The 54,497-nt window shown below is 64.6% G+C and carries 59 protein-coding genes (2 of these 59 only partly in view); 24 read left to right on the forward strand and 35 right to left on the reverse strand.

Features of this window, described 5'->3' with window-relative positions; all coding sequences use genetic code 11:
• The 6 genes from NTH_RS09050 to NTH_RS09075 all read right to left on the reverse strand — a co-directional run.
• Positions 1-925 carry the 5' portion of a DEAD/DEAH box helicase gene (locus NTH_RS09050; RefSeq protein ID WP_338529708.1) on the reverse strand. It extends 914 nt beyond the left edge of the window, so 925 of the gene's 1,839 nt are visible here — the first part of the coding sequence; its start codon is at positions 923-925; its stop codon lies beyond the left edge, outside the window.
• Between the two features lie 139 nt (positions 926-1,064).
• Positions 1,065-1,469 carry an arsenate reductase (glutaredoxin) gene (gene arsC / locus NTH_RS09055; protein ID WP_338529709.1) on the reverse strand — a complete coding sequence of 135 codons (405 nt, stop codon included), beginning with the start codon at positions 1,467-1,469 and terminating at the stop codon, positions 1,065-1,067.
• Between the two features lie 42 nt (positions 1,470-1,511).
• A complete protein-coding gene (gene arsB / locus NTH_RS09060) occupies positions 1,512-2,594 on the reverse strand; it encodes an ACR3 family arsenite efflux transporter (protein WP_338529710.1) in 1,083 nt (360 codons plus the stop codon).
• 15 nt (positions 2,595-2,609) lie between these two features.
• On the reverse strand, positions 2,610-3,119 hold the full coding sequence (locus NTH_RS09065) for an arsenate reductase ArsC (protein ID WP_338529711.1): 510 nt from the start codon (positions 3,117-3,119) through the stop codon (positions 2,610-2,612).
• 68 nt (positions 3,120-3,187) lie between these two features.
• Positions 3,188-3,520 carry an ArsR/SmtB family transcription factor gene (locus NTH_RS09070; RefSeq protein WP_338529712.1) on the reverse strand — a complete coding sequence of 111 codons (333 nt, stop codon included), beginning with the start codon at positions 3,518-3,520 and terminating at the stop codon, positions 3,188-3,190.
• 253 nt (positions 3,521-3,773) lie between these two features.
• Positions 3,774-4,601, reverse strand: a complete 828-nt coding sequence (locus NTH_RS09075) for a ferredoxin--NADP reductase (RefSeq protein WP_338529713.1) — start codon at positions 4,599-4,601, stop codon at positions 3,774-3,776.
• Positions 4,602-4,777: 176 nt separating this feature from the next.
• Here NTH_RS09075 and NTH_RS09080 point away from each other — a divergent pair, with 176 nt between their 5' ends.
• Complete coding sequence (locus tag NTH_RS09080) at positions 4,778-6,856, forward strand: hydantoinase/oxoprolinase family protein (RefSeq protein WP_338529714.1); 2,079 nt, start codon at positions 4,778-4,780, stop codon at positions 6,854-6,856.
• Entirely contained in the window at positions 6,853-8,613 is a 1,761-nt protein-coding gene (locus NTH_RS09085; protein WP_338529715.1) for a hydantoinase B/oxoprolinase family protein, read from the forward strand. The genes NTH_RS09080 and NTH_RS09085 overlap by 4 nt, the downstream gene beginning before the upstream one ends.
• Here NTH_RS09085 and NTH_RS09090 read toward each other — a convergent pair.
• Positions 8,592-9,191: a class I SAM-dependent methyltransferase gene (locus NTH_RS09090; RefSeq protein ID WP_338529716.1), complete on the reverse strand. Its 600-nt coding sequence runs from the start codon at positions 9,189-9,191 to the stop codon at positions 8,592-8,594. The genes NTH_RS09085 and NTH_RS09090 overlap by 22 nt on opposite strands.
• A gap of 10 nt (positions 9,192-9,201) precedes the next feature.
• Positions 9,202-9,945: an SDR family oxidoreductase gene (locus NTH_RS09095; protein ID WP_338529717.1), complete on the reverse strand. Its 744-nt coding sequence runs from the start codon at positions 9,943-9,945 to the stop codon at positions 9,202-9,204.
• Positions 9,946-10,023: 78 nt separating this feature from the next.
• On the opposite strand from NTH_RS09095, the gene NTH_RS09100 reads away from it, so the two are divergent.
• Positions 10,024-10,656 (forward strand): TetR/AcrR family transcriptional regulator, encoded by a 633-nt coding sequence (locus NTH_RS09100; protein ID WP_338529718.1) that lies wholly within the window; start codon positions 10,024-10,026, stop codon positions 10,654-10,656.
• Positions 10,657-10,783: 127 nt separating this feature from the next.
• On the opposite strand, the gene NTH_RS09105 is transcribed toward NTH_RS09100, so the two are convergent.
• From NTH_RS09105 to NTH_RS09130, 6 genes are all read right to left on the reverse strand, one after another.
• Entirely contained in the window at positions 10,784-11,218 is a 435-nt protein-coding gene (locus NTH_RS09105) for an OsmC family protein (RefSeq protein ID WP_338529719.1), read from the reverse strand.
• Between the two features lie 134 nt (positions 11,219-11,352).
• The gene (rpsP, locus tag NTH_RS09110; RefSeq protein WP_338529720.1) at positions 11,353-11,769 is read right to left on the reverse strand and encodes a 30S ribosomal protein S16; all 417 of its coding nucleotides are present in this window, start codon (positions 11,767-11,769) and stop codon (positions 11,353-11,355) included.
• Between the two features lie 21 nt (positions 11,770-11,790).
• Positions 11,791-12,294, reverse strand: a complete 504-nt coding sequence (locus NTH_RS09115) for a GNAT family N-acetyltransferase (protein WP_338529721.1) — start codon at positions 12,292-12,294, stop codon at positions 11,791-11,793.
• Positions 12,291-12,617 carry a chorismate mutase gene (locus NTH_RS09120; protein WP_338529722.1) on the reverse strand — a complete coding sequence of 109 codons (327 nt, stop codon included), beginning with the start codon at positions 12,615-12,617 and terminating at the stop codon, positions 12,291-12,293. The genes NTH_RS09115 and NTH_RS09120 overlap by 4 nt, the downstream gene beginning before the upstream one ends.
• Positions 12,618-12,625: 8 nt before the next feature.
• Positions 12,626-14,182, reverse strand: a complete 1,557-nt coding sequence (gene ffh / locus NTH_RS09125) for a signal recognition particle protein (RefSeq protein WP_338529723.1) — start codon at positions 14,180-14,182, stop codon at positions 12,626-12,628.
• A 301-nt stretch (positions 14,183-14,483) separates the two neighbouring features.
• A complete protein-coding gene (locus NTH_RS09130) occupies positions 14,484-15,161 on the reverse strand; it encodes a DUF1236 domain-containing protein (protein WP_338529724.1) in 678 nt (225 codons plus the stop codon).
• Positions 15,162-15,315: 154 nt separating this feature from the next.
• On the opposite strand from NTH_RS09130, the gene NTH_RS09135 reads away from it, so the two are divergent.
• Complete coding sequence (locus NTH_RS09135; RefSeq protein ID WP_338529725.1) at positions 15,316-16,131, forward strand: lytic murein transglycosylase; 816 nt, start codon at positions 15,316-15,318, stop codon at positions 16,129-16,131.
• A 127-nt stretch (positions 16,132-16,258) separates the two neighbouring features.
• On the opposite strand, the gene NTH_RS09140 is transcribed toward NTH_RS09135, so the two are convergent.
• The 3 genes from NTH_RS09140 to NTH_RS09150 form a co-directional block, all read right to left on the reverse strand.
• Entirely contained in the window at positions 16,259-17,479 is a 1,221-nt protein-coding gene (locus NTH_RS09140) for an argininosuccinate synthase (protein WP_338529726.1), read from the reverse strand.
• 132 nt (positions 17,480-17,611) lie between these two features.
• On the reverse strand, positions 17,612-18,112 hold the full coding sequence (locus NTH_RS09145) for an invasion associated locus B family protein (RefSeq protein ID WP_338529727.1): 501 nt from the start codon (positions 18,110-18,112) through the stop codon (positions 17,612-17,614).
• Between the two features lie 315 nt (positions 18,113-18,427).
• Entirely contained in the window at positions 18,428-18,808 is a 381-nt protein-coding gene (locus tag NTH_RS09150) for a YkvA family protein (RefSeq protein WP_338529728.1), read from the reverse strand.
• 531 nt (positions 18,809-19,339) lie between these two features.
• Here NTH_RS09150 and NTH_RS09155 point away from each other — a divergent pair.
• Genes NTH_RS09155 through NTH_RS09175 form a run of 5 tightly spaced genes read left to right on the forward strand, consistent with a single transcriptional unit; the run spans position 19,340 to position 24,283 of the window.
• Positions 19,340-20,476, forward strand: a complete 1,137-nt coding sequence (locus NTH_RS09155) for an ABC transporter substrate-binding protein (RefSeq protein ID WP_338529729.1) — start codon at positions 19,340-19,342, stop codon at positions 20,474-20,476.
• Positions 20,477-20,495: 19 nt separating this feature from the next.
• Positions 20,496-21,626, forward strand: a complete 1,131-nt coding sequence (locus NTH_RS09160; protein ID WP_338529730.1) for an ABC transporter substrate-binding protein — start codon at positions 20,496-20,498, stop codon at positions 21,624-21,626.
• On the forward strand, positions 21,616-22,698 hold the full coding sequence (locus NTH_RS09165; protein WP_338529731.1) for a FecCD family ABC transporter permease: 1,083 nt from the start codon (positions 21,616-21,618) through the stop codon (positions 22,696-22,698). The genes NTH_RS09160 and NTH_RS09165 overlap by 11 nt, the downstream gene beginning before the upstream one ends.
• On the forward strand, positions 22,692-23,489 hold the full coding sequence (locus NTH_RS09170; RefSeq protein WP_338529732.1) for an ABC transporter ATP-binding protein: 798 nt from the start codon (positions 22,692-22,694) through the stop codon (positions 23,487-23,489). The genes NTH_RS09165 and NTH_RS09170 overlap by 7 nt, the downstream gene beginning before the upstream one ends.
• The gene (locus tag NTH_RS09175) at positions 23,486-24,283 is read left to right on the forward strand and encodes a class I SAM-dependent methyltransferase (RefSeq protein ID WP_338529733.1); all 798 of its coding nucleotides are present in this window, start codon (positions 23,486-23,488) and stop codon (positions 24,281-24,283) included. The genes NTH_RS09170 and NTH_RS09175 overlap by 4 nt, the downstream gene beginning before the upstream one ends.
• Before the next feature lie 26 nt (positions 24,284-24,309).
• Here NTH_RS09175 and NTH_RS09180 read toward each other — a convergent pair whose 3' ends face one another.
• On the reverse strand, positions 24,310-24,603 hold the full coding sequence (locus NTH_RS09180; protein ID WP_338529734.1) for a 4a-hydroxytetrahydrobiopterin dehydratase: 294 nt from the start codon (positions 24,601-24,603) through the stop codon (positions 24,310-24,312).
• 52 nt (positions 24,604-24,655) lie between these two features.
• Between NTH_RS09180 and NTH_RS09185 the strand changes: the two genes are divergently transcribed.
• Complete coding sequence (locus NTH_RS09185) at positions 24,656-25,177, forward strand: low molecular weight protein-tyrosine-phosphatase (RefSeq protein WP_338529735.1); 522 nt, start codon at positions 24,656-24,658, stop codon at positions 25,175-25,177.
• Here NTH_RS09185 and thpR read toward each other — a convergent pair.
• The gene (gene thpR / locus NTH_RS09190; protein WP_338529736.1) at positions 25,078-25,677 is read right to left on the reverse strand and encodes an RNA 2',3'-cyclic phosphodiesterase; all 600 of its coding nucleotides are present in this window, start codon (positions 25,675-25,677) and stop codon (positions 25,078-25,080) included. The two genes, NTH_RS09185 and thpR, sit on opposite strands and share 100 nt — an antisense overlap.
• A gap of 82 nt (positions 25,678-25,759) precedes the next feature.
• On the reverse strand, positions 25,760-26,428 hold the full coding sequence (locus NTH_RS09195; protein WP_338529737.1) for an arylesterase: 669 nt from the start codon (positions 26,426-26,428) through the stop codon (positions 25,760-25,762).
• A 63-nt stretch (positions 26,429-26,491) separates the two neighbouring features.
• Between NTH_RS09195 and NTH_RS09200 the strand changes: the two genes are divergently transcribed.
• From NTH_RS09200 to NTH_RS09215, 4 genes are all read left to right on the forward strand, one after another.
• Complete coding sequence (locus tag NTH_RS09200) at positions 26,492-27,196, forward strand: ABC transporter ATP-binding protein (RefSeq protein WP_338529738.1); 705 nt, start codon at positions 26,492-26,494, stop codon at positions 27,194-27,196.
• A 14-nt stretch (positions 27,197-27,210) separates the two neighbouring features.
• Positions 27,211-29,829 carry an ABC transporter permease gene (locus tag NTH_RS09205; protein ID WP_422392369.1) on the forward strand — a complete coding sequence of 873 codons (2,619 nt, stop codon included), beginning with the start codon at positions 27,211-27,213 and terminating at the stop codon, positions 29,827-29,829.
• A gap of 199 nt (positions 29,830-30,028) precedes the next feature.
• Complete coding sequence (locus NTH_RS09210) at positions 30,029-30,760, forward strand: Bax inhibitor-1/YccA family protein (RefSeq protein ID WP_338529739.1); 732 nt, start codon at positions 30,029-30,031, stop codon at positions 30,758-30,760.
• 121 nt (positions 30,761-30,881) lie between these two features.
• The gene (locus tag NTH_RS09215; RefSeq protein WP_338531851.1) at positions 30,882-31,466 is read left to right on the forward strand and encodes an N-acetyltransferase family protein; all 585 of its coding nucleotides are present in this window, start codon (positions 30,882-30,884) and stop codon (positions 31,464-31,466) included.
• A 39-nt stretch (positions 31,467-31,505) separates the two neighbouring features.
• Here NTH_RS09215 and NTH_RS09220 read toward each other — a convergent pair whose 3' ends face one another.
• The 3 genes from NTH_RS09220 to acnA form a co-directional block, all read right to left on the reverse strand.
• Complete coding sequence (locus tag NTH_RS09220; protein ID WP_338529740.1) at positions 31,506-31,901, reverse strand: DUF2794 domain-containing protein; 396 nt, start codon at positions 31,899-31,901, stop codon at positions 31,506-31,508.
• A gap of 571 nt (positions 31,902-32,472) precedes the next feature.
• On the reverse strand, positions 32,473-33,210 hold the full coding sequence (locus NTH_RS09225) for a DUF1223 domain-containing protein (protein ID WP_338529741.1): 738 nt from the start codon (positions 33,208-33,210) through the stop codon (positions 32,473-32,475).
• A 220-nt stretch (positions 33,211-33,430) separates the two neighbouring features.
• The gene (acnA, locus tag NTH_RS09230; protein ID WP_338529742.1) at positions 33,431-36,127 is read right to left on the reverse strand and encodes an aconitate hydratase AcnA; all 2,697 of its coding nucleotides are present in this window, start codon (positions 36,125-36,127) and stop codon (positions 33,431-33,433) included.
• Between the two features lie 259 nt (positions 36,128-36,386).
• Here acnA and ccmA point away from each other — a divergent pair, with 259 nt between their 5' ends.
• The 6 genes from ccmA (at position 36,387) to NTH_RS09260 (ending at position 40,809) form a co-directional block, all read left to right on the forward strand.
• The gene (gene ccmA, locus NTH_RS09235; protein ID WP_338529743.1) at positions 36,387-37,019 is read left to right on the forward strand and encodes a heme ABC exporter ATP-binding protein CcmA; all 633 of its coding nucleotides are present in this window, start codon (positions 36,387-36,389) and stop codon (positions 37,017-37,019) included.
• Positions 37,020-37,257: 238 nt separating this feature from the next.
• The gene (gene ccmB / locus NTH_RS09240; RefSeq protein ID WP_338529744.1) at positions 37,258-37,923 is read left to right on the forward strand and encodes a heme exporter protein CcmB; all 666 of its coding nucleotides are present in this window, start codon (positions 37,258-37,260) and stop codon (positions 37,921-37,923) included.
• A 70-nt stretch (positions 37,924-37,993) separates the two neighbouring features.
• Positions 37,994-38,770: a heme ABC transporter permease gene (locus NTH_RS09245; RefSeq protein WP_338529745.1), complete on the forward strand. Its 777-nt coding sequence runs from the start codon at positions 37,994-37,996 to the stop codon at positions 38,768-38,770.
• On the forward strand, positions 38,767-38,934 hold the full coding sequence (ccmD, locus tag NTH_RS09250; protein WP_338529746.1) for a heme exporter protein CcmD: 168 nt from the start codon (positions 38,767-38,769) through the stop codon (positions 38,932-38,934). Before NTH_RS09245 ends, ccmD begins: the two co-directional genes overlap by 4 nt.
• Before the next feature lie 29 nt (positions 38,935-38,963).
• The gene (locus NTH_RS09255; protein ID WP_338531852.1) at positions 38,964-39,551 is read left to right on the forward strand and encodes a DsbE family thiol:disulfide interchange protein; all 588 of its coding nucleotides are present in this window, start codon (positions 38,964-38,966) and stop codon (positions 39,549-39,551) included.
• 223 nt (positions 39,552-39,774) lie between these two features.
• Positions 39,775-40,809 (forward strand): DUF2332 domain-containing protein, encoded by a 1,035-nt coding sequence (locus NTH_RS09260; RefSeq protein ID WP_338529747.1) that lies wholly within the window; start codon positions 39,775-39,777, stop codon positions 40,807-40,809.
• A 35-nt stretch (positions 40,810-40,844) separates the two neighbouring features.
• On the opposite strand, the gene NTH_RS09265 is transcribed toward NTH_RS09260, so the two are convergent.
• The 9 genes from NTH_RS09265 to NTH_RS09305 form a co-directional block, all read right to left on the reverse strand.
• On the reverse strand, positions 40,845-41,456 hold the full coding sequence (locus NTH_RS09265) for a LysE family translocator (RefSeq protein WP_338529748.1): 612 nt from the start codon (positions 41,454-41,456) through the stop codon (positions 40,845-40,847).
• A 178-nt stretch (positions 41,457-41,634) separates the two neighbouring features.
• A complete protein-coding gene (gene typA / locus NTH_RS09270; RefSeq protein ID WP_338529749.1) occupies positions 41,635-43,458 on the reverse strand; it encodes a translational GTPase TypA in 1,824 nt (607 codons plus the stop codon).
• 163 nt (positions 43,459-43,621) lie between these two features.
• Positions 43,622-45,187: an alkaline phosphatase D family protein gene (locus tag NTH_RS09275; RefSeq protein ID WP_338529750.1), complete on the reverse strand. Its 1,566-nt coding sequence runs from the start codon at positions 45,185-45,187 to the stop codon at positions 43,622-43,624.
• A gap of 139 nt (positions 45,188-45,326) precedes the next feature.
• Positions 45,327-45,794: a DUF1801 domain-containing protein gene (locus NTH_RS09280; RefSeq protein WP_338529751.1), complete on the reverse strand. Its 468-nt coding sequence runs from the start codon at positions 45,792-45,794 to the stop codon at positions 45,327-45,329.
• Positions 45,791-46,027 carry a hypothetical protein gene (locus NTH_RS09285; RefSeq protein WP_338529752.1) on the reverse strand — a complete coding sequence of 79 codons (237 nt, stop codon included), beginning with the start codon at positions 46,025-46,027 and terminating at the stop codon, positions 45,791-45,793. The genes NTH_RS09280 and NTH_RS09285 overlap by 4 nt, the downstream gene beginning before the upstream one ends.
• 71 nt (positions 46,028-46,098) lie before the next feature.
• Positions 46,099-46,485: a DUF1801 domain-containing protein gene (locus tag NTH_RS09290; protein ID WP_338529753.1), complete on the reverse strand. Its 387-nt coding sequence runs from the start codon at positions 46,483-46,485 to the stop codon at positions 46,099-46,101.
• A 119-nt stretch (positions 46,486-46,604) separates the two neighbouring features.
• A complete protein-coding gene (locus NTH_RS09295; protein ID WP_338529754.1) occupies positions 46,605-47,015 on the reverse strand; it encodes an SRPBCC family protein in 411 nt (136 codons plus the stop codon).
• On the reverse strand, positions 47,012-47,335 hold the full coding sequence (locus NTH_RS09300; RefSeq protein ID WP_338529755.1) for an ArsR/SmtB family transcription factor: 324 nt from the start codon (positions 47,333-47,335) through the stop codon (positions 47,012-47,014). Before NTH_RS09300 ends, NTH_RS09295 begins: the two co-directional genes overlap by 4 nt.
• A 131-nt stretch (positions 47,336-47,466) precedes the next feature.
• Positions 47,467-49,518 carry a M3 family metallopeptidase gene (locus NTH_RS09305; protein WP_338529756.1) on the reverse strand — a complete coding sequence of 684 codons (2,052 nt, stop codon included), beginning with the start codon at positions 49,516-49,518 and terminating at the stop codon, positions 47,467-47,469.
• Positions 49,519-49,675: 157 nt separating this feature from the next.
• Here NTH_RS09305 and NTH_RS09310 point away from each other — a divergent pair, with 157 nt between their 5' ends.
• Both NTH_RS09310 and NTH_RS09315 read left to right on the forward strand, forming a co-directional pair.
• Entirely contained in the window at positions 49,676-50,179 is a 504-nt protein-coding gene (locus NTH_RS09310; RefSeq protein WP_338529757.1) for a MarR family winged helix-turn-helix transcriptional regulator, read from the forward strand.
• Positions 50,180-50,286: 107 nt separating this feature from the next.
• Positions 50,287-51,501 (forward strand): multidrug effflux MFS transporter, encoded by a 1,215-nt coding sequence (locus tag NTH_RS09315; protein ID WP_338529758.1) that lies wholly within the window; start codon positions 50,287-50,289, stop codon positions 51,499-51,501.
• Position 51,502: 1 nt separating this feature from the next.
• Here the strand turns inward: NTH_RS09315 and NTH_RS09320 are convergent, their stop codons facing one another.
• From NTH_RS09320 to NTH_RS09330, 3 genes are read right to left on the reverse strand one after another with little or no spacing between them, the layout of a single operon-like run.
• The gene (locus NTH_RS09320) at positions 51,503-52,144 is read right to left on the reverse strand and encodes a carbonic anhydrase (protein ID WP_338529759.1); all 642 of its coding nucleotides are present in this window, start codon (positions 52,142-52,144) and stop codon (positions 51,503-51,505) included.
• A 48-nt stretch (positions 52,145-52,192) separates the two neighbouring features.
• On the reverse strand, positions 52,193-53,059 hold the full coding sequence (gene pdxY / locus NTH_RS09325; protein WP_338529760.1) for a pyridoxal kinase PdxY: 867 nt from the start codon (positions 53,057-53,059) through the stop codon (positions 52,193-52,195).
• Positions 53,056-53,337 (reverse strand): hypothetical protein, encoded by a 282-nt coding sequence (locus NTH_RS09330; protein ID WP_338529761.1) that lies wholly within the window; start codon positions 53,335-53,337, stop codon positions 53,056-53,058. Before NTH_RS09330 ends, pdxY begins: the two co-directional genes overlap by 4 nt.
• Before the next feature lie 72 nt (positions 53,338-53,409).
• Between NTH_RS09330 and NTH_RS09335 the strand changes: the two genes are divergently transcribed.
• Positions 53,410-54,033 carry a LemA family protein gene (locus NTH_RS09335; RefSeq protein WP_338529762.1) on the forward strand — a complete coding sequence of 208 codons (624 nt, stop codon included), beginning with the start codon at positions 53,410-53,412 and terminating at the stop codon, positions 54,031-54,033.
• 47 nt (positions 54,034-54,080) lie between these two features.
• Positions 54,081-54,497, forward strand: partial view of a YgcG family protein gene (locus NTH_RS09340; protein WP_338529763.1) — the 5' portion only. Its footprint extends 390 nt past the window's final position; the window shows 417 of its 807 coding nt (coding positions 1-417); its start codon is at positions 54,081-54,083; its stop codon lies beyond the right edge, outside the window.

The raw sequence follows: 54,497 nt of genomic DNA on the forward strand, positions 1-54,497 counted from the left end.
CGATGCCGCGCGCCGCCACGTCGGTGGCAATACACACCCGCGCCCGCCCGTCGCGCATGGCCTGGAGCGCATGCGTGCGCTCGTTCTGACTCAACTCGCCAGACAATGCGACGACGGAAAAACCGCGATTGTTGAACCGCGCGGTCAGATGGTTCACCGCCGCCCGCGTCGAGCAGAAGACGATGGCGTTCTTCGCCTCGTAGTAGCGAAGGACGTTGATGATGGCGTTCTCGCGGTCGCTGGCGGCAACCGTCAGCGCCCGATACTCGATGTCCACATGCTGCTTTTGCTCGGCGGCGGTGCTGATGCGAACCGCCTCGCGTTGGTAGTTCTTAGCCAGATTGGCGATGGCGCGCGGAACGGTGGCCGAGAACATCAGCGTACGCCGGTCCTGCGGCGCGGCGTCGAGGATGAATTCCAGGTCCTCGCGGAAGCCGAGATCGAGCATCTCGTCGGCCTCGTCCAGCACCACGGCGCGCAGCGAAGACATGTCGAGCCCGCCGCGCCTTATGTGGTCGCAGAGCCGTCCCGGCGTGCCCACCACGATATGCGCACCGCGGTCGAGCTGACGGCGCTCGGAGCGCATGTCCATGCCGCCGACGCATGAGGTGACCTTCGCTCCGGTCTCGGCATACAGCCACTCGAGCTCGCGCATCACCTGCAGCGCAAGCTCGCGCGTGGGCGCGATCGCCAGCGCGACCGGCGCACCGGCCTCGCCGAAGCGCTCGGCTCCGTCAAGCAGCGTCGGCGCGATCGCCAGGCCGAAGGCCACGGTCTTGCCGGATCCGGTCTGCGCGGAAACCAGGGCATCCGCCCCGTCCATTTCCGGGGCGAGCACGGCCTGCTGCACGGGCGTCAGCGTCTCATAGCCCCGATTGGCCAGCGCCCGGCCAAGGGCAGGCGCAATGCCTTCAAATTCAATCATACATCTACTTTCGGAAATCCTGTCCTACGCGCGTGCTCCTGCGCCACGCATGGACGGCGCGGCATCATGCCCGCGCATCGAAGGCGTATCTATCGGCTGAAAGGGCGAATGTACAGGGGCATATGGCGGCGCCCGGTCCCTACCGCCCGGCAACGACCTCGCCGTCCTCCTTGGTGAAGGATCCGACCGCCGCTTCCGGCAGCAGCTCCAGCACCGTCTCGGACGGCCGGCAGAGCCTGGTTCCCTTTTCCGTCACCACGATGGGCCGGTTGATCAGGATCGGATGCTCCACCATGAAGTCGATCAGCTGGTCGTCGCTCCACTTGGGATCGTCCAGCCCAAGCTCGTCATAGGGCGTCCCGTTCCGCCGCAGAAGCTCGCGTGCGGATAGGCCCATGGCCTCGATCAGCGAGACCAGCTTTTCGCGCGACGGCGGGGTCTTCAGATATTCGATGACCTCCGGCTCCTCGCCCGCTTGCCGCAGCATGGCCAGCACGTTACGCGAGGTGCCGCAGGCGGGGTTGTGATAGATGGTGGCGGACATGGTTTATTCTCTCCCGTACCAAGGCCTGAATATCAACAGGCCTTATGCCTGGTCGAACCAGTGGCGCGTGCGGTTGGCGAAGGCGACCAGCGACAGCATCACCGGCACTTCCACCAGCACGCCGACAACGGTGGCAAGTGCCGCGCCCGAATGCAAGCCGAACAGGCTGATGGCGACGGCGACGGCCAGCTCGAAGAAATTCGAGGTGCCGATGAGTGCGCAGGGAGCCGCCACATTGAACGGCACTTTCCACGCCTTGGCCGCACCGTAGGCAAGGAAGAAGATGCCGTAGGACTGCACCAGCAGCGGCATCGCGATGAGCACGATGATGAACGGCCTCGAAACGATGACATCGCCCTGGAATCCGAACAGGAGAACCACCGTTGCGAGCAGCCCCAGCACGGACACCGGTTTCAGCCGCTCGGTGAAACGGGCGACAGCCGCCTGCCCGCCCGCCTCGCCCTTTGACCGCGCCACCAGCCGGTGGCGGACCCATGCGCCGGCGATGAGCGGCACCACCACATAGAGCAGCGTCGAAATTATCAGCGTCGACCATGGCACCGCAATGCTGGTGACGCCCAGAAGCAGCGCGACGATGGGGGCGAAGGCGAAGACCATGATCACGTCGTTCACCGAGACCTGCACCAGCGTATAGGTGGCATCGCCCCGTGTCATCTGGCTCCACACGAACACCATCGCCGTGCACGGCGCCGCTCCGAGCAGGATGAGGCCGGCGATATAGTGCTCCGCATCGGCAGGCGGAATGAACCCGGCAAAGACATGCTTGAAGAATAGCACGCCGAGCGCGGCCATGGTGAAGGGCTTGATCAGCCAGTTGACTGCGAGCGTCAGCACCAGCCCCTTTGGCCGGTCGCCGACATGGCTGAGGCTGGCGAAATCGACATTGACCATCATCGGGAAGACCATCGCCCAGATGAGGACCGCGACGACCATGTTGACCGAGGCATATTCGAGGCTTGCCAGAAAACCGAACAGGCCGGGCAGAAGATTGCCCGCCGCGATGCCGGCGACAATGCATAGCGCCACCCAGACGGAAAGCCATTTCTCGAAAAAGCCGATCCCGCCTGCCGGGTTTTCGGCGCCATGCAATATATGGTCTGACATGATCTTCCTTCGTGATCAGGCGGGGTTCCTGGCCCCTTCGCCGATTTCCTCGAGCCGCCTTTGCAAGGTTAGCCTGTCGAGCGAGGCCAGCGGTAGGTTGACGAAAATCGAAATGCGGTTGTCGAGCATGCGGTAGCTGTCGGCGAAGGCGAGCCTCTTTTCGGCCTCCGTGCCTTCGGCCGCCGCTGGGTCGGGAATACCCCAGTGCGCCGTCATCGGCTGGCCCGGCCAGACCGGGCAGGCCTCGTTGGCGGCATTGTCGCAAACCGTGAAGACGAAATCCATCTCCGGCGCGCCGGGTGCCGCGAACTCCGCCCAATCCTTGGAACGGGCAAAACCGGTGTCGTGGTTCAGCCGCGCAAGCAGGTCGAGCGCATAGGAATGTACCGCGCCCTTTGGCTGTGAGCCGGCGGAAAAGGCACGGAAGCGACCAGCGCCGAGCCGGTTAAGGATGGCTTCGGCGAAAATCGACCGCGCCGAATTGCCGGTGCACAGAAACAGGACATTGAAAATCTTGTCACTCATGGGCAGGGCTCTCCTGGATGGCCATGACCTTTTCCCAAAGCCGATTTCCGCTTTTCGGAAATCATGCTCTAGCAATCATATGTTATGGCCTCGATGACGGGGCGGCACAGATCGGGGTTTCCGTCGCAGCAATCCTCCATCAAATAGGCCAGGAGGTCGCGGAAGCCGGTCATATCGGCCACATAGCGGATCGTCCGCCCCTGCCGCCCGGCGCGGATAAGACCAGCCTGCGACAGCACCTTGAGATGCGCCGAGGCGGTGTTCTGCACCACGCCGAGCCGCGCCGCAATCTCCCCGGCCGGAAGCCCCTCCGCGCCCGCCTGCACGAGAAGGCGAAACACGTCGAGCCGCGTTTCCTGCCCGAGGGCCGAGAGCGCGGAAATCGCCATGGTTTTGTTCATTGTTCTAGAAATCCGGATTTATAGATGCTTCGCGAAACTTTTCGCACCATGACGCAACGGAGTCAACGGTCGAATAGTGAGGGGAAGTCCTACGGCTGTCAGCGCGCAAGGGCTAGCCGGCCCGGTCCGGTTCCGGCGCATGTCAGCACCGGCGGCTCCTTCTGCGGAGGCCGGCCGCATCGAGCCGATGGGTCCCGCCTCTCCCTGCGGTCAGACGGGATGACGAGAGAGGCGTTGGCTTTAAGACGAACGCTCAGCCGACGAAGGCGCGCTCGACAACGAAATCGGCGGGCTCGGCGTTGGAGCCTTCCTTCAGGCCCGCCTTTTCCGCCAGTGCCTTGACGTCCTTGAGCATATCCATCGAGCCGCAGATCATCACGCGGTCGTTCTCCCGGTCGAAAGGCTCGGTGCCCAGCGCCTGGAACAGCCCGCCATTCTCGATCAGCGTCGTAATGCGGCCCATGACGGGCGAGGTCTGGCGCGTGGTCGAAGTAAAGTGGTGCAGCCGGCCTTCGGTCAACTCGCCGATCAGCGGATCCTCTCGCGTCGCGGCAATCAGCTCCTCGCCATATTTCAGCTCCGCGAGGTCGCGGCAGGTATGGGTGAGGATGATCTGGTCGAACTTGTCATAGGTGTCGGGATCGCGGATGAGGCTCGCGAAGGGCGCGATGCCGGTGCCTGTCGAGATCATGTAGAGCCGCTTGGCCGGCGTCAGCGCGTCGTTGACCAGCGTGCCCGTCGATTTTTGCCGCATCAGCACCGTGTCGCCCGGCTGGATCTTCTGCAGATGCTGCGTCAGTGGGCCGTCGGGCACCTTGATGGAGAAGAATTCCACTTCCTCGTCCCAATTGGGGCTGGCGATGGAATAGGCGCGAAATACCGGCTTTTGCGCATTGGGAAGACCGATCATCACGAACTCGCCCGAACGGAAGCGGAAGCTCTGCGGCCGGGTGATGCGGAACGAGAAAAGGCGGTCGGTATAGTGCTTCACCGAAACGACGCTTTCCGCATAGACGCCGGCCGGAATCGGAAATTCCAGCGTCTGGACGGCCTCGGCGGCATTGGACACGGCTGCGTTCATGATGCGATCCTCGTTGCTTTCCGCTCGCCCCATATAAGGCGCATGCACGACATCTGCGAGGTTGTCTTGTCTCGCGAGATTATTAGTATACAAATGATTTTCGCGTCAAGGCGACGGTAAAAAGACCTATTTCAATTTGATGCGGGGGAAAAGGTTTTGCATTCCGGATTTTCGGCATGAGTGAGAAAAGCGGCGCAATATCCGGCCATTGTGTAGCAGGCATCGATGTCGGCGGCACCTTTACCGACCTGCTTCTCATCGACGCGCGCAGCTCGCCGCCGCGCGTTCACGTCGCCAAGACGCCAACCACCGTCGAAAACCAGGCGCACGGCGTCGTCAACGCGCTTGCGGCGACCGGCGTGCCCGCTTCTGAAATCGGCCTCGTCGTGCACGGCACGACCACCACGACTAATGCCGTGCTGGAGCGCCGCCTCGCGGTGACCGGAATGATCACCACCAGCGGTTTCCGCGACATCATCGAGCTCGGCCGCCGCACCCGCCCCCAGGCCTACGGCATGACGGGCACGTTCACGCCGGTCATCCCGCGAAACCTGCGGCTCGAAGTGGCGGAGCGCATGGATGCGCGCGGCAACGTGCTGACGCCGCTCGACGAGGAGGGTCTGCGCGATGCGTTGCGCCGGCTTCTGGATGCCGGCTGCCAGTCCCTCGTCATCCACTTCCTGCACGCCTACGCGAACCCGGCGCATGAACTGCGCGCGGTAGAGATAGCGCGCGAGATCTGGCCCAACGACCATATCACCGCAGGTCATGCGCTCCTGTCGGAAGCGCGCGAGTTCGAGCGCGGCGTGACCGCTTCCGTCAACGCCGCCGTCCAGCCCATCCTCGAACGCTATATCGCCCGGCTCTCGAGCGAATTGAAGAAGCTCGGCTACGCCCGCGACTTCCTGGTGATGAACGGTAATGGCGGCATGATCTCCGCCGCCAATGTAGCCCGCGAAGCCGCCAAGACTGTTATGTCGGGGCCGGCCTCGGGCGTCATGGCCGCGGCCTTCACCGGAAGGCGGGCGGGCGCCCGCGACCTCATCACCTACGACATGGGCGGCACGTCGACCGACGTCGCCCTCGTGCGCGGCGCGCGCCCTGCCGTTTCCAACGAGATAGAGATCGAATATGCCATGCCCATCCACGTCCCCATGGTGGATGTGCATACGGTGGGCGCCGGCGGCGGTTCCATAGCCAAGGTCAACGAGGCGGGGCTGCTGGAAGTGGGGCCCCAAAGCGCCGGCGCGTCGCCCGGCCCGATCTGCTATGGCCGCGGCGGCGCCGAGCCGACCATTTCCGACGCCAACCTCCTGCTTGGCCGGCTGAACCCGGGCAAGCTGCTGTCGGTCGACAATCCGGTCTCCGTCGACCAGGTGGAGGCGATCTTCGCCGAAAGGCTCGGCCGGCCCCTAGGCATGGACGCGCATGAAGCGGCGGGCGCCGTGCTGCATATGGCAAACATCAAGATGGCCGGCGCCATCCGCATGGTGTCGCTCGCCAAGGGGCACGACCCGCGCGACTTCGCCCTCTTCGCCTTCGGCGGCGCCGGTCCTCTTCATGCCTCGGCGCTCGCGCGAGAACTCGCCATTCCCCGTGTCCTGGTGCCGGCGCGCCCCGGCATCACCAACGCGCTGGGCTGCGTCGTCGCCGATCTGCGCCACGACTTCGTGCGCACGGTCAACCGGCCCGTCGCCAGCTTGGACCTCGACCTCGTGCGCGACGTGCTGGAGGCCCAGCGCCGTGAGGGGGCAGCGGCGATCGCGCGGGAAAGCGTGGCGCCCGAGCGTATCGATTACGTACACACCGCCGATATGCAGTTCGTCGGCCAGACCCACCTCCTCAACGTGCCCCTGCCCGGACCGGAGATCGACCGCGAAACGCTGCAGCAGCTTTTCGAGGCGGCCTATTTCGCCCGCTTCAAGGTGCGGCTGCCCGAGATCCGCGCCAATCTCGTCAACCTCAACACATCCGTCATAGGCGTGCGCGCCGGCATCGACCTCGCCAGCCTCATCGACCCCGCCGGCCGCGCCGGCACATTGGAAGAGGCGCTCAACGAACGCCGCCCGGTCTGGTTCGCCGGTGAATGGCACGATACCCCCGTCTACGCCCGCGAGAAACTGCCCCTCGATGCCGTCATCGAAGGCCCAGCCATTCTCGAACAGCTCGACACGACGACGGTGATCGAGCCGGGGGATCGAGCAGCGTCCGACAGGGATGGGAACATCATGATCGCAGTCGGAGGCGCCCGATGACCACTCCTCCTCTTGACCCGATTACTCTCTCCGTCATCCAGGCCGCGCTCAGCCAGGTTTGCGACGAGATGGACCTGACCTTCTCGCGCGCCGCCTTCTCCCCCGTCATCGCCGAGGCAAACGACCGTTCCGATGGCATCTACGCCGCCGAGGATGGCGCGCTGATCGCGCAAGGGTCGGGCGGATTGCCGGTCTTCGTGGGCGTGATGCAATATTCGACCGGGAACCTGATCGAACGCATCCGCGGCGGCATCACCGCCGCGCCCGAGCCGGGCGACATCTACATCGTCAACGATCCTTATCTGGGCGGCACGCATCTCATGGATGTGCGCTTCGCGATGCCGCTCTGGCGCGACGGCGAGATCTTCTGCTGGCTGTCCAATACCGGCCACTGGCCGGATATCGGCGGCGCCGTGCCTGGCGGCTTCTCGGCCTCGGCCACGGCGGTCGAGCAGGAGGGCCTGCGCCTGCCGCCGGTCAAGCTGTTCAAGAAAGGTCAACTCGACGCCGAGATCTACGGCATCATCTGCTCCAACATCCGCGTGGCCGACCAGCGCATCGGCGACATCCGCGCCCAGGCGGCAGCCCTCGAAGTCGGCGCGGATCGGCTGGCCGCGGTGCTCGACCGCTACGGCGACGAAACCGTGCGCGCCGCGATCGCCGAACTTCGCACGCGCGCCGAAACGCAGATGCGCAGCCTTATCGCCACCATCCCCGATGGCGTCTATCACGGGCAGGCCTTCGTCGATTCCGACGGTGTGGTTGACGAGCCGCTCACAATCACGCTCGCCGTCGAAAAGAAGGGCGACGGCCTCACCTTCGACTTCGAAGGCACCAGCCCGCCCTGCGCCGGCCCCATGAACAGTGTGCTGGCGACGACGCTGTCCTCGGTCTACCTGGCCATGCGCCACATCTTTCCCGAAGTGCCGCTGTCGGCCGGCGCCTTCGCCCCGCTCGACGTCAGGCGGCCGGTCGGCACCTTCCTCGATGCGCAGTATCCGCGCCCCGTCTCCGGCTGCGCGGCAGAAGTCTCCCAGCGTATCGCCGAGGCGGTGTTCTCCGCTATGGTCAAGGCGCTCCCGGAAAAGGTCACTGCCGCGCCCGCCGGCTCCAGCGGCAATTTCGCCCTGGGCGGCCACGACCCGGCGCGAGGGCGCGACTTCGTGATGTACCAGATCTCCGGCGGCGGCTATGGCGGCAATGCCGGCCATGACGGCCTCACCAACGGATGCTCGACCATCGGCATTTCCAAGTCGCCGCCCATTGAGGTGATGGAACAGGCATTCCCCATCCTCTACCGGCACTACGCGCTGCGCGAAGGTTCCGGCGGCGCCGGGCGGCAACGCGGCGGCTTCGGCCTTTCCTACGAGGTCGAGCTCGTGCGCGGCGAGGCCCGCGCCTCCTTCGTCATGGATCACGGCCGCACCGGGCCGCAAGGCGTGCTGGGCGGAGCCGACGGCGCGGTCAACACCGTCACTGTTTGGCGCGACGGCGAGCCCCACGTGCCGCCGCATCTTTCCAAGGAGCAGGATATCGCCATGAAGGCCGGCGACCGGGTTGCCGTCGGCACGCCGGGCGGCGGCGGCTATGGCAACCCGTTTGAGCGTCCGCCGGAGCGTGTGCTGCACGATGTGGCGATGGGGTATTATACCCGCCGGCAGGCCGAACGACTGTTCGGCGTGGTCATTGCGGGCATGGAGGTGGACACCGACGCGACGGAGGCCCTGCGCAAGGCTCAGAGCGTCTCCGCCCGATAGGTCCACACCGTGGCCGGCGGAAGGTTGCGCCAGATGCGGCGCGAGTTCACCGCCCGGATGCCCGGCGACAGCTTGACCGGCGAGACCGGGCTGTAGGTGAATTGAACCATGCGCCCGTGCGGCCCGACAAGCGCCAGCGCATTGCGGCAAAGCGCCGTGCGCATGGGGCGGGGATAGACGAACAGGGGAAGGCTCGATATCACAGCGTCGGCCTGCCCACCAGCATCCACAAGGCGTTCGACGATCGAGAAGGCATCACCGCAGAGGGTCTTGGCCCTCGGGTAACGTTGCGCGAGCAGCCCGGCGAAAGCCTCGTCAGCCTCCACCAGAACGAGATCCTCCTGCCGCACGCCTGCCGCCAATATGGCCTCGGTGACGACGCCCGTCCCCGGTCCGAGCTCGATGACCCGCATGCCGGGCCTCAGCGCCGCGCAGAACGCCATCCGCTCGGCCAAGGCGGACGAGCTCGGCGCGATGGCCCCCGTGCGCAAGGGCGCACGGCGCCAGGCGGCGAGAAAGCGGGACCAGTCGTTGCGGCAGCGCCGCGGGGATGTCTGTTCGATGCTGATCAGGGACAATGGATGGCTCCTATCTTAAGATGCGTTCGACGGTCTTCGGCGAAAGCCGGCCGAGAAGGGGAAGCAGGCGGCTCTTGCCGACCCAATATTCGTCGCGGCCGCTCTCGATGGCCGACAGAATGGCCGCGGCGGCCGTGGCTGCGGATATCTTGCCGCTGCCGCGCCCGCGCGTCATATCCGTGTCGACCAGGGGCATGATGACCTCGCAGACCCGGACATGCGGCGCCGCGTCCGCGCACTGGTAGCGCAGCGCACGGCCAAAGCTGCGCAACCCGGCCTTGCCGGCGCAATAGACCGGCGCGGCCTGCTTCGGCGCCAGGGCAAGCGCCGAGCTGACATTGACGATGACGGCTTCGCCCTGCCGTGCAAGAAGGGGCAGCAGGCCAGCGATGAGCGTGATCGGTGCTGTCAGGTTCAGCGCGATCTCCGCGCGCGAATACGCCGTCAGCTCGCCGCGATCGCCGTCGATGAAGTCCATCTGCCTCTGCGCGGCCGCGTTGTTGACGAGAACCGAAAGCCCGCCATGCTCTTCACGCACCCGGCGAACCAGCTTATCGACCTCGTCGGGCCTGCTCAGATCGCAGACATGCGTCTTCGCCTCGCCGGCCAGCCCGTCGCGCACGACCTCTAGGGCGGCCGCGTCCCGCCCGACAAGCAGCAGTCTTGCGCCGCGGGCGGCCAGCTTTTCCGCCAGAGCCCGGCCGATGCCGCGCGTGGCGCCGGTTATCAGAACTGCCTGCCCGTCGACCTGCATTCGTGCTTTCATCCTTGTGCCGCGAAGAAATCCGGCGCATTATTCGAGCAATAACTCACATTTGAAAACTCGCATTTCATGAACAAGCCCGTCCCGACCATCGAGCCCCGCAAACGCCCGCGCCAGGCGCGTTCGACCGTCACCGTCGACGCGATCATGGAAGCCTCGGCTCGCATTTTGAGGACGAATGGTCTGGCCGGCTTCAACACCAATGCCGTTGCCGACAAGGCGGGCATCAGCGTCGGCTCGCTTTACCAGTACTTTCCGACGAAGGAGGCGATCCTGGCAGAGATGCTCCGCCGCAAGCGCAAGCATCTTCTGGCCGACATGGTTGCGGCGCTGGAAGGAATGGAGACCCGCGGAGACGAACAGACGACAAGACGGCTGGTGGTTGCCGCGATGCGAAACCAGGCCCGCCATCCGAAGCTCGCGCAGGCGCTCGACTACGCCAACGCGGTCCTGCCGCTGCATGAGGAGATCGCGCGCACCAACCGGGCAATCGTGGAAGCCGTGGAATCCTTCCTCGTGTTCAGGAACACGCCGCGCAGCAGCGAGGCAGCCGCCGATATCGTGGCGTTGGCCCGGGGCATGATGCTGCAGGCTTTCCGCGGCGACAAGGTGGACGAGGCCGCCCTGACCGATCGCATATGCTTGGCCATCGCAGGCTACCTCGCCGAACTGCGCCGCGTACACGGGCGCCACGACCGGTAAGAGCGGCAGAAGCTGCGCGTGGCGACCTTGAGAGCAACCCCAGCGAAAGTGGGAGCCGGTTTTCCTGGGGTTGCCCAGCAGCCGACAGTTGGATCAGGTAGGCGCTTCTGCAAAACGGTGAACTGATCTAGACAGCCGCCGTGACGGACGTGTCGACGACCTCGAAATCATGGGTGATCGTGGCCGTCTTGGCGAGCATTGCCGACGCCGAGCAGTATTTCTCAACCGACAGCGCGATCGCGCGCTCGACCTTGTTCGTCGCCAGACCGCGCCCTTTCACCACGAAATGCATGTGGATGCGGGTGAACACTTTCGGGTCCTGTTCCGCGCGCTCGGCATCCATCTCCACGACGCAGTCCTCCACCGCCTCGCGCCCCTTTTCGAGAATGTGAACGACGTCGAAGGCCGAGCAGCCTCCCGTGCCGATCAGCACCATCTCCATGGGGCTGGGCCCCGGCGTGCGCCCCTCCGGCCCTGAAGCGGTCCCGAGCACGACCTTGTGGCCGCTCCCGGACTCGCCGATGAACGTACGGTCTTCGACCCACTTGATCCGAGCTTTCATCCGATTCATCCCTTGTTGCGCGCTATGCCAGGAAAGTCGAGCCGCTCCCCATCTGCAATTGCGCAATGTCCAGCCGTTCTGAACGCAAATGGCGGGCCGCAGCCCGCCATCCGAAACACGCCGCGAAGCTGCGATCAGCTCGCGGCTTCCTCGCCGGCCGGCTCTTCCGCCGGAGCCTCGGCGGCAGCAGCGGCTTCGGCGGCGGCTGCCTTGGCGTCTTCCTCGGCCTGCTTGGCTTCGGCGGCGCGCTCCTGGGCCTTCTTGCCCGGCTCGGCCTTCTTGGGGTTGTTGCGGGCCGGGCGCTCGGCAAGGCCTGCATCGGCCATAAAGCGCAGCACGCGATCGGTCGGCAGCGCGCCCTGGTCGAGCCAGTACTTGATGCGCTCCTCGTTGAGCTTCACGCGCTCCGCGTCCTTGGGCAGCATTGGGTTCCAGGAGCCGAGTTGCTCGATGAAGCGGCCGTCGCGCGGGCTGCGCACATCGGCCACCACAACGTGGTAATAGGGACGCTTCTTGGAGCCCGCGCGGGCCAGACGTATTTTAAGTGCCATGTTTCTTCCTTTCGATGATGGCTAGACCGGCAGGATGTGCCGGAAACGCAAGCGCGGCTCGCCGCGCAATTCGGTTGGCGGCAGGGGTGAGGCCCCGAGCCGCCTGATGACAGCCTGCGAGGGCAGGTTGTCGGGATGGACGAAGCTCATCAGCGGCGGCAGGTTCAGCTCCCGCGCCGCCCACAGCTGAACGCGCCGGGCCGCTTCGGTCGCATAGCCCCTGCCCTCGAAGCCTTCGAAAAGGCCCCAGGCCAGTTCCGGTTCGTCGAGCATGGGCGGATGCCAAAGTCCGGCATAACCCGCCGCCTCGCTCCCATCCTTCGGCTGAACCGCAAACATGCCGTAGCCGTTGAGCGCCCATTCTCCGAGGCCGGCGGCAAAGGAGGTCCAGGCCTGGAAGTCCGTCTTGACCCCGCCGCTGTAGCGTGTGCGGTTCGGATCGGCGCTAAAGGCCGCATAGGCGGGGAAGTCCTCCCGCCGCCAGGCGCGCAACATCAGCCGCTCGCTTTCCAGAACCGGAATCATGTCGCCGCCTTCGCCCCATCGCCATTGCCATGCTGTTCGGCGATTGCCTCGTGATGGCGGATCACTTCGCGGATGATGAAATTGAGGAACTTTTCCGCGAAATCAGGGTCCAGATTGGCCTCGTCGGCAAGCCGGCGCAGCCGCTCGATCTGCTGCTTCTCGCGCGCCGGATCCGCCGGCGGCAGATCGTTCCGCGCCTTGAGCACGCCCACCGCTTTCGTGCAGCGAAAACGCTCGGCAAGCATGTGGATCAGCGCCGCGTCGATATTGTCGATCGACGCCCGCAGTTCCATAAGCTGTGCCCGTGCCGTATCTGGCTCCATTTCCGCCTCTATTTCTTCCGCGGCAGGCCGCTGCCGGGCAACCCGGGCAGACCGCCGCCGGGCAGGCCTGGGAGCCCCTTGGGCAAGCCCGACGAAAGACCCGCGGCATCGACCTGCTTTTGCAGTGCCTCGATCTCCTTCGGGCTCATCTTGGAAAGGTCGGGCATGCCGCCGCCCATTCCGGGCATGCCGCCCGGCATGCCCCCGAACCCCATCTTCTGCGCCATGCCGCCCATCATGCCCCGCATCATGCCGCCTTTTTTGCCCTTGCCGCCCATCGACTTCATCATGTCGGCCATCTGGCGGTGCATCTTCAGAAGCTTGTTGATCTGCGCCGCATCCGTGCCGGAGCCGGCGGCGATGCGCTTCTTGCGGCTGTGCTTCAGCAGATCGGGATTGGAACGCTCCTTCGGCGTCATCGACTGAATGATGGCGATCTGGCGGCCGAACATCTTGTCGTCGAGACCGGCGGCGGCCATCTGGTCCTTCATCTTGCCCATGCCGGGCATCAGGCCCATGATGCCGCCCATGCCGCCCATCTTCTGCATCTGCGCAAGCTGATCGGCCAGATCGTTCAGGTCGAACTTGCCGGCCTGCATCTTCTTGGCCATCGCCGCGGCTTTTTCCTGGTCGATGGTCTCCGCCGCCTTCTCGACTAGGCTGACGATGTCGCCCATGCCAAGGATGCGGTCGGCGATGCGCTTGGGATGGAACTCCTCCAGCGCGTCCATCTTTTCGCCGACGCCGATGAGCTTGATTGGCTTGCCGGTGACGGCGCGCATGGAAAGGGCGGCGCCGCCACGCCCGTCGCCGTCCATGCGGGTAAGCACCAGGCCGGTGATGCCGACACGCTCATCGAAGCTCTTGGCAAGGTTCACCGCGTCCTGGCCGGTAAGCGAATCGGCCACCAGCAGGATCTCATGCGGGTTGGAGACGCGCTTGATCTCCGCCATCTCGGCCATCAGCGGCTCGTCGATATGGGTGCGGCCGGCGGTATCGAGAATGATCACGTCATGGCCGCCAAGCCTTGCCGCCTGCACGGCGCGCTTGGCGATATCCACCGGCGTTTGCCCGCTCACGATGGGCAGCGTGGCGACCGAAACCTGCTCGCCGATCTGCCTGAGCTGCTCCTGCGCGGCCGGCCGCCGCGTATCGAGCGAGGCCATCAGCACCTTCTTGCCCTGGCGCTCGGAAAGCCGCTTGGCGATCTTGCCCGTCGTCGTCGTCTTGCCCGAACCCTGCAGGCCGACCATCATGACAACGACCGGCGCTGGCGCGTTAAGGTCGATCGTCTCGCCCTCCGCGCCCAGCATCTCGACCAGCTCGTCATGGACGATCTTGACCACCATCTGGCCGGGCTTGACCGATTTCAGCACCTCTGCGCCGACGGCCTTCTCGCGCACGCGGTCGGTGAAGGAACGCACCACGTCCAGCGCGACGTCCGCCTCGATCAGCGCCCGGCGCACTTCGCGCAGCGCCGCCGAGACATCCGCCTCGGACAAGGCGCCGCGGCCGGTCAAGCCATTCAGGATGGAGCCAAGGCGCTCCTGAAGCGATTCAAACATCCACGTTCCTCTGGTCTCGTGTCTTACCGAACACGAGAGGTAATGCATCCGCGCCGCAGGTTAAACCTTGAGCAAAGCCGAAAAGCACCCGGGGGCGCATTGCGCTGCCGGATGTTGACCTCCAGGATCGTCGTCAAGAAGAAGCGCCCTGGTCGGCTGCTCGGAGTTTGCACTCGTCGCGGAAAGTGGTGGCTGTAGACCCCAAAACGACGCCGGAGTCAAGCTTCCGGCATCGGGCCGAGGGCGTGCCTTTCCGAAGGCGGGACCGGCGCCGCAGTTTCGGCGGCGCCGGCCTGTCCTGCTACCGTATCACATGGACGATACGGCGGGAGTCGGGCTCGACCAGAACCGGTTGCCCGTTCACGTAGACGTAACGATACTCATAGTCCGGTATCTCGCGCATTTCGACCGTCTCAGGCAGGCCAGCGCCCACCACGACCTCGCCTTCGAGATAGACCGGGTCCACGCGGTTCTCCCGAACATAGGTGACGACCTCCTGCGGGGGAGTGACCGTGTCGATTGCACCGCCGGCCACGGCACCTGCGGCGCCGCCGATAGCCGCGCCTACGGGCCCGCCGATGATGGCTCCCGCAACCGCACCGGTTGCACCGCCCGCCACGGCCCCGGTGCCTTCCGTGCTTGCGGTGGTCTCGTAGGTGACCGTCGGCACCGCCTCGGGCCGGGTCTCGGACAGCACAATCGTGTCCTGCCCCTCGATGCTGGCGGTCAGATAGTCGGAATAGGCCCATCCTTCCACGCCGCCATGAGTCACCTGGCACCATTTGCTGTCTTCGATGCAGCCATTGATGGTCGCTTCTTCAGATGCGCCGATCACGCCGATGACCGAGTGCTGCGGCCCCGGTCCGGACCGGATGTTGAGATCGGTCGTTGCGGTCGCCGCCACCTGAGCCATGGCGGCCCCCGAAAGGGAGAGCAGCGCAACGGCCGCCGTCGCAGTTTTCAAACCTGGGAACTTCATGTCACATCTCCTTGATAGTCCCTTCCGGCACCCTGAACAAAACCACCAGCGTTTGGTTCCGCGAGCGCAGCTGCCGTCGCAAGCGGCACAGGTGACAAAGGCACCTTTCGCTGCCACAATGCCGTTGAACAGGTTTTCCTTTTGGGGGCACATGATGACGCTTGGCGGCAAGGCTGGCTGGCTGGCTGCAACTCTGGTTGCGTTTGTTTTAACCGGCGAACCGGCGCTCGCCGCCGGCTGCGGCAACAACGCCGCCGGTTTCGAGGACTGGAAGCGCCAGTTTACGCAGGAAGCGGCTGCTCGCGGCGTCGGCCGCAGGGCGCTCGACGCCTTGCAGGGCACCCGTTACGCCAGCAAGACCATTGCCGCCGACAGAGGCCAAAAGAGCTTCAAGCTCTCGCTGAACAGCTTCATGCAGAAGCGCGGCGCCAGTGCCATCATTTCGCGTGGCAAGAGCATGAAGAAGAAACATGCCAGCCTGTTCGCCAATATCGAGCAGCGCTACGGCGTGCCGGCCGGCCCCTTGATTGCGATCTGGGGCATGGAAACGGGATTTGGCGGCTTCCTCGGCAATCAGAACATCCTCTCGGCCGTCGCCACGCTTGCCTATGATTGCCGCCGCTCCGAGTTCTTCACTGGCCATCTCTATGGTGCACTGGCCCTCATCGACCGTGGCATGATGAGCCCCAATGCCATTGGCGCGGCCCATGGCGAGCTTGGCCAGACCCAGTTCCTGCCGGGCAACGCGCTGAAATTTGCCGTCGACGGTGACGGCAACGGACGCATCGACATGATCGGCTCCTCCGCCGACGCCCTCGCCTCCACCGCCAATTTCCTGCGTGCCCACGGCTGGCGGGCGGGCGCCGGCTATCAGCCTGGCCAGCCCAATTTCAGAGCCATCCAGGGCTGGAACGCCGCCAGCGTCTACCAGCAGGCCATCGCCATCATCGCCAAGGAAATCGATGGCTGAGGGCGGGCCTTCCGTTCCGCATGTATGCGGACGCCAGGTGGTTCCACCTGGTCGCTATCGCTGGACCGTATGCTGCTGCGGTCGCTGCCCGTGCGCTAAGGCCACGGGAGCAGCCAGCCCGGCGCGGCTATTTCCTCCGCCGCGCCGCCAGGGTCCGCAGTCGAAGCGCGTTGAGCTTGATGAAACCGGCCGCGTCCTTCTGGTCATAGGCGCCCTGATCGTCCTCGAACGTCACAAGCGCATCCGAATAGAGCGACTTGTCCGACTTGCGGCCGGTCACGATGACATTGCCCTTGTAGAGTTTCAGGCGAACCTCGCCCTCCACATCCTCCTGGCTCTTGTCGATCGCCGCCTGCAGCATTTCGCGCTCCGGCGAGAACCAGAAGCCGTTATAGATCAGCTCTGCATAGCGCGGCATCAGCTCGTCCTTCAGATGCGCGGCGCCCCGGTCGAGCGTAAGCGATTCCATCGCGCGGTGCGCCTGCAGGAGAATAGTCCCTCCGGGCGTCTCGTAGACGCCGCGCGATTTCATGCCGACGAAGCGGTTTTCCACGAGGTCGAGGCGGCCGATGCCGTTGTCGCGGCCCAGATCGTTGAGCGCCGCAAGCAGCGTCGCCGGCGACATCGCCTTCCCGTTGAGCGCAACGGCGTCGCCGCGTTCGAAGCCGATGGTAATCTCCGTCGGCTCGTCCGGCGCGTCCATCGGCGAAACCGAGCGCTGATGCACATATTCCGGCGGCTCGTTCCACGGATCTTCGAGAACTTTGCCCTCCGAGGAGGAATGCAGGAGGTTGGCATCGACCGAGAACGGCGCCTCGCCCCGCTTGTCCTTCGGCACCGGAATCTGGTGCGCCTCGGCGAAGTTCAGAAGGTCGGTGCGCGACTTGAATTCCCAGTCGCGCCATGGCGCGATCACCTTGATGTCCGGGTTCAGCGCATAGGCCGAGAGCTCGAAGCGCACCTGGTCGTTGCCCTTGCCCGTCGCGCCATGTGCAATGGCGTCGGCGCCGGTCTCGGCGGCAATCTCCACTAGGCGCTTGGAAATCAGCGGCCGCGCGATCGACGTGCCGAGCAGGTATACGCCCTCGTAGAGCGCGTTGGCGCGGAACATGGGGAACACGAAGTCGCGGACGAACTCTTCGCGCACGTCCTCGATATAGATTTCCTTGATGCCGAGCAACTCGGCCTTCTTGCGGGCCGGCTCCAGCTCGTCGCCCTGCCCGAGATCGGCGGTGAAGGTGACGACCTCCGCGCCAAGCTCCGTCTGCAGCCATTTCAGGATGATCGAGGTGTCGAGGCCGCCCGAATAGGCAAGCACGACCTTTTTCACATTTTCCAGTTTCGCCATTGTCTTTTCCGGTAGTGGAGAGGGGCCGGGGCCGACAGAGCCGGCCGGAACGCAATGGCGCGATCTTTTAACAGGAAAAGGCGCGGCAGCAAGGGCAGACCGCGCCTTCAAAGGCCGCTGGGCTCAGCAGAATTACTTGCAGGACTGGATGGATTCCAGCGCCGCCGTCAGTCCCAGCAGCGAGAATGTATAGCCGGTATCGTTGCCCCGGCCCGACTTGGCGGCGATTTTCATGTCCGTGCCAGCCTTCATGGCGGCGAGAAGCTGCGGCTCTTCGGCGGCGTTCTCGAGCCAGGCCGATTTGCCTTGGGTGAACATCGTGAAGGACTTGCCGCCCACCGTGACCGTTACCTTGGAGCCTTCCTGCAGGTCGTAGGCGGCGATGAACTGGGGCTCGAAAGCCACGTTCTGCCCGGGCTTTTGGCTGACGAAGAAGAAGATGTCGCCATGGTCCAGGCTGGCGGGCTCCTTCGCCTTCGGCACGCTCATCACATAGCAGACCTTGCCGCTGTCGGACTGGTAGCTGTAGGTGCCCCAGTCGCGGTGTTGCCCGACTGCGGTGGCCTGCGAAAAGGCCGGTCCGCCGGCGACGATCGCGCCAAGCAGAATGAGCGACGAGAAGATTCCACGCATTGTCCTGACCATTACTTTGTCTCTGTCTGCATTTGTGTCGGCAGCAGCCTCAAAGGTTCATACCGTGAAGCCCGATTGCTTCATTTTTATTTAATCTGGGTTACCAAAGGGTGAAGCCGCGCCAAGAGAACCGCCCCCGGAAGACGCCAGCTTTGAATGCGGCGATCACAATGAATGCCTCCATGCCCCTATACAAGCGTTGAATCGGATGAAAAAGGCAAGAGTTTGACCCGCCGGGCCACGGAGACGACAAAAGAGGCCGGCGCCATCCGAACGGATACATTCTTCTGCGGTCATTTCCACGAATTCGGCCGGTCAGCGCCGCTCTTCGGCTTCCAGCGCCTGTTGCGCCGCCAGCCGGTGCGCCGGCGCGATATGCGAGCGCACCATATTCAGAGCCGCCATCAGTACCGCGACATCGTCGGTGAACCCGAGCCCCACCAGGAAGTCGGGGACCATGTCGAGCGGCAGCACGAAATAGGCGAGCGCTGCAAGAAGCGTACCGCGCACCCGCGGCGGCGTATCGCGGTCGAGCGCGCAGTAATAGCCGGCCACCACCTCTTCCATGAACGGCACCTGCCGCGCCGCTCGCCGTGCCGTGTTCCAGAACCGGTCGCGGACGCGCTCTTCGCGGCGGCGATTGTCGTCATCGCTGCCGGGCGCAAGAATCTCGCCGATCTTCAGGTCTTCCGTCATGGTCGGATCATGTGGGGATCATGGGCGCCAATGCAATAGCTGCCGCCACGGGCGTCCTGCCCCCTGTCCCATCACCGACCCGCTCTCCGCAGAAATTTCTCCGGCACGAAGTCCCGAAACCGGTGAAGGGCCCGTTTCCCGCCGGCGAATTCTTGAGTGAAATTAGAATGATTCTAAACTATTGAAAAACATTGAGCTTTACGGCCTCGTAGGTTACGAGGACCCCCCAGTTCAATGACAGGACCTTGAATCCCGTTGATTGAGGAGGGTGACTTGCGGATGCCTGCGGGTCACGGGCGGCTTTGCCGTGGATACTCCTTCGATACCGCGGGTTCAGCGTATCGCCGGCACTGCCCGGCATGAAGGGAGCAGATGATCCATATTCGGCCAACCGCGTTTGCGGCGCTCATTCTCTCCAGGGCAGTCTCATTCCCCAATTGCCGCTCAATTCCTACCGATGGACGGCCAGGGCGGCTGTTGCGTCCCGCTGTCTGACGGGAAGGACTGATTTTAAAAGAAGGACGTATTGAAATGTATTTGAAGCACATCGTTGGCGGATTTCTGTTCGCCCTCTCGACGCTGGTCGCGGCGCACGCGGAGGAAGTCACGGTAACCGATGTCGCCGGACGCGAAGTAACGCTCGATGTGCCGGTCAAGCGCGTGCTCCTGGGCGAAGGGCGGCAGGTCCACGCGCTGGCCGCCATACGCGGGGACAAGGTGTTCGACGACGTAATCGCCTGGCGTGACGATCTCATGGGGTCCGATGCTGATTCCTACGCGCTTTACCGCGCCTTCGCCCCGCAGATCGCAGACTTGCCTCGGTTCGGATATATCCCCACGGGCACCTTCGATGTCGAGGCGGCCATCGCGCTCGATCCGGGCGTGATCATCCTCAATCTCGAACAGTTCGAGGCCGCCAGGGAAAGCGGCTTCTTCCAATTCATGGACGCGGCGGGCGTGCCCGTCGTTTTCGTCGACTTCCGCGCCGATCTCGACAAGAACGGCGACCCGAGCCTGCGCCTCCTTGGCAAGCTCTTCGATGTCGAAGAGAAAGCGGAGGAATACATTGCCTTTCGCCATGAGCAACTGGGTCGCGTCACCGATGTCCTGGAGAAGGCAAAGCCGGAAAAGCCCGTGGTGCTGCTCTACCGCGCGCCGGGCATCTCCTCGACCACGGCCTGCTGCAAGACTTTCGGTTCCTACAATTTCGGCAGGATGATCGAGCAGGCGGGCGGCATCAATGTCGGCTCCGCATTCGGCGACACCACTTATGTCGACATCAATCCCGAACAGGTCATCGCCTCGGACCCCGAGCATGTGATCGTCACCGGCGCCAACTGGGAATCCGTCTCCGACATTCAGGAATTTGTTAGCGTCGGTCCCGGCGCGCCGGAAGGTCCGGCGCTGAAACGCCTGGCCTCGCTCGTGCAGGCGCCTGCCTTCACCGGCATCCGCGCCGTGCGTGAAGGCAAGGTGCACGCCATCTGGCACCAGTTCTACAACAACCCCTACGACTACGTCGCCGTGCAGCGCTTCGCCAAATGGTTCTATCCGGAACTGTTCGCCGATCTCGACCCCGACGCCACCTTCCGCGAGTTGCATGAACGCTTCCTGCCCGTGGGCTACCGCCCCGGCTACTGGGTCTCACTATCCGGCAACATGAACTGAATATTGGAAAGGAATAGCTATGCATATCAAAGGATTGTTCGGCGGCGCACTGATCGCGCTGACGGCATGGACCTCGGCGGCCCTCGCGGAAGAGGTGACGGTCACCGACATCGCCGGGCGCGAGGTGAAGGTCGACGTGCCCGTCGACAAGGTAATCCTCGGCGAAGGCCGTCAGATCTATCTCACCGCCGTGCTCGACGCGGAGAACCCCTTCAAGCGCGTGGTCGGCTGGCGTGAGGATTTCTCCCAGGCCGACCCCGACAACTACGCCGTCTACCTGAAAAAATTCCCGGCCATGGCCGACATCCCGACCTTCGGCGGTTTCAAGGACGGCACGTTCGACGTCGAGCAGGCGATTGCGCTCGATCCCGATGTCATGATCATGAACATCGAGTCGAAGCAGGCGACGGAAGACGCGCAGTACATCGAGAAGCTCGCCCAGGTGGGCATCCCGGTCGTCTATGTCGATTTCCGCGAGAACCCCTTCACCAACACCGAGCCGAGCATGCGCCTCATCGGCAAGCTGTTCGGCGAGGAAGAAAAGGCGGAAGCCTTCATCGACTACCGCGCCCGGCAGATCGCCCGCGTCACCGACGTGATCGCAGAGGCCAAGCCCGAGCGTCCGACGGTCTTCATCGACCGCGCCGGCGGCTATTCCGAGGATTGCTGCATGAGCTTCGGCGCGGACAATTTCGGAAAGTTCGTCGAGATGGCCGGCGGTGAGAACATCGCAAAGGGCATCATTCCCGGCACGTTCGGCACGCTCAATCCCGAGCAGATCATCGCCGCGAACCCCGACCACGTCATCGTCACCGGCGGCAATTGGGACGCCTATGTGCCGGGCGGCGACTGGGTGGGCGTAGGCCCAGGCGCCGACACGGAGGAAGCGCTGCGCAAGCTGCAGGCGCTGACCGGACGCCCCGCGTTCACTGGCGTCAAGGCCGTGGAGAACGGCCAGTACCATGCGATCTGGCACCAGTTCTACAACAGCCCCTACCAGTTCGTCGCTATCCAGCAGATGGCCAAGTGGCTGCACCCCGAGCTCTTCGCCGAACTCGATGCGGAGGAGACCTTCCGGGAACTTCACGAAAAGTTCCTGCCGGTGGACTACGCGCCGGGCCATTGGGTCTCCTTGTCCGATGCCCGCTGAGGTCACGGAAAATCCATCTGCCGCAAGTCCTTCGGCATCGGGGCGCGGTCTTTACCGCGCCCTGGTCTGGCGCAAGCAGTTGATCCTGGCGGGGCTCGTGCTTGCCCTGCTCCTCAGCCTGTGCGTCGACCTCGCGCTCGGACCCGCCCGCTACGGGCTCGATCAGGTGGTGCTTGCGCTGATCGCACCGGATGCCGTGCCGGTTCAGGTGCGCGTCGTCCTGTGGGAGATCCGCATGCCCATCGCCCTGATGGCGGTGGTGGTGGGCGCCGCGCTGTCGGTTGCCGGCGCCCAGATGCAGACGATCTTGAACAACCCGCTGGCAAGCCCCTTCACGCTCGGAATTTCCGCCGCCGCAGGCTTCGGCGCCGCCCTGGCGCTGGCCTTCGGCGTGGCGCTCATCCCGGCCGCCATCCAGTATGTGGTGCCGATGAATGCCTTCGTCATGGCCATGCTGACGGCGTTCCTGATCCATGTGCTCAGCATGAAGCAGGGCGTGACCGTGCAGACCATCGTCCTGCTCGGCATCGCGCTGGTCTTCACCTTCAACGCCCTTCTGGCGCTGGTGCAGTTCTTCGCCACACAGGAGGCGTTGGCCGCCGTGGTGTTCTGGACCATGGGCAGCCTGACCAAGGCCACCTGGCCGAAATTCTGGATCACCCTGGCCGTAGTCCTCGTGGTGATCCCGCTTTTCGTCCGCCGCGCATGGTCGCTGACGGCGATGCGGCTGGGCGAGGCGAAGGCGGAGAGTTTCGGCGTGAAGGTCGCGCGGATCAGGCTCGAAACACTGGTACTGGTGAGCCTTCTGGCGGCCATCCCGGTCGCTTTTGTCGGCACGGTCGGCTTTATCGGGCTGGTCGGCCCGCACATCGCGCGCATGCTCATCGGCGAGGACCAGCGCTTCTTCCTGCCCGCCTCGGCGCTTGCCGGCGCGCTCATTCTGTCGATCAGCTCGGTGGTCTCCAAATCGCTGATACCGGGCACCATTTTCCCGATAGGCATCGTCACCTCCCTTGTGGGCATCCCGTTCTTCATCTCCCTCATCTTCAGCAATGCGAGGCGGTCATGGTGAGCATTCGTCTGAACGATCTCGGCGCCGGATATGGCCGCAAGCCGGTCGTATCCGGGATCTCGACGCCGGCTTTCGGCGCCGGCGAGGTCATTGCCGTGGTCGGCCCCAACGCCGCCGGCAAATCGACCCTGTTCAAGCGTATCGCCGGCCTGCTGAAGGGGCCCGGAGAGGTGATCCTGGAGGTGGAGGCCAATGGATGGGCGAGTGGCCGCGCGATCAGCTACATGCCCCAGGACAACTCATCCAGCGCCGTTCTGAGCGTTTATGAATCCATCGTCCTGGCACGCAAGCAGGGCAGCTCGCTCCATGTCGGCGACCACGATCTGCGGGTCGTCGACGCGACCGTGGAAGCGCTCGGCATCGAAGCCATCGTCGCCCGCAATATCGGCGATCTTAGCGGTGGCCAGCGCCAGCTCGTCAGCATCGCCCAGACGCTCGCCCGCGAGCCCCAGGTCCTGTTGATGGACGAGCCCACATCCGCGCTCGACCTGCATCGCCAGATCGGTGTCCTCTCGCTGGTCCGGCGGCTGGCGCGCGAGCGCGGCATGGTGATTTTCATCGCCCTGCACGACCTCAACCACGCGCTGCGCTTTGCCGACCATGTGATGGTCATCGCCAATGGCGGCCTGCATGCCTGCGGCCCCGTGGCGGAGGTTCTGACGCCGGCGCTTTTGCGCAGCGTCTACGAGATCGAAGCGCGCATCGAGCGATGCTCGCAGGGCCAGCCCCATGTGATCGTCGACGATGTGGCGAGCGGACGCCCCGTCGCGAGCTTCGCGCTGAGCGCATGACAGGCGAAGAGACAACCCTGCTGGCGAATTACGGGCTCAAGGACGAGATCCGCGACTATTGGTCGGGCCGGGCCGCGACCTTCGACGATTCGCCTTCGCACCGGATCGACGAGGAATACGGCATGCCCGAATGGCATCGGCTCATCCGCCAGGCCTGCGGCCTCGAGCCATTCGGGAACCTTGCCGGCCATCAGGTGCTGGACATCGCCTGCGGCACCGGAGAGGTCAGCCGCATGCTCTGCGGCCTTGGAGCGACGGTGACGGGCATCGACTTTTCCGAGACTATGCTGGCAAGGGCTCGCCGCAAGCTGGTCGGCCAGGCGTGGCGCGGCCTCCTCTGCGACGCCGAGGCGCTCGCGCTCCTCCCCGACGCGCATTTCGACCTGGTCGTCACCCGCCATCTCGTCTGGACCCTGACCGACCCGATGGCCGCTTTCACTGAATGGCGGCGCGTGCTGAAGCCGGGCGGCAGGATACTGATCGTCGACGGCAACTGGGTGGCGCCCAAGAAGAGCATTCTCCAGCGTGTCCGCAACGGGCTGGCGAACCTGCTGGAGCCGGCGGAAGAACCCGATCGCATCGACCGCGAGCGGCACTTCGCCATTTTGTCCCGGGTCGCCTATGCTGGGGGCCTGACGCCTCGCAAACTGGAGCAGGACCTGCGCCGGGCCGGCTTCACGGAATGCCGGCTACTATCGGTGCATCGCCTCTATGGACGGGGCATGCGGAACGCCAGCCTCGCCCAGCGCCTGCGGCTCACCGGCGCCCACCGTTTCGCGTTCGTGGCCAGTTGAAGGCCGGGCAGAAAAAGCGCGTGCGGTTATCCGGCGAACCGATTCATCTTCTTCGCCAGCTTGAAATCCAGCTCCGTCAGCCCGCCCGCATCGTGCGTGGTGAGAACCACATCAACCGTCTTGTAGACGTTTTTCCATTCGGGATGATGGTCGAGCTTCTCCGCCGCCATCGCGACGCGGCTCATGAAGCCGAATGCGGCATTGAAATCGCCGAATTCGAAGCGGCGGCTGATGGAACCGCAGTCCTCCGACAGCGACCAGCCGCCAATATCGGCCAGCGCCTCGTTTGCCGATTCCCTATCGAGCTTTTGACGTGCCATGGTCCGCTCCACTAGATATCTGCATGAACCGCAAAAGGATAACGCGCATCCCATGAACGAACAGGCCCAAACCGCAATACTCTTCGTCTGCCTGGGCAATATCTGCCGTTCGCCCCTGGCCGAAGGCATCTTCCGCGCGGTCGCGGCCGAGCGTGGAATGGCCGGGGCCTTCCATCTGGACTCGGCCGGCACCGGCGCCTGGCACGTCGGCTCCCCACCCGATCCCCGCTCGGTCGCGATCGCCGCCGCCTATGGCATCGATATTTCCGCCCAGCGCGCCCGCAAGGTCGGCCTCGCCGATTTCGAGCGGTTCGACCTCATCCTCGGCATGGACAATTCGAATGTTCGCAACCTCAGGCGCATGGCGCCGGAGCACACGCATCACCGCATCCACCTGTTCTCGAACATAGCCGGCAAGGGCCAGCGCGACGTGCCGGACCCCTACTATGGCGGCGAGGACGGCTTTTCCGAGGTCTACCTCATGATCCGTGAAGCGTCGGCGGCGCTCATCGCAAAGCTGGCGGCCCGCGAAGGCTCCGCCTGGAGAAGCGGCCACGCCTCCTCGATGATATAAGGCCCGCCGCCGATCGAATCGCGCGCCGACATCAGCACGAACCGCCCCACCTTGAAGGGCATTGCCGCGAAATTGCCGCGTGCCGACAGATAGGCAGCGACATCGGCGGGGCTGGCGCCGCGCAGCCGGGCGAGCGTGACATGGGGCGTGAACTTGCGGGGGTCCGCCAGCAGGCCCAGGCGCTGGCAGATGCGCTCTATCTCGCCCTGCAGGGAGTGGAGATCGGGCGAAGGTGCCACGCCGGCCCATATGGCGTGCGGCTTCTTCTGTCCGAAGGCGCCAACCCCTGAGAGCGTGAGCTGGAAGGAGGGGCGGCGCACCCGGTCGAGCGCATCGGCAATCTCGTCGGCCACATGGCCTTCGACGTCGCCTATGAACCGCAGGGTGAGATGATAGTTTTCGACATCGATCCAGCGGGCTCCCGGCAGACCGCCTCGCAACAGCGAGAGCGATAACGCGGCATCGCGCGGAATCTCGAGGGCGGTGAAAAGTCGCGGCATGGCAACCTCCTCGAATCTCTATGTCTGTCGCCAGCGAATCATCGATCCTGCCGGCGGGCAAGATATTTCTGCGGGCAGCAGGTCACGCCCCCTGCTTTTCCCCTGCAACGAGGGGTTCGAGCACGGGCAGTATCCTTTCCACCATGATCTCGACGCCCTCGGGATTCGGGTGCATGCCGTCCTCGAGCAGCAGCCCGCGATTGGCCGCCACCCCGTCGAGGAAGAATGGTATCAGCGGCACGTCGTGGCGTTCGGCCAGGCGCGGATAGATGCCGTCGAAGGCTTGGCGGTACGCCTCCCCCAGATTGGGCGCTGCCAGCATGCCGGCCAGAACGACGCCGATGCCGCGTTCCTTCAATCCGGAAATGATGGCGTCCAGATTCTGCTCGGTCGATTCGGGTGCGATGCCGCGCAGCATGTCGTTGGCGCCCAGTTCCACGATCACCAGGTCCGTTTCGTCCGGCACCGACCAGTCGAGGCGCGACAGTCCGCCGCTGGACGTATCGCCGGAGACGCCCGCATTGACCACGCTCACGTCGTGACCCCTTTGCCGCAGCGCCGCCTCCAGCCGTTCCGGAAACCCCTCCCCCGGCCCGAGTTGATAGCCGGCCATCAGGCTGTCGCCCAGCCCGACGATACGGAAGGTCTCGGCGCGCACCGGCAGCGCCGCCGCAAGCACGAGCATCAGCCCTGCAAAGACCGATGACGCGAATTTGAAAGCGAAAAGCGACCCGGGTTGTTTGAATGCCATGATGAATATCCCATATCAGCCGGATTGCGCGCGTATAAAACACATATATAGGACGTCCCGCCCGTGTCTGAACCCGTTATCGAGCTTGAGAAGGTTTCCCTGCATCTGGGCGAGGGAGCTTCCGCCGTCCACGTCCTCAAGGAGGTCAGCCTGTCGGTGGAAAGTGGCCATTCCACGGCCATCGTCGGCCCCTCCGGTTCGGGCAAGTCGACGCTGCTGATGGTGATCGCCGGCCTGGAAAGCGTCGACCGCGGCAGCGTCCGTGTCGCGGGCCAGGAGCTGACGGGTTTGGGCGAAGACGCCGTCGCCGCCTTTCGCGGTCGCACCATCGGCATCGTCTTCCAGTCCTTCCACCTCATCCCCAACATGACCGCGCTTGAAAACGTGGCCGTGCCGCTGGAACTGGCGGGCCATCCCGATCCGTTCGGCCTGGCCGCGAAGGAGTTGGCCGCCGTCGGCCTGAAAGACCGCGTCACCCACTATCCGGGCGAGCTTTCCGGCGGCGAGCAGCAGCGCGTCGCCATCGCCCGCGCGCTAGCCCCCGCTCCGGCCATCATGATAGCGGACGAACCGACGGGCAATCTCGATCAGACGACCGGGCGCCAGATCGCCGACCTGCTCTTCGACAAGGCGCGCGAGCGCGGCACGACCCTGGTCCTGGTCACCCACGACACCGGCCTGGCCGAGCGCTGCGACGCCCAGGTCGCCATGCGCTCCGGACGCATAGAAGCCATGCCTGAAGCGGCCCTTGCCGCCGATGCCGGCTGAGCGGGCGGGCGGCTATGAGCGGGACGGATGCCTCCACGTTGACCGAAAATGCGGCCGGTGCCCGGCCTGCGCGTAAAACCGCCGCAAACGGCGCCGGCCTCGCGCTCGCGCTGCGCTTTGCCTTGCGCGAGATGCGCAGCGGCCTTTCCGGCTTCTTCATTTTCCTGGCCTGCATAACGCTCGGCGTCGCCGCCATCGGCGGCGTCAACTCCGTCGCCCAGGCGATCGGCGCCGGTGTGGCCACGCAAGGCCAGGAACTGCTGGGCGCCGATATCCGCTTCGAGCTGAACCAGCGCGAGGCCGACGACGCCGAGCGTGTCTGGCTGGAGAGCCTTGGGACGGTCGCCACCAGCGCCGGTATGCGCTCCATGGCCCGTCTGCCCGACGCCTCCGACCAGGCGCTGGTCGAGGTCAAGGCGGTGGACGACGCCTACCCCCTTTATGGCGAACTGATAACGGAACCGCCGCTGCCGCTGGACCGGCTTCTGGAAGCGCGGGACGGCGTTTATGGCGTGGCCGCGCCTTCCTTGCTCTTCGAGCGCTTTGGCATCGGGATAGGCGACAGTCTGCTTCTGGGTGGCCAGGAATTCGAGTTGCGCGCCGAACTGGTCGCGGAACCGGACGCCGTTTCCGACGGCTTCGGCTTCGCCCCGCGCTTCCTGACGTCGCTTGACGGGCTGCGCGCATCCGGCCTCATCCAGCCGGGAAGCCTTGTCGAGCATACCTATAAGATCCGCATCGACGGCGGCGCCAGCGACGGTGAGCTGAGGCAGCTCACCGAACAGGCCGGCGAGCGCTTTCCCGATGCCGGCTGGAGCATCCGCACCCACCTCAACGCCGCGCCGGCGCTCTCGTCCAACATAGAGCGCTTCTCGCAATTCTTGACGCTTGTGGGGCTGACTGCCTTGGTCGTTGGCGGCGTCGGTGTCGCCAACGCCGTTCGCGCGCATCTGGACGCCAAGCGCACCGTCATCGCCACGTTCAAGAGCCTCGGCGCCTCGGGTGGTTTCGTCGTCACCGTCTATCTTCTGCAGATCCTGCTCATCGCGCTGGCCGGTATCGCCATCGGCCTCATTCTGGCCGCGCTCATGCCGTTCATGGCCAGCGCGGCGCTGGCCTCCGTGCTGCCGGTGCCCAGCCAGGCCGGCCTCTATCCGGATGCGCTCGGCCTTGCCGCCCTGTTCGGCCTGCTGACCACCCTCGCTTTCGCGCTTCTGCCGCTCGGCCACGCCCGCGATGTGCCCGCGACCGCGCTTTTCCGCGAGATGAGCATGAGCGGCAAGGGTTGGCCGCGTCTGTCCTACGTCGTTGCCGCAGGCGCTATTGTGGCCGCGCTTTGCGCCTTGGCGATCTTCTATTCGGAGGAACGGCGGATAGCCGCGATCTTCGTCGGGGCGACCATCGCCGCCTTCCTCATCCTGCGCGCGGTCGGCTGGCTGGTCCAGAGCATGGCGCGCGGCGCCCCGCGCGTGCGCTCCACGGCGCTCAGGCTCGCCATCGGCAACATTCACAGGCCGGGCGCGCTCACGCCTTCGGTCGTCCTGTCCCTGGGGCTCGGCCTCACGCTGCTTGCCACGCTGGCCATGATCGACGGCAATCTGCGCCGGCAGATATCTGGCAATCTGCCGGAGATCGCGCCGAACTTCTTCTTCGTGGACATCCAGTCGACGGAGGTTGATGGTTTCACCTCACTCGTGGAGAGCCGGTCCTCGCCCGAGGCGAAGCTCATCAAGGTGCCCATGCTGCGCGGCCGCATCACCGCCCTCAACGACACCAATGTCCGCGAAATGGAGATCCCGCCCGAAGGCGGTTGGGTGCTGCGCGGCGACCGCGGCATCACCTATGCCGTCAACCAGCCGGAAAACTCGACGCTCACCCAGGGCGAATGGTGGCCGGCCGATTATGATGGCAAGCCGCTCGTCTCCTTCACCTCGGAGGAGGGGCGGGAGCTCGGCCTGGAACTGGGCGACACCATCACCGTCAACGTGCTCGGCCGCAGCGTCACCGCCAGGATCGCCAGCTTCCGGCAGGTGGAATGGGAAACCCTGGCCATGAATTTCGTCATGGTGTTCTCGCCCAACACCTTCGCCGGCGCCCCCCATGCCTGGCTCGCCACCCTGACCGACGAAGCGGCCACGAGCCAGGACGAATCCGCTTTGCTCAACGCGGTCACCCGGTCCTTCCCGACCATCACCACCGTTCGCGTCAAGGATGCTCTGGACGTCATCAACCGCCTTGTCGCCCAGCTCGCGACGGCGATCCGGGCCGCCGCCGCCGTGGCGCTGATCGCCTCGGTGCTGGTTCTTGCCGGTGCGCTTGCCGCGGGAAACAGGGCCCGGATCCACGACGCCGTGGTCCTGAAGACCCTCGGCGCGACGCGGCGCACGCTCATCACGGCTTTCGCGCTGGAATATATGCTGATCGGCTTGGCGACTGCCATCTTTGCGCTGGCCGCCGGCGGACTGTCCGCCTGGTTCGTCGTCACCCGTATCATGACGCTGCCCTGGACCTTCCTGCCCGAGGTCGCGCTGTCGACCATCGTCATCGCGCTTGTCTTCACCGTCGGCATCGGCCTCATCGGCACTTGGCGCGTGCTCGGCCATAAGGCCGCTCCCGTGCTGCGCAACCTTTAGCTACCCGTTGTTAACTCAACGGACCGCCTTTTGCCGCCGGGAACCCGCCGCCGATGTTTCATCTGCTTTTGGACATAGAAGGGTCTTGTCCTTGACACGAAACGACATCATATTTGATCCACGCATGCTGGACTCCCGCCAGCGGCGAGCGGTCACATGACCGACACCCGACGGGAGAGTAGCAAGAAAAGAGGAATACATGGCTGATCTTCGCAACTATCAGGCCCGCGTGGCGCCCGGCGCACGCGCGGACGCGGCCATCGACGAGGGCCTGCGCGCTTACATGCTCCGGGTCTACAACCTGATGGCGCTTGGCCTTGCGATCACCGGCGTGGCCGCTTTCGCCACCGCACAATTGGCGATGACGAACGAGGCATTCGCCCAGGTGATGTATGGAAGCCCGCTGCGCTGGGTTGTTATGCTCGCGCCGCTGGGTCTGGTGTTCTTTCTGAGCGCGCGCATCCACAAGATGAGCGTGTCGGCCGCACAGACCTCCTTCTGGGTTTTTGCCGCCGTAATGGGACTGTCGCTGTCGTCGATCTTCCTCGTCTTCACGGGTGAGAGCGTCGTGCGCGTGTTCTTCATCACGGCCGCCTCGTTCGGCGCGCTGTCGTTGTGGGGCTACACGACCAAGCGCGACCTGACGGGCATGGGCTCGTTCCTGTTCATGGGGCTGATCGGCCTGATCCTGGCCATGATCGTCAACATCTTCCTGGCATCCTCGGCGCTGCAATTTGCCATCTCGGCGATCGGCGTTCTGATCTTTGCCGGGCTGACGGCCTATGACACCCAGCAGATCAAGGAAATGTACTATGAGGGCGACGATGCCGCCGTGTCCGGCCGCAAGGCCATCATGGGCGCGCTGAGACTCTATCTCGACTTCATCAACCTGTTCATGTTCCTGCTGCAGTTCCTCGGCAATCGCGAGTAATCCGCACAGGCGATCCATCCAGGTAACGTCACAAAGGGCGGCCTTCGGGCCGCCCTTTCCTTTTGCGCGGACGCCTGTCATGAATAGAGCGATTCTAGGAAAAACCATTCCCGCCGAGACCATGTCCCCGACAATCAGCGACATATCCATCCGCCCGGCCGTTGCGACCGACATTCCCGCCGTCACCCGCATCTATGCCCATGCCGTCGAGCACGGCACGGCGACCTATGAACTCGAACCGCCGCCCGAATCGGAAATGACCATGCGCATGGAAGCGCTGCAGGCGCAGGGCTATCCCTATATGGTCGCCGAAAACCAAGAGCGCCGGCTGTTGGGCTATGCCTATGCCGGTCCCTTCCGCGCCCGCCGGGCCTACCGCTTCATCGTCGAGGATTCGGTCTATATCGACCCGCAGGCCCAGGGTCGCGGCGTCGGCCGGCTGCTCATGGAAGCGCTGATCGCCGAATGCCGGCGCCTGGGCTTCCGCCAGCTCATCGCCGTGATCGGCGACGGCACCAACCACCGCGCCTCCATCCGCCTACACGAGGTGACCGGCTTCGTCCACGCCGGCGTCCTGAAAGGCAGCGGCTACAAGCACGGAAAATGGCTGGACACGGTCTTCATGCAGCTTGAAATGAACGGCGGCGACACCCTGCCGCCCGACCCCGATTCCCTGCCGGAGCGGATGTTCCGGAAAGCGGTCTAGCGCTCCGCCGTCACCAACTCCGGCAAGTTCGTTGAAACGCTACCGCCGCACCGCCCGCACGACACGCAACTGCTTGTCGAACACCGTCAAAACGCGCGCCAGCTCATGGCCGCGCTTCAGCACGACTCCGGCCGCCGTGACGACTGACCATGCGCCCTGCTTGCGGGCCAGCTTCGGGTTCTTGACGATCTGGAACATAGGCATTTCGCTGGCCCGGCGGTAGACCGAGAAGACGGCCCGGTCCTTGAGATGGTCGATGGCATAGTCGCGCCATTCACCGGCCGCGACCATCTGCCCGTAGAGGCGCAGTATGTGATCCAGCTCGCGCCTGTCGAATGTTACGGGCAGATCCAGGCGTGCGCGCCTGGCCTCTACGAAAGGGATGAGGTTGCCGGAATCTTCCCCATCCTCCCTGCCGCTTCCGTATTCAGTCATCAGCCGCACGCACCTTTGTGACGATGTCATGAAGGAAAGGTACGCGGCCAAACATGAAATGCAAGCCCCGGAGCGAGGTTTCGGCCTCGCGCGACAGCCTCCGCAGCGCCGTTCGCAGATGGGAGGGCGGCCCCGCTCGTGCAGCGGAGATGAGAACTGGAACCGCCGAACATGCGCCGCTCGACGCGCGAATGTTCATCTCGCGAGGGAGGTAGCTCCGCGTTCACGAAAGAGGACGCGCTGTCGGATATGGTGATCGATTGCCACATTGTCGCCGCCTTCTGTTCAAGCTGCCGCCTGATTTCAAAGCCACGATCCACTCGTTGCCTGAGACGGTTCGGTCCGGACGCTGCTCCGTAACCCCAAGCCCCCCGCCCACGGGGCCGTGGACGGATCGAACCAACTCCGGGCTTCACCAAGCCCCGGAACGTCAGGGCGACGATCCCAAATAGCGCCGGAGCTTGGCTTTGCCAAACCGGCGTTTTTTTGACCAGGCATCGGCGGTGATGTTTGGTTGCCAGGTGCCGCACCTGGCGGCCCAGGCGCAATGCGTCCCAGAAAGACCCGCCTGTCAGCTTCCCGCGCGGGCGGCGCCGAGAATGGGGCCGGGCCGTCCGGCCTTGTCCACCGATTGCAGCAGCACCGCGCAGTTGCTGCCCCATTTGGCGATCTCGCTCATGGGCATCTCCAGCCGCGTCGCCTTTCCGTGCCACATGCCGATCGTCCGGTATTCGGTGACGATGTTGCGGTACTCGATGGTGCGGCCCGAATTCTCGCCCGCGCCGATCGTGACGCGCTTGCGCGGCTCGTAATAGACCAGCACCACATGGGCATCCTTCGCATCGCCGACGGCAGAGCCGATATCGATCGCCAGGCTGTTGCCGTCTTCGGTGATAGTCACATCGACCGCTTCGCTCGTCTCGCTCTCGAGCGCCGTCAGCACCGCCGGGCGCTTTGACCCCACGACATGGGTGCGTCCGTTGATCACCATCTGAGGCGTATAGACCGAGCTGTCGAACTTCTGCGCGTAACCGCGCTGGCGGGCGCTGTTCTCTGGCGAGCCCAGCCTGTCTCTCCACCCCAGATAGTCCCAGTAGTCCACATGATAGGCGAGCGCCACCAGATCGTCGCGTTCCGCCAGCTCGGCCAGAAACGCATCGGCCGGCGGGCAGGAGCTGCAGCCCTGGCTGGTGAACAGCTCGACCACCCTCACCTTCTCCGCCGCCGCGCCCGCCATCGGTGCAAGGCAGAGTGCCGTCAGCGTCAAACCTGCCAGTTGCGCGGCAAGCCGCGCCTTGATGCGCTTCATGACATCCATTCCGTGAATTGTCGCGCCGGACACCGCGTCACTATCCCGTCCGCTCGAAAATGGTAGCGGCAATGCCGCATCAATGGGAAGTCACGTTGCGGTGAAAACATTCCAAGGGCAAGCGGCGTGAAGTGCCCTGCTGACGCAAAGGGGCCGCCGGTCATGACCCGGCGGCCCCTTCAATTCCAGGAATGTCGCTCCAAGGAAGCGTCACCGTGGTCTAGGCGGCAAGATCCCGCAGCACATAGTGCAGAATGCCGCCATTGCGGAAATATTCCAGCTCGTCCAGCGTGTCGATGCGGCACAGCACCGGCACTTCCTTCACCTCGCCGTCGGCATAGGTGATCTTGGCGGTCATGGTCGCGCGCGGCTTGATGTTCTCCAACCCCTCGATCGTCACCGTCTCGTCACCCTTCAGGCCAAGGCTCCTCCAGCCGACGCCGTCTTCGGCAAAGACGAAGGGGATGACGCCCATGCCGACCAGGTTGGAGCGGTGGATGCGCTCGTAGCTTTCCGCGATGACCGCGCGCACGCCCAGGAGATTGGTGCCCTTGGCTGCCCAGTCACGCGAAGAGCCGTTGCCATATTCGGCGCCGGCGATAACCACCAGCGGAACGCCCTCCTGCTTGTAGCGCATGGCGGCATCGTAGATCGACATCTCCTCCTTGGAGGGATAGTGGATCGTATAGCCGCCCTCGGTGCCGTTCTCGCCCAGCATGAAGTTGCGGATGCGGATATTGGCGAAGGTGCCGCGCATCATCACTTCATGGTTGCCGCGCCGCGTGCCGTACTGGTTGAAATCGACCACGTCCACGCCGTGGTCCATCAGGTATTTGCCGGCCGGCGATTGCGCCTTGATCGAACCGGCGGGAGAGATATGGTCGGTGGTGATCTTGTCGCCGAACAGGCCGAGGATGCGCGCGCCCTTAATGTCGCTGACATCGCCGGCCTTCTTGCCCATGCCCTCGAAATAGGGCGGGTTCTGGACATAGGTCGATTCGTCGTCCCAGGCGTAAGTCTCGCCCTCGGGCACCTGCACGGCGCGCCAGTTGTCGTCGCCGGTGAAGACCTCGGCATATTTCTTCTCGAACAGGTCGCGCGTGACGTGCTCCTGGATAAAGGCCTGGATCTCCTGGTTCGACGGCCAGATGTCCTTCAGGTAGACGTCCTTGCCGTCCTTGTCCTTGCCGATGGGCTCCTTGGTGAGGTCCTTCTTCACCGTCCCGGCCAGCGCATAGGCGACGACCAGCGGCGGCGAGGCCAGGTAGTTGGCCTGCACGTCCGGCGAGATGCGCCCTTCGAAATTGCGGTTGCCCGAAAGGACGCCGGCTGCGATCAGCCCCTTGTCGTTGATCACCTTGGAGATCGGCGCGTTGAGCGGGCCTGAATTGCCAATGCAGGTGGTGCAGCCGAAACCGACCAGATTGAAGCCGATCTGGTCAAGCTCCTTCTGCAGCCCCGATTTATCGAGATATTCCGCCACCACTTGGCTGCCCGGCGCCAGTGAGGTCTTCACCCACGGCTTCTGCTTGAGGCCGAGACGATTGGCGTTGCGGGCGAGCAGGCCGGCGCCGATCAGAACCGACGGGTTCGACGTGTTGGTGCACGACGTGATGGCGGCGATCGCCACGTCGCCGTGGCCGATGTCGTAGTCCTCGCCCTCGACCTGCCAGCGCTTGTCCTTCTCCGACGCATCCTTCTTGTATTCGGAAACGAGCGCCTCCTCAAAGCCCGAGGCGATGTTCTCCAGCGGAATGCGGCCCTCGGGACGCTTCGGACCGGCCATGGAGGGCACGACGTCGCCCAGATCGAGCTCCAGCGTGTCGGTGAAGACCGGGTGCTCGGAGCCCGTCTCGCGGAACATACCCTGCGCCTTGCAATAGGCTTCCACCAGCGCCACGCGCTCTTCGGCGCGGCCGGAGATGGTGAGATAGTTCAGCGTCTCCGAATCGACGGGGAAGAAGCCGCAGGTGGCGCCGTATTCGGGCGACATGTTGCCGATCGTCGCGGCGTCGGCCAGCGTCAGATGGTCGAGCCCGTCGCCGAAGAACTCGACGAACTTGCCGACCACACCTCGTCTGCGCAGCATCTGCGTGACGGTGAGCACGAGGTCGGTGGCCGTCACGCCTTCCTTCATCCTGCCGGTCAGCTTGAAGCCGATCACTTCGGGCAGAAGCATTGAAATCGGCTGGCCGAGCATGGCCGCTTCGGCCTCGATGCCGCCCACACCCCAGCCCAGCACGCCGAGGCCGTTGATCATGGTCGTATGCGAATCGGTGCCCACGCAGGTGTCCGGATAGGCGATCTCGACGCCGTCCTCTTCCTTCGTCCAGACGGTCTGGCCGAGATATTCGAGGTTCACCTGATGGCAGATGCCCGTGCCGGGCGGCACGACGCGGAAATTCTTGAATGCCTTCTGCCCCCATTTCAGGAAGCGATAGCGCTCCCCGTTGCGCTCATATTCCAGCTCCACATTTCGGGCGAAGGCCTTGGGCGTGCCGAACTCGTCGACGATGACCGAATGGTCGATGACCAGATCGACCGGAACGAGCGGATTGATCTTCTGCGGATCGCCGCCGAGCGCCTTCATCGCATCGCGCATGGCGGCCAGATCGACCACGGCCGGAACGCCGGTAAAATCCTGCATCAGCACGCGGGCCGGCCGATAGGCGATCTCATGGCCGGCGGTGCCCTTGTCGTCCAGCCAGGCGGCGACAGCCTCGATATCGGCCTTGGTGACGGAGCGGTCGTCCTCGTTGCGCAGCAGGTTCTCCAGAAGCACCTTCATGGAGAAGGGAAGTTTCGACACGCCGGTAAGACCGTTCTTCTCCGCCTCCTTGAGATCGAAATAGACATACTCCTTGTCACCCACTTTCAGGGTACGGCGGCAATTGAAACTGTCGAGAGATTTAGACACGGGCGATCCTATCTGGTCTGTTCATCCGAAACGGGAACGGACTCCTCCAGGCATCACGCGCAAAAGGTGCGGGTACGGTCATTTCCGCTGTCCGTTCCTAGCGTCCGGGCCGTTCAAGGCGGCGCGCGCGCGGGGTATCGGCACAAAGAGTTACACGCCGACCGCTGGCGTGGTTGTCCGGGATATAGAGAATTTCGTAAAAGAGTTCCATACCGTCATTGGGCAAAACTGCAGCCCTCCAACAATTCAGGAAAACCCTTTGCCGCCACATGCCCCCACAATCGAGTTCGCAGCAACAGGACTGGCGGGCGAACGCGGCGGCGAGCCTGTGTTTCAAGGACTTTCCTTCCGGGTGCGCGAAGGCGAGGCGCTGACCGTGACAGGGCCGAATGGCGCTGGCAAGTCCACGCTGTTGAGGGTCCTCGCCGGCCTCCTGCCGGTGCATGAAGGCGCGGTCTCCTTCAAGGGCGGCGGCGAGGATTTTCCCGATGCACGGAGCGCCTGCCATTATCTCGGCCACAAGAACGCGATGAAAGCCGCGCTGAGCGTGGAGGAGAATCTCACCTTCTGGCGCGAGTTCCTGGGCCATCCGCACCTCGACCCGTGGGAGGCGCTCGACATGGTCGGGCTCGGCGACATCTCTCACCTGCCCTTCGGCTATCTGTCCACCGGCCAGCGCCGCCGCGCCGCGATCGCCCGGCTGCTCGTCAGCTACCGCCCCGTCTGGCTGCTCGACGAGCCCACCGCCGGCCTCGACAAGGCATCCGAAGCGCAATTCGCGGAACTGATGGGCGCGCATCTGGAGGATGGCGGGCTGATCGTGGCGGCGACGCATTTGCCGCTGGGGCTCGAGGCTGCGGGGGAGTTGAAGATGGGGGAGGTGCGGGCATGATTATTACCTGCGCCTCTCACGCCCCCCTCTATCCTGGGCTCGTCGAATGGGCCGGGCATCTCCCCCTCAAGGGGGTAGATCAGCTGCCACCCCTGCTTTCGCCAATCTCCGACGTCGCAAAAGAGGCGCCGGAGCATGCGGTCGGCGTAATCTCCCCCCTTGAGGGGGAGATGCCCGGTAGGGCAGAGGGGGGTGCGAAGGGGCACCGACATTCCCGGAGCAAGGGATGCCCCGCCCCATGCTAGCCCTCTACCTTCGCGAAACGCGCCTCGGCGTACGCGCCGGAAGCGGTGCCCTGACCGGCATCCTGTTCTTCCTCGCCGTCATCGCCGTCATCCCCTTCGGCATCGGCCCCGATCTCAACCTTCTGGCGCGGATCGGCCCGGCGATCCTGTGGATCGGCGCGCTGCTGGCAAGCCTGCTCGGCCTCGAGCGCCTGTTCCAGGCCGACCGCGAGGACGGCTCGCTCGACCTGCTCATTGCGTCGGACCGCCGCCACATGCTTGCAGTCACCGTCTTCGTCAAATGCCTGGCCCACTGGACGGCCAATATATTGCCGCTGGTCGCCGTCTCTCCATTGCTCGGCCTTTTCATGAATGTCCCGCCGCTCGGAATAGGGGCCGCCACGCTGACCCTTCTGGTGGGCACGCCGGCCATTCCCTTCATCGGCGCCGTCGGTGCGGCGCTCGCCGTCTCGCTCCCGCGCGGCGGCCTCCTGGTCTCGGTGCTGGTCCTGCCGCTGACGGTACCGGTGCTGATTTTCGGCGTGTCGGCCGTGCGCGGGGCCGTTGCCGATCCGGACCCTTTTCTGCCGGCCTTCCTCATTCTCGCCGCGCTTACGCTCTTCTTTGGCGTAATCGGCCCCCTGGCCGCCGCCTTGGCCCTGCGCTGGAGCGGCGACTGACGGGGCGGAGCGGCACTTTGCGGCAACAGGACGAATTGCGAACGAGGCCAAGCAGCGCTATCTACCGGTCATGAACGAGCCCCCGAAACCTTCAAGCCTGACGGCGCTGGCCAATCCCACCCGCTTTCTGTCGCTGGCCGACCGTCTGGTGCCATGGCTGGGCGCCGTTTCGCTGGGGATACTGGCCGTCGGACTCTATCTCGCTTTTGCCGCGCCCGAGGATTATCAGCAGGGCATCACGGTTCGCATCATGTACATCCATGTCCCGTTCGCGTGGATCGCCATGCTCTGCTATTCGCTGATGGCGGCCTCGGCGCTCGGGACCCTCGTGTGGAAGCACCCGCTGGCCGACGTCTCGCTGAAAGCGGCCGCGCCCATCGGCGCCGTCTTCACCGCGCTGGCGCTGTTCACCGGCTCCGTCTGGGGCAAGCCCATGTGGGGCACATGGTGGGTGTGGGATGCGCGGCTGACGTCGGTCTTTGTGCTTTTCCTGATGTATCTCGGCATCGTCGCGCTGACTCGCGCCATGGACGATCCGGCCCGTTCCGCCCGCGCGGCCGCGATCCTCACGCTGGTCGGCTTCATCAATATCCCGATCATCAAGTTTTCGGTCGATTGGTGGAACACGCTGCACCAGCCGGCCTCCGTGTTCCGCCTCGACGGGCCGACGATCCACGCCAGCCTTCTATGGCCGCTCCTCGTCTGCGCCCTCGGTTTCACGCTGCTTTTCCTGACGCTGCATCTCATGGGCATGCGCGCCGAAATCTGGCGCCGCCGCGTTGCGGCCATGCGCCGGCTTTCCGCCCGCGCGGCAGATCTGCGGCCAGCCGGGGCACGCGCCGGATGAGCCATCTCGCCTATGTCACCGCCGCATATCTCGGCTCCGCGCTCGCTATTGCCGGGCTGGCGCTGTGGATCCTGCTCGATCAGCGCGCCCGCAGGCGCGAGCTGAAGGAACTGGAAGCGCGCGGCATACGCCGCCGCGCCCAACGCACGGATGCCGGGTCGTGAGCGAAGCACCGAGGGGGCACGGCAAAGCAGTGTCGGGCAAGGAACGGACGGAGGCGGGCCATCCGCTGCGCAGGATCTTCGTGATCCTGCCGCTGTTGGCCTTTCTGGCGTTGTCGGCCGTCTTCCTGATGCAGCTCCTTTCCGGCCGCGACACCGCCGTGGTGCCTTCCGCACTGATCGGCGAGCAAGCCCCGCAGACGAGCCTGCCGCCCCTGGAAGGCCTGGCCCTGCCCGGCCTGGAGCCGGCCGACTTCCTGGGCAAGGTGTCCCTGGTCAATGTGTGGGGCTCCTGGTGCGGTCCCTGCCGACAGGAACACCCGCTGCTCATGGAACTTGCCAGGGACGACAGGGTCCGGCTCGTGGGCCTGAACTACAAGGACAGACCCGAGAATGCCCGCCGCTTCCTGGGCGAACTCGGCAATCCATATGAGGCGATAGGCGTCGACCGCAACGGCCGCGCCGCCATCGAATGGGGCGTCTACGGCGTGCCCGAAACCTTCCTCGTCGGCCCCGACGGCACCATCCGCTATAAGCACGTAGGCCCCTTCACGCCGCAGAGCATCCAACGCGAGCTGATGCCGGAGATCGACAAGGCGCTCAAGGACGCGCCGGCCTAGATGTGAGCTTTCATGAGGTTGTCCATTTGGACGCACGAAGGACGCTCTGACACTTTGAATCTACGCATCGTGCTTTCCGAAAATCGATTCCGATTTCCGGGCCGATGCTGTAGCGCAGGTCCTGGAAAAGTGGGAACCGGTCTTCGTCCGGAAACTGCGCAGAACCAGGCAGATTGTCCCTCGCCCCCGCGCCGGATATGCTGCGCCGCGCATGAGGGAACGGATGAGTATCCGCCAACACTTCCTGAGGCAGGCCAAGGCCTGTGATGAACTCGGATCGCCTTTCACGGCGCGCCTGTGCAGGCTTCTGCCCTCCTTGCTGGATCAGACGGCGGAGGTGGGCGGCATCGTGACCGGGTGGGGCGGGAACGCCGGGGCCGATGCTCTCGCACTGCGTTTCTGCGGCGGATTGCATGCGCTCGTACTTTCGGACCGGGCTCCCGCACTGGCCGCGAGCTATCCGCCCAATGTGACCAACGACGAAGAGTTGGCCCGTGCCATCGTCGCCGCCACCCTCAATGAGCTCGCCTTTCTGGTCGAGTTTCTAAAAAGGCCGCCGCAGACTAATGAGATCGGCCGCTCGGCCATGCTGTTGCCGGGCCTGCTGGCGGTCGGGCGGGAAACGGCCATGCCGATCCAGCTGTGCGAGATCGGGGCGAGCGCCGGCCTTAACCTGATGCTCGACCGCTTTCACTACCGCTACGGCAAGACGTGCTGGGGCGACGAAGCCGCGCCGGTGAGGCTTGCGCCCGAGATACGAGGAAAAGGCCCCCCGCTCGGAGGCTTTCTCGACATCTCGGATCGTCGCGGCTGCGATACGGCGCCGATCGATATTGCGGACGCGGAGGAGCGCCTGCGCCTCAGATCCTATATCTGGGCCGATCAGACGGAGCGGCTTGACCGCCTTGACGCCGCTTTGGCGCTGGCCACCCAGGATCCGCCGCCCGTGGAAACTTCGGACGCTGCGGATTTCGTCGAGAAGATGCTCGCCCGGCGCGACCCTTCATCGGCCTTCGTGCTTTTCCATTCGATCATGTGGCAATATGTGCCTGAAGCCACGCAGAGGCGCATCGAGAAATGCCTCGACACCGCGGGAAACCTCCCTGGCGCGGCACCCATTGCTTGGCTGCGCATGGAGCCCGTTGCCAGCGGCGCTCCCTATGCCACGCTGCGCTTGAACCTTTGGCCGGGCGGCGCAGCGCGCGACCTTGCCCACTGCAACTATCATGGCCGCTGGATCGAATGGATCGAGCGTTAGTCGGGCGCTATGGAACGGTTACCCTCGCCTCCCGTTCACCGCGCCGAGAACGCCAGTCTGAGCCCGAGCGCCGCGAAGGCGGCGGCGAAGCTGCGGCGCAGCCACTTCATGACGGCCGGGCTGCTCAGCACCCTGCCGCGCACGAGAGCTGCCATCTGCCCGTAGGCGATGAAGATGACGAATGTCATCGCCATGAAGACGAAGCCGAGCCAGCCCATGGCGACGGCCGGAACGGCCGCGTCTACCGGCACGAACTGCGGCAGGAAGGCCAGGAAGAAGATCGACAGCTTGGGATTGAGGATATTGATCAGGAAGCCGCGGCGGATGATCTTCCAGTGCGGCACCTGCGCGCGGTCCGGCGCAGCCTCGAGGAGGCCCTTTTCCCTGAGTGCGCCCCAGGCCATCCATAGTAGGTAGAGCACGCCGGCGAACTTGACCGCCTGGAAGAGCACGGCGCTGGCATGCAACAGCGCCGCAAGGCCGAGGATCGCCGCCGCTATGTGCGGCAGGATGCCGAGCGTGCAGCCGAAGGCCGCCGAAACCGAAGCCCCGCCGCCGCGCCCCAGTGCGATGGCAAGCGTATAGATCACGCCTGTCCCGGGAATGAGCACGACCACCAGGGCCGTAAGCAGGAATGCCGGGTCCAACGGGCCGCCTCCGCATCAAAACATGATCCCGAAAAGTGTATTCCGGTTTTCGTGAAAGATCATGCCAAAACTGGGACCCGGGTCGTGACGACGATTCGATGAAGGTCGTCACGGCCCAGGGAGGCGGCAGTGTGCCTGATGGCTGCACACTGTCAAGCCGGCGGCGTTTCTGTTCCGCTTACGCGGCCCCCGCCCGCTGCTTTTCGAAGCGCTTGCGCTCGTTCGGATCGAGATAGAGCTTGCGCAGGCGGATGGACTTGGGCGTCACCTCCACCAGCTCGTCGTCCTGGATCCACGAAAGCGCCCGCTCCAGCGTCATGCGGATCGGCGGGGTGAGCTTGACGGCGTCGTCCTTGCCCGAAGCCCGGACGTTGGTCAGCTTCTTGCCCTTGAGCACGTTCACTTCCAGGTCGTTGTCGCGGGAGTGGATGCCGATGATCATACCCTGATAGACCTTGGTGCCGGCGTCGATGACCATCGGCCCGCGGTCTTCCAGGTTGAACAGCGCGTAGGCGACCGCCTCGCCGCTGTCGTTTGAAATCAGCACGCCGTTCACCCGGCCCGGCAATTCGCCCTTGTAGGGCTGGTACTCGTGGAACAGGCGGTTCATCACCGCCGTGCCGCGCGTATCGGTCAGAAGCTCCGACTGATAGCCGATCAGGCCACGCGTCGGCGCATGGAAGACCAGCCTCTGGCGGTTGCCGCCCGAAGGCTTCAGCTCCACCATCTCGGCCTTGCGCTCCGACATCTTCTGCACGACGACGCCCGCATGCTCTTCGTCGACGTCGATGACCACTTCCTCGATGGGCTCCAGAAGCTGGCCGCTGTCATCCTTGTGCATGACCACGCGCGGGCGCGAAACGGCCAGTTCGAAGCCCTCGCGCCGCATCGTCTCGATCAGCACCGCCAGTTGCAACTCGCCGCGGCCCGAGACGTAGAAGGAATCCTTGTCGTCGGCTTCCTCGATCTTCAGCGCGACATTGCCCTCGGCCTCCTTCAGGAGACGGTCGCGGATGACGCGGCTCGTCACCTTGTCGCCCTCGGTACCGGCCAGCGGCGAATCGTTGACGATGAAGGACATGGTCACCGTCGGCGGATCGATCGGCTGCGCGCTGAGCGGCTCGCTCACCGACGGATCGCAGAACGTGTCGGCGACCGTGCCCTTCGAAAGGCCGGCAATGGCGACGATGTCGCCCGCCTGCGCCTCGTCGATCGGCTGACGCTCCAGTCCGCGGAAGGCCAGGATCTTCGAAACGCGGCCGGTCTCCAGCAGCGTGCCGTCATGATGCAGCACCTTCACCGCCTGGTTCGGCTTGACGGAGCCGGATTCGACGCGGCCCGTGATGATCCGCCCGAGAAACGGATTGGCTTCCAGGATCGTGCCGATCATGCGGAACGGGCCGGGATGGACCGTCGGCGCCGGCACATGCTTGATCACCAGATCGAACAGCGGCGCCAGGCCCTGGTCCTTCGGCCCCTCGGGATTTTCCGAAACCCAGCCGTCCCGGCCGGAGCCGTAGAGGATCGGGAAATCGAGCTGCTCGTCGGTCGCGTCCAGCGCGGCGAAAAGGTCGAACACCTCGTTGACCACCTCGACATGGCGCGCGTCGGGGCGGTCGATCTTGTTTATGACGACGATGGGCTTCAGCCCGACCTTCAGCGCCTTGCCGACGACGAATTTCGTCTGCGGCATGGGGCCTTCGGCGGCATCGACCAGCACGATGGCGCTATCCACCATCGACAGGATGCGCTCCACCTCGCCGCCAAAATCGGCGTGGCCGGGCGTATCGACGATGTTGATGCGGGTATCCTTCCAGTCGACCGAGGTCGCCTTGGCCAGAATGGTGATGCCGCGTTCCTTTTCCAGATCGGTCGAATCCATGGCGCGTTCGGCGACGCGCTGGTTCTCGCGGAACGAGCCGGACTGTTTCATCAGCTCGTCGACGAGCGTGGTCTTCCCATGGTCAACGTGGGCGATGATCGCAATATTGCGCAGGTTCATAGGTTCTCTTTGGAATCAGGCTGGCCAGCGAACAAAACGCGGCCAAGTTTCGTTGGCCGCGCTCATACAGCTTTTTTCGCAGATGCGAAAGGGCTTAGCGGTTGTTTGGAATTCCGCTGCGGCGAGGCGGACGCTTGCCGCAGCGGGATGGTCGAACGGTGGCTTAAGCCGAGCGCACCGGATCGAGGGTTACCTTATAGAGCTCATTGTTGTCGCGATCCATCAGCCGCACCGTCATCTGCTCGCTGTTCGCTTCGATGTCGGCCAGCCCGAAGAATTGGAAACCGGCCGATGGCGGCAGGTTCGCGCCCTGCTCCTCGCTCGGCGCCTTCACATATTTCAGTTCGGGCCCGAAAGTGCCGTCGAGGTCGTTGGGGCCGAAGGTGCCGGCGTGCAGCGGGCCCGAAACGAACTCCCAGAAAGGCTTGAAGTCCTGGAAGGCCGCTTTGTCGGGATTGTAGTAGTGCGCCGCCGTGTAGTGAACGTCGGCCGTGAACCAGACTGTGTTGTCGATGCCCGCGTTCTTTATGTAGCGAAGAAGGTCGGCGATTTCAATCTCCCGCCCGCCGGGCTGGCCGGCGCCGCGGTCGGCGATGCCTTCGATCCTGTCGCCGTCCGGCACCACGAGGCCTATCGGCATGTCCGAAGCGATAACCTTCCAGGTTGCCCGGGAATTGGCCAGCTCCCGCTTCAGCCACTTCACCTGCTCCTCGCCTATGATGCGGGCTTCCTCGCTCATTTCCCGCTGCGGCGTATCGGTATTCGCGCCGCGATAGGAGCGCAGATCGAGGAAGAAGACATCGAGCAGCGGCCCGTAGGAGATCTTGCGGTAGACGCGGCCGGGCTCGGCCGGCGTGAAGCGGATCGGCGTCATCTCGTGGAAGGCGCGCGCCGCGCGGGCCGTCAGCAGCGGTACGGATTTCTCCGTATAGCGGTCATCCTGCGAAAGATCCTTGGAAGCCGACCAGTTGTTGACCACCTCGTGGTCGTCCCACTGGAACAAGGTCGGGCACACGGCATTCAGCGCGCGCACATGCTCGTCCATCATGTTGTATTTCCACTGGCCGCGAAACTCGTCCAGCGTCTCGGCCACCTTGCGCTTCTCGTCGATGAGGACGGCGTTCTTCCACACGCTGCCGTCCTTCAGCCTCACCTCGTCTTCCATGGGGCCATCCGCATAGATCGTGTCGCCCGAATGCAGGAAGAAATCCGGCTGATGCCCGGCCATCGTGGCATAGGTCTTCATCCCCGTCTCGTCGATGCCCCAGCCCTGGCCGGCCGTATCCCCCGACCAGGCGAAACGGATATTGCGTCGGCCCGCCGGCGCCGTCCTGAACCGGCCGATAATAGGCTCGGAACCCGCATTGACGTCGCTGAGGTCGTAGGCCGTCATGCGATAGAAAACCTCCTGGTCGGGGGTCAGCTCGGTCAGGAGCCGCTTGACCGCGAAATCGCTCTCCGGCAGCGCGTCGAGCGGTGGCAGCCTGCGCGCGTCCGCCAAGCTCTCGGTCGTCGCCACCTCGAACTGCACCCGCGCCGGCCTGTCCGTCCGCGTCCAGATCATGCCGGAACTGGTGTCCACGTCGCCCGACTGGACGCCGTGTGTGAACTGCGGGCGTGATGACGCACGCGAGATGGCCGGCATGGCAAGGCCGGCGGCGACCGAAAGAACGGCGGCGCTGCCGCTCGTCAGGAATTGGCGGCGGGTACGCACTGCAAAAGGCTTCATGACAGTCTCCCTCATGATCTGGTGGCGAGGGATGCAATGTCGTTGGCCACTGTGGCAGGCGATTATCGGTTGCGTGACAGGCTTTTGAAACTTGCGTGACGGAGGGCGATTGCCGTGCCAAAGGTGGCGCCGGCGACCGTCACATTCGTTCGCCCGGCAGCTGGCTGGCTTGCTTCACCCAATCGGCGAACTGCTCTTCGTCGAGCTGACCCTCGTAAATGTCGAGATAGCGCACTTCCGGGTGTTTGGACTTTCCGGGCGGCACAGGCCGCAGCGACGTGCCGCGGAAGAAGGTCACCTTGATATACTTCGTGAAGCAGTGAAAGCTGAGGAACCAGCCCTCGTCTTCAATGCCATAGAAGGGTGAGTTCCATTTGACCGCCTTGCTCACGCCGGGAACGGTGCGCGTGATGATTGCGTCGAGGCGGCGCCCGACATCGCTTTTCCAGCCCGGCATCGCCGCGATATAGGCCTGCACGGGGGCATCGCCATAGCCCTTCGCGATCTGGGGATTGCCGCCCGAGAGGAGGACGGGCTTGCCGGGTTCCGATTTGGTGGCGGGCTTTGTCGCCTTCGCCCGCTTCCTGGGTGCCTCCTTGTCGTTCATCGTGTTCGCGCCTCTCCTGTGGCTCGTCCTCCGCTGCGCCGCTTGGCGGCATACGGCAGCACGAACATGTAAAGGCCCGTGAACAGGAGCACGAAGAGCGGAGGCAGCGGCGAATAGACCAGCCAGGGGGGAGGTTCCCCGAGCCCCATGGCAACGAAGTTGGCGGTGACGGCCAACGTAAAGGCAATAGCCACCCAGCGGTGGATCTGCCGGATCCATCTGTTCCAGTTCAATGGTGCCTCCTTCGAAATCGAATCGAAGCGGATCGAGCGCCCTTCGTGCGTCTGGATAAACGCACGGCCTTCTACGCGGCGTTCAGCGCCACGGCCGCCCGGACAAGAGCCTTCAACGCCTCCTCGTCGATCTCGTCTCCTTCGTGCAAGTCGATCGCCCGCCTGGTGTTGCCCTCGAGACTTGCATTGAAGAGGCCGGAAGGATCCTCAAGCGCGGCCCCCTTGGCAAAGGTCATCTTCACGGCCTTCTTGTAGGTCTCGCCGGTGCAGATCATTCCGTCATGATACCACACCGGCACCCCTCTCCACTTCCACTCCTCGACCACCTCGGGATCGGCCTGCTTGATGAGGGCGCGGAGCCGGGAGAGCATCTCTCCCCGCCAGTCGCCCAACTCCCGGATCCTCTCGTCTATCATCTGGGACGGAGTTTTCTCCTGTCGAGGCCCGCTGGTGCTCATGAAGTTCCCTCTTTCCGTTCCTCTTGTTCCCGGGGTCAGATGACGATTCAAGCACTCATCGTCATGATCCAAGCCGGTGCTGCGCCATCGACGCCTGCCCCGCGCCGTGCGGGCGGATGTCAGTCCATGCGCTCCAGAACCTGCTCCAGGGCCGCGAAGAATCTCGGCCAACCGGCCTTGGCGCCCCGGTAGTATGGCTGCTGATCCGGCCTGAAGCCCCTTTGCTCCATGCGCAGCCGGGTCCCCGTGCTCGTCGGCGTGAGGGTCCATGTGATGACGCTTCTGAGAGCCTTGGTATCCCACGTGTAGGACAGTGTCTTGTTCGGCTCGGCTGTCTGGACCCGCCCGTCCACGGAACCCCAGTCCGCGCTGAGTTGGAACCTGTGGCCTACATCCGGCTTGAAATCGTTCTTCATCAGCCATTCCTCCATCAGGTGCGGCTGGGTGAGCGCGCGCCAGATCTTTTCCGGCGGATGGGGTACTTCCCGTTCGACAACGACGGAGAGCGTTTCGGCCGCGGCATCGGTCATTGGTCCATCCTTTGGAGCAGATCTTCGAGATCGTCGAACCGGCTTTGCCAGAACCGGCCCATCTGGTTTGTCCAGTCGACCAGCGGGGAAAGCGCGTCCAGCTGCGCGCTGTAGTGCGTCTGTCGTCCTTCATGGCGGTCGCGCACCAGCCCTGCCCTTTTCAGGACACCCAGATGCTTCGAGACGGCCGGCTGCGAGACGCCGGCCTGAGCCGTCAGGGCCCCCACCGTCTGATCGCCGTCACGGCACAGCCGCTCGAAAATCGCCCGCCGCGTCGGATCGGCGAGCGTCTTGAAAAGGATGTCGTGGGGTTGCGGCATGAGGATATATAACTCGCTGGCTATTGATCAAACCAATAACCGACGGGATATGTGTGTGTCAAGCGCCCGATGGACCGGCACGGCGATGCAGGTCCCGGGGCCGCTCGCCGGGACTTCTGCCCGCGTTGGCTTCAAGCCAGCCCCTTCTTCTCCATCATCGCCTCGGGGCTCGGCATCCTCCCGCGGAACGCCTTGTAGAGCGCTTCCGGGTCTGCCGTGTCGCCCGCCGCATAAACATGCTTCAGCAGCTTGGCGGCGGTTTCCGCATCGAAGGGATCGCCCGCTTCCTCGAAGGCGCGGAAGGCGTCTGCATCGAGCACTTCCGACCACATGTAGGAATAATAGCCCGCCGAATAGCCATCGCCGGAAAACGCGTGCAGGAAATGCGGCGTGCGGTGGCGCATGGGAATGGCGGCGGGGGCGCCCAGCCGTTCCAGCTCCGCCGCCTCCAAGGCAAGCGGGTCTTCCGGCGCCTCGGCCGCCGCATGGAAGGCCATGTCGACCAGCGCCGAGGCGGTGAACTCGGTCGTCGCAAAGCCGGCGTTGAAATTGCGCGCGGCCCGCATCTTGTTGACGAGCTCCATCGGCATGGGCTCGCCCGTCTCCACATGGCGGGCATGTTTCGACAGCACCTCGGGCACGGTGAACCAGTGCTCGTAGAGCTGCGAGGGAAGCTCGACGAAGTCGCGCGAGACCGCCGTGCCGGAGACCGAAGGCCATGTCGCCTCGCTCAAAAGTCCGTGCAGCGCATGGCCGAACTCGTGAAACAGGGTGCGCGCGTCGTCCGGTGACAGCAGCGCCGGCCTGCCCTTGGGCGGCTTGGCGAAATTCATGACATTGTAGATGATCGGCCTTTGGCCGCCGCCAAGCTTGTGCGCCGTCTGCAGCCGGCTCATCCACGCGCCCGAACGCTTGGAGGGGCGGTTGAAATAATCGGCGAGAAACACGCCGCGCTCGGTGCCGTCGGCGTTCCTCACCAGGAAGACGCGCACATCCTCGTGCCAGGCCGGCACGCCCTCGATCTCCTCGAAGGTGAGGCCGAACAGCCGGCCCGCCACATCGAAGGCCGCCGCGATCACATTATCCAGCGCCAGATAGGGCTCCAGCGCGCCCTCATCGAAGGCGAAACGCTCGGAGCGCAATCTTTCGGCGTAAAAGCGCCAGTCCCACGGTGCGATGGCGTGGTTGTCGCCGGCCGCAGTGGCCAGCCGCTGCAGTTCCTTCGCGTCTGCCGCCGCCTTTTCCCGCGCCTTGTTCCACACCGGCTCCAAAAGCGCCATCACCCGTTCGGGCGTCTTGGCCATGGTGTCGTCGAGCTTATAGGCGGCAAAGGTCTCGTAGCCGAGCAGGCGGGCCTTTTCCGCGCGCAGCCGCAGCGTCTCGCGCACGATCTCCGCATTGTCGGTCTCTCCGCCATTGGCGCCGCGCGAAACGAACGCCTTGAGCACGGTTTCACGCAGGTCGCGGCGCCGCGAATAGGTAAGAAACGGCTCGGCGATGGAACGCGAAAGCGTGACGGCAAAACGCCCCGCCTCGCCCCGGCTTTCCGCCGCCTCGGCCATGGCGCTGCGCAGGGCCTGCGGCAGTCCCGCCAGATCGTCTTCGCCGAGGAACAGTGCCCATTTGCTCTCGTCGGCCAGCACGTTCTGCCCGAACTTCGCGCCCAACCCGGCAAGCGCCTCGTTGATCTCGGCAAGCCGCTTCTTGCCCGCCCCATCCAGCCGTGCGCCGCCGCGCACGAACGCCTTCCAGCATTTCTCCAGCACCCGCGCCGTCTCCGGATCGAGGTTCAGCGCATCCCGTTCCCGGTAGAGCCTGTCGACCCGCTCGAAAAGAGCCTCGTTCATGGCGATCGCCGAATAGTGGCGGGCCATGCGCGGCGAGATTTCCCGCTCCAGCCGCTGGATCGTCTCGTTGGTGTGCGCCCCCGCCTTGCACCAGAAGATCGCCGAGACCCGTTCCAGCGTCTTGCCGGCAAGTTCCAGCGCCATCAGCGTATTCTCGACGGAAGGTGTCTCGGGATTGCCCGCGATGGCGTCGATCTCGGCGTTGTGAGCCGCGAACCCGGCTTCGAAGCCTTGTTCGAAGGCATCATCCTCGATGCGCGCGAACTCCGGTAGCCCAATGCGCCCATTCCAATCGGCCAGGGGCGATCGTTCGGGTGGAAATACGTCGTGGTTCATCGAAATCCTCGTGGAAGAGCCGGCGGACTGCCTGGATCGGGAAAGAATGAGCTAGAGGTCATGTAGGCTTCGGCCATCGCGGCCGCAACACTTGACAGCGCACGCTGCGCACCGGACAATCGACCTAGTAAACATTGCTTACTAATTTAGGACATCCATGGCCGGCACCTTCGATCCCGAAGCCTTCGGCTTTCTCATTTTCGATCTCTATCGGCTCATCAGGAGCGATATGGACCAGCGGATCGCCGCCGCCGGCATCGGCATCACGCCCGGCGAGGCGCGGACGCTGGTCCATGCCGCGCGCGCCGGCGAAGTCCGCCAGAACGTCCTTGCCGAGCGCATGGGCCTCGAAGCCATGACGCTCAGCGCCTATCTCGAGCGGCTGGAGCGGCAAGGTCTCGTCGAGCGGCTTGCCGACGAGACCGACCGCAGGGCGAAGCTGATACGTCTCACGGACAAATCGACGGCCGTTCTGGAAGCGATCGTATCGCTCGGCAAGGAAGTGCGCCTGAAGGCGCGCGGCTCCATGAGCGACGAGGAATGGGAAGCCCTGCAGCAAACCCTCAAACGCATCCGCAGCAATTTTGGTCCCCCTGCTCCGGAGGAAGCTGCGGCACCGGCCGGAAAACTGGACCCCATCTTCGGAAATCGCGACGCATAGACAAAGGGAGCTGGAGCCTCCCGACACCGCGCTCCAACTGGCAAACGCGCCTGAAACGGCGAAAGCAGGATCCCATGAAGCATCGGCAAGCGGCGGCGGCGCCAATCATGAGCGAACGCCGCGTGAGCCTGATCGGCGCCATGCTGGTCGCCGTCGGCCCCGTCTCAATGGCGCTCTACACGCCGGCGATGCCCGAGATCGTCAGCGCCTTCGGCACCACCGAAGCGGCGGTGAAGATGACGCTGTCGCTCTATTTCGCCGGCTTCGCCATCGCCCAGCTCATCTGCGGCCCGCTCTCGGACGGCCTCGGCCGCAAGCCCGTCACCTTCGCCTTCATGGGCATCTATGCGGTGGCGAGCCTCATCGCCGTCATGGCGCCGAGCATCGAATGGCTGATCGCCGCGCGCTTTCTGCAGGGCGTCGGCGCGGCGGTGGGCGTTGCCGTCTCGCGCGCGCTCGTGCGCGACCTGTTCACCCAGGACCAGTCAGCGCGGATCATGAACCTGATGGGTATCATCCTCGCCATGGGCCCCGCCCTTGCGCCCACCCTCGGCGGGCTCACCATGGAGCTGTTCGGCTGGCACGCCATCTTCCTGGTCATGCTGGCGGCGGGCGCCGGCATCGTCCTCGTGGTCCATTTCGCGATGCGCGAAACCGTCGTACGCGATCTTTCCCGCATCTCCCCCGCCGGCCTTGTCCATTCCTACGGCCTGCTCCTTGCAAGCCCCTATTTCCTGATGTCCAGCCTCGTCGTGGCCGGCACGGTCGGCGCCCTCTATACCCAGGCGACGGTGCTGCCGTTCATCCTCATGGGCCGGGTCGGCCTCTCGCCGGCCGAGTTCGGCGTCGGCATGCTGATGCAGTCGGGCTTCTTCTTCATGGGATCGCTGTCGGTGCGCTCCCTGCTCAGCCGCACCAAGGCGCCCCGGCTGGTGCCTTTCGGCCTCGGCTTCATCGCCGTGGGCAGCGTCCTCATCGCCTGGTTCCTGAACGCCGCGCCGCCGACATTCCTGAGCGTCATGGGCCCGGTCGCCTGCTATGCGTTCGGCATCGCCTTCGTCATGCCCGCCATGATGACGGCCTCGCTCGCCCCCTTCCCCCGCATCGCAGGGTCGGCTTCGTCGCTGATGGGCTTCATGCAGATGGGCAGCGGGCTGCTGGGCGGCTCCATCGCCGCGCTCCTCGGCGACCCGGTCTTCGCGATGGGCACGATCATTCCAGCCATGGGCGCCATCGCCATCGCGGCATGGCTGCTATGGCGGCGCCTGCCGGAGCCGGCGCTCGCCACCGCCGTGCGTCATGTGCCGGAGAACCCGGCCTGACTCAGTCCAGCAAAGGCCGCTCGAAATCGCCGGTCTTGGGGTCCATCACCCACAATTCGCCGCGTTCGATGTCGAACCAGGCGCCGTGAAGCGACAGCCGGCCCTTGTCCTCCAATATCTTCACGCATGGGAAGCTGCGCAGGTTCTCCACCTGATAGCGGACGGAAATGCGCTCCAGCGCCGTCTGGCGTTCGGCCGCGGTCATGCTGTTGCCGGCAAGCGCCGCCGCCGCCGGGGCGACCAGCCCCATCCATTTGCCGATGAAATCACCGGGCGAGAGCGGCTCGGCGGTAGGGTTCAGCGCCGCTCCGATGCCGCCGCAGCGGCCGTGGCCCATGATCACGATGCTCTTCACCTTCAGGCTTTGCACCGCAAACTCCAGCGCAGCCGACGTACCGTGGTGCCGGCCGTCGGGCGCATAGGGCGGCACCAGATTGGCCACGTTGCGCACCACGAAAAGCTCGCCCGGCCCGGCGTCGAATATCGTTTCGGGCGCGGCCCGTGAATCGCAGCAGGCGACTACCATGGTCTCGGGCTTCTGCCCGTCACGCGCCAGTGCCCGGTAGCGCTGGCTTTCGGCCGAATAACGCGAGGCCATGAAGCTGCGGTAGCCGGCGAGGAGGCGTTCGGGCAAATGTGTCATGGCGAGCCGAATAGCGCGGAACGACTGCCCGGGCAATATGGGAGGCGGTCAGCCTGCGGCCGCGATTCCCGCTTGCAGACGGCGCAAGGTGACCTGAGTTGCCGGCCGGATCATACAGTCGATATCGGCGGCCAGCGTCAGTTCGTCGGCGCCGCGCGCGCATGCCCTCTCGACCGCCTGGAAAACGCCGGACGTGGCGTATCGCAACGCGTCCTCGGCTCCATCGCCCTTGAGCAGCCGCGACACGTATAGCGCCGCCACAAGATCGCCCGTCCCCTTGGGCGGGTTGTCGACAGCGGGATGTTCGGCAAGCAGTGCGCTGCCGGCAGACATGAGCAGGTTGCCGATGCTGCCCGCCGCCTCCCCGGGTGCCGACGTCACCAGCATCGCCGGCGGCTTGGCGTCCGATGCCGCGGCGCGGATGGCGGCGATCGAATCGAGTTTTCGCCCGGTCATCCAGGAAAGCTCGAAGCGGTTGGGCGTGGCCAGGTCCGCGATCGGCATCAGCCGGTCGCGGACGGCAGCGGCCGTGCTCTCCGCGACATACTGCCCCTCGGCGTCGCCCATCACCGGGTCGCAGACATAGAACGCCCGCGGGTTGGCCTTCTTGACCGCCGCGACGAGCGAGACAACGGCGTCGGCCTGCGAAGCCTCCCCCAGATAGCCGGAAGTGACCGCGCCGACCTGTCCCAGCCAGGGCGCCCGCTCCAGATCGCCCATGAAGGCGGAAAATTCTTCCGCCGGCGGCACGATGCGCGTGGCCGGCCCATGGCCTGGATGCCAGGGAAGCGCGATTGTCGGCACCGCCCAAACCGGATGGCCGCAGCTTTCCAGCGCGAAGACGATGGTGCGGTTGCCTACCGCGCCCCGCGCGACATGGCTCGATATGACGATGACCGCCTTGCCGTCCATCATGAACCCGACTCCGCGAGAAAAGAGAATATCCAGCCGATCACCAAGATGACCAGCACAACCGACAGCACACGGCCGATCCTGCGCCCCCACAGTTCCGCCCAATCGTCTTCGGGCGCGTCGTCGGCCTTGAAGTGCTTCTTTGTGCGGTCGATCAGCGGACGCGATTCGACCTCGCGGTTCACCCTGTCCAGGATGCCTTCCGATTCGTTCCGCCTGTCCCGAGGCTTCTTGTCGGCCATGCAGCGCACCCGAATAATACCAGGGAAGACACCAGCCATTCCCAGCCATTCCATTATCAGGCGAATATCACTATTCTGCCGCCCGGTCGAATACGCTCCGGGGGCTTTTCTATGATCCAGTCATTGCGCCTGCCCGCGCCTTCCATGCGCGGCGCCATCATCCTGCTCGCCCTCTTGCCGCTCCTTTCGGCATGCGGGTTCAACACCATTCCGACCCGGGAGGAGCAGGCAAAGGCCGCCTGGAGCGAGGTTTTGAACCAGTACCAGCGCCGCGCCGACCTCATCCCCAACCTGGTGGAAACGGTGAAGGGCTATGCCTCCCACGAGCGCGAGGTGCTCCAGGCGGTGGTTGAAGCCCGTGCCAGGGCCACGAGCGTGCAGATTTCTCCGGACATGCTGGACAACCCCGAAGCTTTCAGAGCCTTCCAGGAAAGCCAGTCGCAGCTGACCAGTGCCCTTTCGCGCCTGCTGGCGGTGGTCGAAAACTACCCCGACCTCAAGGCCAGCCACAACTTCCTGGCGCTACAAGCCCAGCTCGAGGGCACGGAGAACCGTATCGCCGTTGCCCGTCGCGACTACATCGAGGCCGTGCGCCTCTACAACACGTCGCTGAGAACGCTGCCCACGATGCTTTGGGCGAAGTTCTGGTTCACCGACGCCGAGCCCTTGCCGAGCTTCACAGTCTCCGAGGAAAGCATGAGCCTGCCGAAGGTCGACTTCGGCAATGGGGGCTAGGATCGCAATTGCGTTTCACGCAGCGCCCTTTCCAGAAAACGCCCACCATGCGCCATCTCCTGGACCGGGCCGGCGGCGCCCTTGCCGGCCTCGCCCTGCTGCTCGCTGCAGCGCTGTGCGCCTATGCGGCCGGGCTGCCGGCGCTGACCGGCCGCGTCGTCGATCAGGCCGCCATCATCGACGACGCGACCGAACGGCAGCTGGTGCAGACGCTGGCCGATTTCGAGCAGCGATCGTCGGACCAGATCGTCGTCGCAACGATCCATGACCTCGGCGGGGAAGCCATCGAGCCTTATGCCAACCGGCTCTTCCGTAGCTGGGGTCTCGGCCAGGCCGGCGAGGACAACGGCGTTCTCCTGCTCGTGGCGGTCGATGACCGAAAGATGCGCATCGAGATCGGGTATGGGCTGGAAGGCACGCTGACCGACCTGCATGCCAAGCTGATCATAGACAACACGATGGTT

The organism is Nitratireductor thuwali (genome assembly GCF_036621415.1).
Taxonomy (GTDB): domain Bacteria; phylum Pseudomonadota; class Alphaproteobacteria; order Rhizobiales; family Rhizobiaceae; genus Chelativorans; species Chelativorans thuwali.

What these genes read in the sequence shown, in the direction of transcription:
- NTH_RS09095 (WP_338529717.1), bottom strand. Translation starts at nt 9,945, where the DNA reads ATGCAGGTCGACGGGCAGGCAGTTCTGATAACCGGCGCCACGCGCGGC.
- NTH_RS09115 (WP_338529721.1), bottom strand. Translation starts at nt 12,294, where the DNA reads ATGATTCCGGTTCTGGAAAGCGAGCGGCTGATGTTGCGCGCCTGGCGG.
- NTH_RS09215 (WP_338531851.1), top strand. Translation starts at nt 30,882, where the DNA reads ATGTCCCCGACAATCAGCGACATATCCATCCGCCCGGCCGTTGCGACC.
- NTH_RS09170 (WP_338529732.1), top strand. Translation starts at nt 22,692, where the DNA reads ATGGTGAGCATTCGTCTGAACGATCTCGGCGCCGGATATGGCCGCAAG.
- NTH_RS09185 (WP_338529735.1), top strand. Translation starts at nt 24,656, where the DNA reads ATGAACGAACAGGCCCAAACCGCAATACTCTTCGTCTGCCTGGGCAAT.
- NTH_RS09075 (WP_338529713.1), bottom strand. Translation starts at nt 4,601, where the DNA reads ATGAACGCAGCCGTGTCCAATGCCGCCGAGGCCGTCCAGACGCTGGAA.
- NTH_RS09225 (WP_338529741.1), bottom strand. Translation starts at nt 33,210, where the DNA reads ATGAAGCGCATCAAGGCGCGGCTTGCCGCGCAACTGGCAGGTTTGACG.
- NTH_RS09330 (WP_338529761.1), bottom strand. Translation starts at nt 53,337, where the DNA reads ATGGCTGGTGTCTTCCCTGGTATTATTCGGGTGCGCTGCATGGCCGAC.
- NTH_RS09080 (WP_338529714.1), top strand. Translation starts at nt 4,778, where the DNA reads ATGAGTGAGAAAAGCGGCGCAATATCCGGCCATTGTGTAGCAGGCATC.
- NTH_RS09065 (WP_338529711.1), bottom strand. Translation starts at nt 3,119, where the DNA reads ATGAGTGACAAGATTTTCAATGTCCTGTTTCTGTGCACCGGCAATTCG.
- NTH_RS09085 (WP_338529715.1), top strand. Translation starts at nt 6,853, where the DNA reads ATGACCACTCCTCCTCTTGACCCGATTACTCTCTCCGTCATCCAGGCC.
- NTH_RS09320 (WP_338529759.1), bottom strand. Translation starts at nt 52,144, where the DNA reads ATGACACATTTGCCCGAACGCCTCCTCGCCGGCTACCGCAGCTTCATG.
- NTH_RS09315 (WP_338529758.1), top strand. Translation starts at nt 50,287, where the DNA reads ATGAGCGAACGCCGCGTGAGCCTGATCGGCGCCATGCTGGTCGCCGTC.
- NTH_RS09260 (WP_338529747.1), top strand. Translation starts at nt 39,775, where the DNA reads ATGAGTATCCGCCAACACTTCCTGAGGCAGGCCAAGGCCTGTGATGAA.
- NTH_RS09310 (WP_338529757.1), top strand. Translation starts at nt 49,676, where the DNA reads ATGGCCGGCACCTTCGATCCCGAAGCCTTCGGCTTTCTCATTTTCGAT.
- NTH_RS09155 (WP_338529729.1), top strand. Translation starts at nt 19,340, where the DNA reads ATGTATTTGAAGCACATCGTTGGCGGATTTCTGTTCGCCCTCTCGACG.
- NTH_RS09130 (WP_338529724.1), bottom strand. Translation starts at nt 15,161, where the DNA reads ATGAAGTTCCCAGGTTTGAAAACTGCGACGGCGGCCGTTGCGCTGCTC.
- rpsP (WP_338529720.1), bottom strand. Translation starts at nt 11,769, where the DNA reads ATGGCACTTAAAATACGTCTGGCCCGCGCGGGCTCCAAGAAGCGTCCC.
- arsB (WP_338529710.1), bottom strand. Translation starts at nt 2,594, where the DNA reads ATGTCAGACCATATATTGCATGGCGCCGAAAACCCGGCAGGCGGGATC.
- NTH_RS09175 (WP_338529733.1), top strand. Translation starts at nt 23,486, where the DNA reads ATGACAGGCGAAGAGACAACCCTGCTGGCGAATTACGGGCTCAAGGAC.
- typA (WP_338529749.1), bottom strand. Translation starts at nt 43,458, where the DNA reads ATGAACCTGCGCAATATTGCGATCATCGCCCACGTTGACCATGGGAAG.
- ccmD (WP_338529746.1), top strand. Translation starts at nt 38,767, where the DNA reads ATGAGCCATCTCGCCTATGTCACCGCCGCATATCTCGGCTCCGCGCTC.
- NTH_RS09100 (WP_338529718.1), top strand. Translation starts at nt 10,024, where the DNA reads ATGAACAAGCCCGTCCCGACCATCGAGCCCCGCAAACGCCCGCGCCAG.
- NTH_RS09300 (WP_338529755.1), bottom strand. Translation starts at nt 47,335, where the DNA reads ATGCCGCAACCCCACGACATCCTTTTCAAGACGCTCGCCGATCCGACG.
- NTH_RS09160 (WP_338529730.1), top strand. Translation starts at nt 20,496, where the DNA reads ATGCATATCAAAGGATTGTTCGGCGGCGCACTGATCGCGCTGACGGCA.
- NTH_RS09195 (WP_338529737.1), bottom strand. Translation starts at nt 26,428, where the DNA reads ATGGCATTCAAACAACCCGGGTCGCTTTTCGCTTTCAAATTCGCGTCA.
- NTH_RS09070 (WP_338529712.1), bottom strand. Translation starts at nt 3,520, where the DNA reads ATGAACAAAACCATGGCGATTTCCGCGCTCTCGGCCCTCGGGCAGGAA.
- pdxY (WP_338529760.1), bottom strand. Translation starts at nt 53,059, where the DNA reads ATGATGGACGGCAAGGCGGTCATCGTCATATCGAGCCATGTCGCGCGG.
- arsC (WP_338529709.1), bottom strand. Translation starts at nt 1,469, where the DNA reads ATGTCCGCCACCATCTATCACAACCCCGCCTGCGGCACCTCGCGTAAC.
- NTH_RS09295 (WP_338529754.1), bottom strand. Translation starts at nt 47,015, where the DNA reads ATGACCGATGCCGCGGCCGAAACGCTCTCCGTCGTTGTCGAACGGGAA.
- NTH_RS09135 (WP_338529725.1), top strand. Translation starts at nt 15,316, where the DNA reads ATGACGCTTGGCGGCAAGGCTGGCTGGCTGGCTGCAACTCTGGTTGCG.
- NTH_RS09305 (WP_338529756.1), bottom strand. Translation starts at nt 49,518, where the DNA reads ATGAACCACGACGTATTTCCACCCGAACGATCGCCCCTGGCCGATTGG.
- NTH_RS09275 (WP_338529750.1), bottom strand. Translation starts at nt 45,187, where the DNA reads ATGAAGCCTTTTGCAGTGCGTACCCGCCGCCAATTCCTGACGAGCGGC.
- NTH_RS09140 (WP_338529726.1), bottom strand. Translation starts at nt 17,479, where the DNA reads ATGGCGAAACTGGAAAATGTGAAAAAGGTCGTGCTTGCCTATTCGGGC.
- NTH_RS09205 (WP_422392369.1), top strand. Translation starts at nt 27,211, where the DNA reads ATGAGCGGGACGGATGCCTCCACGTTGACCGAAAATGCGGCCGGTGCC.
- NTH_RS09290 (WP_338529753.1), bottom strand. Translation starts at nt 46,485, where the DNA reads ATGAGCACCAGCGGGCCTCGACAGGAGAAAACTCCGTCCCAGATGATA.
- NTH_RS09150 (WP_338529728.1), bottom strand. Translation starts at nt 18,808, where the DNA reads ATGACGGAAGACCTGAAGATCGGCGAGATTCTTGCGCCCGGCAGCGAT.
- NTH_RS09210 (WP_338529739.1), top strand. Translation starts at nt 30,029, where the DNA reads ATGGCTGATCTTCGCAACTATCAGGCCCGCGTGGCGCCCGGCGCACGC.
- NTH_RS09335 (WP_338529762.1), top strand. Translation starts at nt 53,410, where the DNA reads ATGATCCAGTCATTGCGCCTGCCCGCGCCTTCCATGCGCGGCGCCATC.
- NTH_RS09180 (WP_338529734.1), bottom strand. Translation starts at nt 24,603, where the DNA reads ATGGCACGTCAAAAGCTCGATAGGGAATCGGCAAACGAGGCGCTGGCC.
- NTH_RS09245 (WP_338529745.1), top strand. Translation starts at nt 37,994, where the DNA reads ATGAACGAGCCCCCGAAACCTTCAAGCCTGACGGCGCTGGCCAATCCC.
- NTH_RS09165 (WP_338529731.1), top strand. Translation starts at nt 21,616, where the DNA reads ATGCCCGCTGAGGTCACGGAAAATCCATCTGCCGCAAGTCCTTCGGCA.
- ffh (WP_338529723.1), bottom strand. Translation starts at nt 14,182, where the DNA reads ATGTTTGAATCGCTTCAGGAGCGCCTTGGCTCCATCCTGAATGGCTTG.
- NTH_RS09105 (WP_338529719.1), bottom strand. Translation starts at nt 11,218, where the DNA reads ATGAAAGCTCGGATCAAGTGGGTCGAAGACCGTACGTTCATCGGCGAG.
- thpR (WP_338529736.1), bottom strand. Translation starts at nt 25,677, where the DNA reads ATGCCGCGACTTTTCACCGCCCTCGAGATTCCGCGCGATGCCGCGTTA.
- NTH_RS09220 (WP_338529740.1), bottom strand. Translation starts at nt 31,901, where the DNA reads ATGACTGAATACGGAAGCGGCAGGGAGGATGGGGAAGATTCCGGCAAC.
- NTH_RS09280 (WP_338529751.1), bottom strand. Translation starts at nt 45,794, where the DNA reads ATGAACGACAAGGAGGCACCCAGGAAGCGGGCGAAGGCGACAAAGCCC.
- NTH_RS09145 (WP_338529727.1), bottom strand. Translation starts at nt 18,112, where the DNA reads ATGCGTGGAATCTTCTCGTCGCTCATTCTGCTTGGCGCGATCGTCGCC.
- NTH_RS09120 (WP_338529722.1), bottom strand. Translation starts at nt 12,617, where the DNA reads ATGGAGCCAGATACGGCACGGGCACAGCTTATGGAACTGCGGGCGTCG.
- ccmB (WP_338529744.1), top strand. Translation starts at nt 37,258, where the DNA reads ATGCTAGCCCTCTACCTTCGCGAAACGCGCCTCGGCGTACGCGCCGGA.